This is a genomic window from Bacteroides sp. AM54-2NS (genome assembly GCF_003602935.1).
GTDB classification, from domain to species: domain Bacteria; phylum Bacteroidota; class Bacteroidia; order Bacteroidales; family Bacteroidaceae; genus Bacteroides; species Bacteroides xylanisolvens.
Window position 1 is genome coordinate 1 of the sequence record NZ_QTMZ01000008.1, and the last position, 57,671, is coordinate 57,671.

General features: G+C 43.4%; 46 protein-coding genes, 6 tRNA genes, 8 pseudogenes and 1 riboswitch (1 of these 61 running past the window's edge). Of the genes and pseudogenes, 24 read left to right on the forward strand and 36 right to left on the reverse strand.

Going from position 1 to position 57,671, the window contains the following annotated elements; genetic code table 11:
* Positions 1 to 299 precede the first annotated feature (299 nt).
* From DXA05_RS07125 to nspC, 7 genes are all read right to left on the reverse strand, one after another.
* A tRNA-Gly gene (locus DXA05_RS07125) sits at positions 300 to 375 on the reverse strand.
* A gap of 37 nt (positions 376 to 412) precedes the next feature.
* Positions 413 to 494 (reverse strand) — tRNA-Leu (locus DXA05_RS07130).
* A 32-nt stretch (positions 495 to 526) separates the two neighbouring features.
* Positions 527 to 599 (reverse strand) — tRNA-Gly (locus tag DXA05_RS07135).
* 19 nt (positions 600 to 618) lie between these two features.
* Positions 619 to 702, reverse strand: a tRNA-Leu gene (locus DXA05_RS07140).
* A gap of 23 nt (positions 703 to 725) precedes the next feature.
* Positions 726 to 807 (reverse strand) — tRNA-Leu (locus DXA05_RS07145).
* Positions 808 to 841: 34 nt separating this feature from the next.
* Positions 842 to 914: transfer RNA gene (locus DXA05_RS07150), tRNA-Gly, on the reverse strand.
* 118 nt (positions 915 to 1,032) lie between these two features.
* On the reverse strand, positions 1,033 to 2,172 hold the full coding sequence (nspC, locus tag DXA05_RS07155) for a carboxynorspermidine decarboxylase (RefSeq protein WP_118408859.1): 1,140 nt from the start codon (positions 2,170 to 2,172) through the stop codon (positions 1,033 to 1,035).
* A gap of 176 nt (positions 2,173 to 2,348) precedes the next feature.
* On the opposite strand from nspC, the gene DXA05_RS07160 reads away from it, so the two are divergent.
* Positions 2,349 to 2,906, forward strand: a complete 558-nt coding sequence (locus tag DXA05_RS07160; protein ID WP_008015701.1) for an NAD(P)H-dependent oxidoreductase — start codon at positions 2,349 to 2,351, stop codon at positions 2,904 to 2,906.
* A gap of 270 nt (positions 2,907 to 3,176) precedes the next feature.
* Here DXA05_RS07160 and DXA05_RS07165 read toward each other — a convergent pair whose 3' ends face one another.
* The gene (locus DXA05_RS07165; RefSeq protein WP_128858977.1) at positions 3,177 to 3,869 is read right to left on the reverse strand and encodes a glycine zipper family protein; all 693 of its coding nucleotides are present in this window, start codon (positions 3,867 to 3,869) and stop codon (positions 3,177 to 3,179) included.
* 25 nt (positions 3,870 to 3,894) lie between these two features.
* Positions 3,895 to 6,271 (reverse strand): annotated as a pseudogene (locus DXA05_RS07170) (UvrD-helicase domain-containing protein).
* A gap of 146 nt (positions 6,272 to 6,417) precedes the next feature.
* Between DXA05_RS07170 and DXA05_RS07175 the strand changes: the two are divergent.
* From DXA05_RS07175 to DXA05_RS07220, 10 genes are all read left to right on the forward strand, one after another.
* The gene (locus DXA05_RS07175) at positions 6,418 to 8,157 is read left to right on the forward strand and encodes an RHS repeat protein (RefSeq protein WP_128858978.1); all 1,740 of its coding nucleotides are present in this window, start codon (positions 6,418 to 6,420) and stop codon (positions 8,155 to 8,157) included.
* Between the two features lie 75 nt (positions 8,158 to 8,232).
* Entirely contained in the window at positions 8,233 to 8,850 is a 618-nt protein-coding gene (locus DXA05_RS07180) for a superoxide dismutase (protein WP_049702641.1), read from the forward strand.
* Positions 8,851 to 8,998: 148 nt separating this feature from the next.
* Positions 8,999 to 10,981: a HAMP domain-containing sensor histidine kinase gene (locus tag DXA05_RS07185; RefSeq protein ID WP_117683499.1), complete on the forward strand. Its 1,983-nt coding sequence runs from the start codon at positions 8,999 to 9,001 to the stop codon at positions 10,979 to 10,981.
* A gap of 55 nt (positions 10,982 to 11,036) precedes the next feature.
* Positions 11,037 to 11,129: riboswitch (TPP riboswitch) on the forward strand.
* A gap of 60 nt (positions 11,130 to 11,189) precedes the next feature.
* On the forward strand, positions 11,190 to 11,390 hold the full coding sequence (gene thiS, locus DXA05_RS07190; RefSeq protein WP_055234653.1) for a sulfur carrier protein ThiS: 201 nt from the start codon (positions 11,190 to 11,192) through the stop codon (positions 11,388 to 11,390).
* A gap of 4 nt (positions 11,391 to 11,394) precedes the next feature.
* The gene (locus tag DXA05_RS07195) at positions 11,395 to 12,015 is read left to right on the forward strand and encodes a thiamine phosphate synthase (protein WP_004313164.1); all 621 of its coding nucleotides are present in this window, start codon (positions 11,395 to 11,397) and stop codon (positions 12,013 to 12,015) included.
* Positions 12,016 to 12,168: 153 nt separating this feature from the next.
* Positions 12,169 to 12,942: a thiazole synthase gene (locus DXA05_RS07200; protein WP_128858979.1), complete on the forward strand. Its 774-nt coding sequence runs from the start codon at positions 12,169 to 12,171 to the stop codon at positions 12,940 to 12,942.
* A 12-nt stretch (positions 12,943 to 12,954) separates the two neighbouring features.
* The gene (gene thiC, locus DXA05_RS07205) at positions 12,955 to 14,652 is read left to right on the forward strand and encodes a phosphomethylpyrimidine synthase ThiC (RefSeq protein WP_128858980.1); all 1,698 of its coding nucleotides are present in this window, start codon (positions 12,955 to 12,957) and stop codon (positions 14,650 to 14,652) included.
* A gap of 87 nt (positions 14,653 to 14,739) precedes the next feature.
* A complete protein-coding gene (gene thiH, locus DXA05_RS07210) occupies positions 14,740 to 15,864 on the forward strand; it encodes a 2-iminoacetate synthase ThiH (RefSeq protein WP_055234661.1) in 1,125 nt (374 codons plus the stop codon).
* Between the two features lie 4 nt (positions 15,865 to 15,868).
* Positions 15,869 to 16,561 (forward strand): HesA/MoeB/ThiF family protein, encoded by a 693-nt coding sequence (locus tag DXA05_RS07215; protein WP_055234663.1) that lies wholly within the window; start codon positions 15,869 to 15,871, stop codon positions 16,559 to 16,561.
* A 62-nt stretch (positions 16,562 to 16,623) separates the two neighbouring features.
* Positions 16,624 to 17,232 carry a thiamine phosphate synthase gene (locus DXA05_RS07220; protein WP_004313169.1) on the forward strand — a complete coding sequence of 203 codons (609 nt, stop codon included), beginning with the start codon at positions 16,624 to 16,626 and terminating at the stop codon, positions 17,230 to 17,232.
* Positions 17,233 to 17,376: 144 nt separating this feature from the next.
* On the opposite strand, the gene DXA05_RS07225 is transcribed toward DXA05_RS07220, so the two are convergent.
* Both DXA05_RS07225 and DXA05_RS07230 read right to left on the reverse strand, forming a co-directional pair.
* Positions 17,377 to 17,946, reverse strand: a complete 570-nt coding sequence (locus DXA05_RS07225; protein WP_004313170.1) for a porin family protein — start codon at positions 17,944 to 17,946, stop codon at positions 17,377 to 17,379.
* 196 nt (positions 17,947 to 18,142) lie between these two features.
* Positions 18,143 to 18,658 carry an outer membrane beta-barrel protein gene (locus tag DXA05_RS07230; protein ID WP_004313171.1) on the reverse strand — a complete coding sequence of 172 codons (516 nt, stop codon included), beginning with the start codon at positions 18,656 to 18,658 and terminating at the stop codon, positions 18,143 to 18,145.
* 398 nt (positions 18,659 to 19,056) lie between these two features.
* On the opposite strand from DXA05_RS07230, the gene DXA05_RS07235 reads away from it, so the two are divergent.
* On the forward strand, positions 19,057 to 19,620 hold the full coding sequence (locus DXA05_RS07235) for a YdeI/OmpD-associated family protein (RefSeq protein ID WP_008022672.1): 564 nt from the start codon (positions 19,057 to 19,059) through the stop codon (positions 19,618 to 19,620).
* A gap of 108 nt (positions 19,621 to 19,728) precedes the next feature.
* Here DXA05_RS07235 and ppdK read toward each other — a convergent pair whose 3' ends face one another.
* Entirely contained in the window at positions 19,729 to 22,449 is a 2,721-nt protein-coding gene (gene ppdK / locus DXA05_RS07240; RefSeq protein ID WP_015531005.1) for a pyruvate, phosphate dikinase, read from the reverse strand.
* Positions 22,450 to 22,696: 247 nt separating this feature from the next.
* On the opposite strand from ppdK, the gene rlmD reads away from it, so the two are divergent.
* Both rlmD and DXA05_RS07255 read left to right on the forward strand, forming a co-directional pair.
* On the forward strand, positions 22,697 to 24,067 hold the full coding sequence (rlmD, locus tag DXA05_RS07250; protein ID WP_229037639.1) for a 23S rRNA (uracil(1939)-C(5))-methyltransferase RlmD: 1,371 nt from the start codon (positions 22,697 to 22,699) through the stop codon (positions 24,065 to 24,067).
* 103 nt (positions 24,068 to 24,170) lie between these two features.
* Positions 24,171 to 25,091: an RluA family pseudouridine synthase gene (locus tag DXA05_RS07255; protein ID WP_004312314.1), complete on the forward strand. Its 921-nt coding sequence runs from the start codon at positions 24,171 to 24,173 to the stop codon at positions 25,089 to 25,091.
* 71 nt (positions 25,092 to 25,162) lie between these two features.
* Here the strand turns inward: DXA05_RS07255 and DXA05_RS07260 are convergent.
* A pseudogene (locus tag DXA05_RS07260) lies at positions 25,163 to 25,575 on the reverse strand (hypothetical protein).
* Positions 25,576 to 25,686: 111 nt separating this feature from the next.
* Between DXA05_RS07260 and DXA05_RS07265 the strand changes: the two are divergent.
* The 4 genes from DXA05_RS07265 (at position 25,687) to rmuC (ending at position 30,252) form a co-directional block, all read left to right on the forward strand.
* Positions 25,687 to 27,327, forward strand: coding sequence for a B12-binding domain-containing radical SAM protein (locus DXA05_RS07265; RefSeq protein ID WP_008643700.1), 1,641 nt, complete (start codon positions 25,687 to 25,689; stop codon positions 27,325 to 27,327).
* Positions 27,328 to 27,438: 111 nt separating this feature from the next.
* Positions 27,439 to 28,062, forward strand: coding sequence for a DUF4858 domain-containing protein (locus tag DXA05_RS07270; RefSeq protein ID WP_118408867.1), 624 nt, complete (start codon positions 27,439 to 27,441; stop codon positions 28,060 to 28,062).
* Between the two features lie 100 nt (positions 28,063 to 28,162).
* The gene (gene map / locus DXA05_RS07275; protein ID WP_008643702.1) at positions 28,163 to 29,017 is read left to right on the forward strand and encodes a type I methionyl aminopeptidase; all 855 of its coding nucleotides are present in this window, start codon (positions 28,163 to 28,165) and stop codon (positions 29,015 to 29,017) included.
* Positions 29,017 to 30,252: a DNA recombination protein RmuC gene (gene rmuC, locus DXA05_RS07280; RefSeq protein ID WP_008643704.1), complete on the forward strand. Its 1,236-nt coding sequence runs from the start codon at positions 29,017 to 29,019 to the stop codon at positions 30,250 to 30,252. The genes map and rmuC overlap by 1 nt, the downstream gene beginning before the upstream one ends.
* Here the strand turns inward: rmuC and DXA05_RS07285 are convergent.
* The 5 genes and pseudogenes from DXA05_RS07285 to DXA05_RS07305 all read right to left on the reverse strand — a co-directional run bounded on the left by DXA05_RS07285 (position 30,249) and on the right by DXA05_RS07305 (position 35,637).
* Positions 30,249 to 31,549: pseudogene (locus DXA05_RS07285) on the reverse strand (Na+/H+ antiporter NhaA). The gene rmuC and the pseudogene DXA05_RS07285 sit on opposite strands and share 4 nt — an antisense overlap.
* Positions 31,550 to 31,594: 45 nt before the next feature.
* Complete coding sequence (locus DXA05_RS07290; RefSeq protein WP_087321199.1) at positions 31,595 to 32,773, reverse strand: sodium:proton antiporter; 1,179 nt, start codon at positions 32,771 to 32,773, stop codon at positions 31,595 to 31,597.
* A gap of 140 nt (positions 32,774 to 32,913) precedes the next feature.
* Entirely contained in the window at positions 32,914 to 34,695 is a 1,782-nt protein-coding gene (gene lepA, locus DXA05_RS07295; protein ID WP_004312779.1) for a translation elongation factor 4, read from the reverse strand.
* 128 nt (positions 34,696 to 34,823) lie between these two features.
* Positions 34,824 to 35,024 carry a winged helix-turn-helix domain-containing protein gene (locus tag DXA05_RS07300; protein ID WP_120069922.1) on the reverse strand — a complete coding sequence of 67 codons (201 nt, stop codon included), beginning with the start codon at positions 35,022 to 35,024 and terminating at the stop codon, positions 34,824 to 34,826.
* Between the two features lie 154 nt (positions 35,025 to 35,178).
* Positions 35,179 to 35,637: a C-GCAxxG-C-C family protein gene (locus DXA05_RS07305; RefSeq protein WP_004312774.1), complete on the reverse strand. Its 459-nt coding sequence runs from the start codon at positions 35,635 to 35,637 to the stop codon at positions 35,179 to 35,181.
* Between the two features lie 92 nt (positions 35,638 to 35,729).
* On the opposite strand from DXA05_RS07305, the gene DXA05_RS07310 reads away from it, so the two are divergent.
* Both DXA05_RS07310 and DXA05_RS07315 read left to right on the forward strand, forming a co-directional pair.
* The gene (locus DXA05_RS07310; protein ID WP_128858981.1) at positions 35,730 to 35,996 is read left to right on the forward strand and encodes a hypothetical protein; all 267 of its coding nucleotides are present in this window, start codon (positions 35,730 to 35,732) and stop codon (positions 35,994 to 35,996) included.
* Between the two features lie 15 nt (positions 35,997 to 36,011).
* Positions 36,012 to 36,419, forward strand: a complete 408-nt coding sequence (locus DXA05_RS07315) for a secondary thiamine-phosphate synthase enzyme YjbQ (protein ID WP_004312772.1) — start codon at positions 36,012 to 36,014, stop codon at positions 36,417 to 36,419.
* Here the strand turns inward: DXA05_RS07315 and DXA05_RS07320 are convergent.
* The 6 genes and pseudogenes from DXA05_RS07320 to dnaB form a co-directional block, all read right to left on the reverse strand.
* A pseudogene (locus DXA05_RS07320) lies at positions 36,414 to 37,173 on the reverse strand (exodeoxyribonuclease III). The gene DXA05_RS07315 and the pseudogene DXA05_RS07320 sit on opposite strands and share 6 nt — an antisense overlap.
* Positions 37,174 to 37,202: 29 nt before the next feature.
* Entirely contained in the window at positions 37,203 to 38,456 is a 1,254-nt protein-coding gene (locus tag DXA05_RS07325; protein WP_008022695.1) for an Nramp family divalent metal transporter, read from the reverse strand.
* A 260-nt stretch (positions 38,457 to 38,716) separates the two neighbouring features.
* Positions 38,717 to 38,962, reverse strand: a complete 246-nt coding sequence (locus DXA05_RS07330) for a TIGR03905 family TSCPD domain-containing protein (RefSeq protein ID WP_008022698.1) — start codon at positions 38,960 to 38,962, stop codon at positions 38,717 to 38,719.
* A gap of 8 nt (positions 38,963 to 38,970) precedes the next feature.
* Positions 38,971 to 39,711 carry a YebC/PmpR family DNA-binding transcriptional regulator gene (locus tag DXA05_RS07335; RefSeq protein ID WP_008022700.1) on the reverse strand — a complete coding sequence of 247 codons (741 nt, stop codon included), beginning with the start codon at positions 39,709 to 39,711 and terminating at the stop codon, positions 38,971 to 38,973.
* Positions 39,712 to 39,744: 33 nt separating this feature from the next.
* Positions 39,745 to 42,207, reverse strand: coding sequence for a phenylalanine--tRNA ligase subunit beta (gene pheT, locus DXA05_RS07340; RefSeq protein ID WP_004312761.1), 2,463 nt, complete (start codon positions 42,205 to 42,207; stop codon positions 39,745 to 39,747).
* Between the two features lie 111 nt (positions 42,208 to 42,318).
* Positions 42,319 to 43,877, reverse strand: a pseudogene (gene dnaB / locus DXA05_RS07345) (replicative DNA helicase).
* A 234-nt stretch (positions 43,878 to 44,111) separates the two neighbouring features.
* Here dnaB and ispE point away from each other — a divergent pair.
* Entirely contained in the window at positions 44,112 to 44,936 is an 825-nt protein-coding gene (gene ispE / locus DXA05_RS07350; RefSeq protein ID WP_044134445.1) for a 4-(cytidine 5'-diphospho)-2-C-methyl-D-erythritol kinase, read from the forward strand.
* Between the two features lie 256 nt (positions 44,937 to 45,192).
* Here ispE and galE read toward each other — a convergent pair.
* The 11 genes and pseudogenes from galE to DXA05_RS26435 form a co-directional block, all read right to left on the reverse strand.
* Positions 45,193 to 46,226 (reverse strand): annotated as a pseudogene (galE, locus tag DXA05_RS07355) (UDP-glucose 4-epimerase GalE).
* Positions 46,227 to 46,449: 223 nt separating this feature from the next.
* On the reverse strand, positions 46,450 to 47,022 hold the full coding sequence (rsxA, locus tag DXA05_RS07360; protein ID WP_004303570.1) for an electron transport complex subunit RsxA: 573 nt from the start codon (positions 47,020 to 47,022) through the stop codon (positions 46,450 to 46,452).
* 22 nt (positions 47,023 to 47,044) lie between these two features.
* Positions 47,045 to 47,629 carry an electron transport complex subunit E gene (locus tag DXA05_RS07365; protein ID WP_004295586.1) on the reverse strand — a complete coding sequence of 195 codons (585 nt, stop codon included), beginning with the start codon at positions 47,627 to 47,629 and terminating at the stop codon, positions 47,045 to 47,047.
* 14 nt (positions 47,630 to 47,643) lie between these two features.
* Positions 47,644 to 48,375: an RnfABCDGE type electron transport complex subunit G gene (locus DXA05_RS07370; RefSeq protein WP_044133520.1), complete on the reverse strand. Its 732-nt coding sequence runs from the start codon at positions 48,373 to 48,375 to the stop codon at positions 47,644 to 47,646.
* Positions 48,372 to 49,378, reverse strand: a pseudogene (locus DXA05_RS07375) (RnfABCDGE type electron transport complex subunit D). Before DXA05_RS07375 ends, DXA05_RS07370 begins: the two are co-directional and overlap by 4 nt.
* Before the next feature lie 5 nt (positions 49,379 to 49,383).
* A complete protein-coding gene (gene rsxC / locus DXA05_RS07380) occupies positions 49,384 to 50,721 on the reverse strand; it encodes an electron transport complex subunit RsxC (protein ID WP_004309220.1) in 1,338 nt (445 codons plus the stop codon).
* 24 nt (positions 50,722 to 50,745) lie between these two features.
* Complete coding sequence (locus tag DXA05_RS07385; RefSeq protein WP_008022714.1) at positions 50,746 to 51,660, reverse strand: Fe-S cluster domain-containing protein; 915 nt, start codon at positions 51,658 to 51,660, stop codon at positions 50,746 to 50,748.
* Between the two features lie 7 nt (positions 51,661 to 51,667).
* A complete protein-coding gene (locus tag DXA05_RS07390) occupies positions 51,668 to 52,093 on the reverse strand; it encodes a SoxR reducing system RseC family protein (protein WP_004317952.1) in 426 nt (141 codons plus the stop codon).
* Between the two features lie 289 nt (positions 52,094 to 52,382).
* Positions 52,383 to 53,545, reverse strand: a pseudogene (locus DXA05_RS07395) (AAA family ATPase); the annotation flags it as partial.
* Between the two features lie 61 nt (positions 53,546 to 53,606).
* Positions 53,607 to 53,792, reverse strand: coding sequence for a hypothetical protein (locus DXA05_RS07400; RefSeq protein WP_128858982.1), 186 nt, complete (start codon positions 53,790 to 53,792; stop codon positions 53,607 to 53,609).
* Between the two features lie 33 nt (positions 53,793 to 53,825).
* Complete coding sequence (locus DXA05_RS26435; protein ID WP_165861483.1) at positions 53,826 to 53,978, reverse strand: hypothetical protein; 153 nt, start codon at positions 53,976 to 53,978, stop codon at positions 53,826 to 53,828.
* 167 nt (positions 53,979 to 54,145) lie between these two features.
* Between DXA05_RS26435 and DXA05_RS07405 the strand changes: the two genes are divergently transcribed.
* Together DXA05_RS07405 and DXA05_RS07410 are read left to right on the forward strand one after the other, a co-directional pair.
* Entirely contained in the window at positions 54,146 to 54,775 is a 630-nt protein-coding gene (locus tag DXA05_RS07405; RefSeq protein ID WP_118408530.1) for a BT4734/BF3469 family protein, read from the forward strand.
* A 27-nt stretch (positions 54,776 to 54,802) separates the two neighbouring features.
* Positions 54,803 to 56,644 carry a DUF3987 domain-containing protein gene (locus DXA05_RS07410; protein ID WP_044132911.1) on the forward strand — a complete coding sequence of 614 codons (1,842 nt, stop codon included), beginning with the start codon at positions 54,803 to 54,805 and terminating at the stop codon, positions 56,642 to 56,644.
* 181 nt (positions 56,645 to 56,825) lie between these two features.
* Here DXA05_RS07410 and DXA05_RS07415 read toward each other — a convergent pair whose 3' ends face one another.
* Entirely contained in the window at positions 56,826 to 57,044 is a 219-nt protein-coding gene (locus DXA05_RS07415) for a DUF4248 domain-containing protein (RefSeq protein ID WP_004295574.1), read from the reverse strand.
* 219 nt (positions 57,045 to 57,263) lie between these two features.
* Between DXA05_RS07415 and DXA05_RS07420 the strand changes: the two genes are divergently transcribed.
* Positions 57,264 to 57,671: the 5' portion of a DNA-binding protein gene (locus DXA05_RS07420; protein ID WP_128858983.1), read on the forward strand. Its footprint extends 81 nt past the window's final position; 408 of the gene's 489 nt are visible here — the first part of the coding sequence; its start codon is at positions 57,264 to 57,266; its stop codon lies off the right edge, out of view.

Below are 57,671 nucleotides of genomic sequence, written 5' to 3' on the forward strand. Positions count from 1 at the left end.
GGAATAGTGGCTTTCTCCTCTAAATAAAGAATAAAGCAAGTATCCTGAGAAACATGATTGACTAGGGTAAAGTAATCAAGGATTCCTGAAGGCAAGAACAAGCTTAAAGAAGCAACAGGATCAATCGTTTGGGAAGAGGATGTTTTCATGATGCAAAAATAAGAATTTTAACGCAATCCCCCAAGGTTTCAGACTGAGCCAATATTAGCCCGATTATTCAACCATATATAAATCAGAATTCATCAATCATAAATAAAAAAAGGTTGCCAATCTTATCGACTGACAACCTTATGTCTATATGGAGCGGAAAACGAGACTCGAACTCGCGACCCTAACCTTGGCAAGGTTATGCTCTACCAACTGAGCTATTTCCGCAAACTAAATTTCGTCATTCAGAATTCTGAAAGATGGGTGCCCAGAACAGGACTCGAACCTGCATGCCTCTCGACACACGCACCTGAAACGTGCGCGTCTACCAATTCCGCCACCTGGGCAAAACTTAGTTCCATTATTTCAAAGAAACAAGAGCGGAAAACGAGACTCGAACTCGCGACCCTAACCTTGGCAAGGTTATGCTCTACCAACTGAGCTATTTCCGCATTTCACTTTCATAAACTGTGAAGAGAAGGAGACTCGAACTCCCACGACATAACTGTCACTACCCCCTCAAAGTAGCGCGTCTACCAATTCCGCCACCTCTCCATAATTTTAAAGTTTAACCTTTGTGCCCAGAACAGGACTCGAACCTGCATGCCTCTCGACACACGCACCTGAAACGTGCGCGTCTACCAATTCCGCCACCTGGGCAAAGATTATTGTTCCAACATTTCAAAGAAACATGAGCGGAAAACGAGACTCGAACTCGCGACCCTAACCTTGGCAAGGTTATGCTCTACCAACTGAGCTATTTCCGCATTTTTTCGTTTGCGGTTGCAAAGGTAGGGATTTTCCGTAAACCTGCAAACATTCTGCATACTTTTTTCACAGAAATCTGTTCACTTTGCATCGACCGCAAAACAATCATTTTGATTATCAACTCATTCGGCCACGATAATCTTCATAAGAAAATTGCTTGTATATTTCAGCTTTCCCCTCTTTGGTCCAGATAGCAATGGCAGGATGGTGAATTCCGTTAAACATATTTGTCTTGACCATCGTATAATGAATCATATCTTCGAACACAATACGTTCTCCGATCTGCAAAGGATGATCGAAGCTCCACAATCCCATATAGTCACCGCTCAAACAGGAATTTCCTCCGAGACGATAAATATATTTTCCTTCGTTTCCCATTTCCGCACCACGCACGGCAGGCTGATAGGGCATTTCCAAACAATCAGGCATGTGGCAAGTGAAACTGACATTCAAAATAGCCGTCTTGATTCCACGACTTTCCACAATATCCACCACTTCGGAAGTCAGCACTCCCGTCTGCCAGGTAAAAGCCGAACCGGGTTCCAGGATAATTCGCAGATGAGGATGGCGTACTTTTAATCCTTGCAACAGTGTTATCAAATGTTCGATATCATAGTCTTTACGGGTCATCAGATGTCCACCACCGAGATTCAACCACTTTATCTGTGGAAACCAACGGGAAAATTTGGCTTCGAGATGTTCCAATGTACGTTCCAACTCATAGGAAGAAGATTCACAGTGACAATGGCAATGGAAGCCTTCAATGCCTTGCGGTAATACATCGGGCAACAAATCGGCTGTTATCCCAAAACGTGTACCGGGTGCACATGGATTATAAAGTTCTGTTTCCACTTCCGAGTATTCGGGATTTACACGAATACCACAAGAAATACCACTTCCTTCTGCCACCACCATCGGATAGAAACGCTCGAACTGCTGCATCGAGTTGAAAGTGATATGACTGCTGCAACGCATTATTTCAGGAAAATCCTGTTCCGTATAAGCTGGAGAATATGTATGTGCCTTACTTCCGAATTCTTCCAGTGCCAAACGGGCTTCATACACCGAACTTGCCGTAGAATGGTCTATATATTCACGGAATATAGGGAAAGAACGCCACATGGCAAACGACTTGAAAGCAAGAATAATCTCCACTCCCGCCCTGTCGGCTACGTTTTTTATCAAACACAGGTTCTTTCTTAAAAGTTCTTCTTCCATGATATAACAAGGAGAAGGAAACTGATTAAAATCTATCATATATAAAATTATTATCTGAACTGACGTCTTACGAACGTGGATGCAAAAGTACAAATTCAAAAGCAAAGAGGGATTGTTTTATTTTTAATTAAGATATTGGTTTTCGCGAACTTTTTCTTATTTTTACACCTTATATATTATAGTAAGTATTGTATCATCCTAAATACCCGATTAAAATGAATAAAGATTTAAGAAAAGTAGTGATTCTACTGGCACATCCTAACATCAAAGAATCACAAGCAAACAAAGCATTAGTTGATGCTGTCAGTGACATGGAAGGAGTGGCGGTTTTCAATCTTTACGAGCTGTCACAGGAAATTGCTTTCAATATAGATGAATGGAGTAAAATCATTTCCGATGCTTCGGCTGTCATCTATCAATTTCCTTTCTATTGGATGTCTGCACCGTCATTACTAAAGAAATGGCAGGATGAAGTCTTTACTTTTCTATCCAAGACTCCGGCTGTCGCCGGCAAACCGCTAACAGTAGTAACGACCACGGGCTCCGAATACGAGGCTTATCGCAGTGGAGGCAGAAACCGTTTCACTACGGACGAATTATTACGTCCTTATCAGGTAAGTGCTATTCATTCGGGAATGTCATGGCAAACCCCTATTGTGGTTTACGGAATGGGAACAGCAGACGCCGGCAAGAATATCGCTGAAGGAGCAAATTTGTATAAACAACGTGTGGAAATGCTTATCGGTAGCAGTAATGCAGGGAACAATTGGTAAGACTGTAAAAAGCGTAGCTTTATCCTATCTAAGCTACGCTTTACAGATGCTAAAGCATAGCTTTAGGTTTCACCAAACACTTGTATGCCCCGCCCTGAAATAGAGGTTACTTCTAATCATGACTTCAAACATTGGCTGTGCAAACAAAATGATTATATAAGATAGTGACGCTATCCCACCAACATAGTGACGGTATATGCACAGGATAGCGTCACTATCCAAGGCATATACCGTCACTATATTTAAACCGGATATTTCGGGCTTTTAACTCTAGTTTCCGCGCTGTGTAGGCAAGGTAAATTCCTGCGAATCACAAATCACCCCATTCTCGTCCGCCACTGCGACACGGAATGTCACTTCACCGTCTTTCAACCTTTCACCTGCATGGATCGAAGCCGTATAACGGATACCCTCACCCGGAAGAATTTCCTCAATCATCACCGAAGGAGAGATGCCGAGATGCTTCACCTTTCCTACCGTTTCTACCACAGGAACCACGTTATAGACAGGCTTTCTCCCTTCATTCATAATCTCAAAGATAATCTTGCTATTTTCTCCCGCATCAATCACATGACTACGATTATCATCAATGAAACGGATTTTGCGCAACTTCAGTTGAGAAATAGGCTGCTGCACTTGCGGCTGCTTCTTATACTTTTGCACACGTACTTCCCGCACTTCAGGAATATACGCATCTTCCTCTATCTGCTCTTGTCTCGGTGCCGTCAATGCGTTTCCAATAGCCGCACCGGCAATGGTTCCTACGATATTTCCAATAGCAGAGCCACGATAACCGCCCCTCCAGCCATGATTATTATCTCCGATAAGTCCGCCTATCGAACTTCCCAGACTACCTCCAATAGAAGCACCTGCCATGATAGCTCCCGGATTTCCCATACGCCCCGACGCACATCCACTCAAAAGCAAAGCGGAAAGCAAAATTACTGTTAGTTGTTTCTTCATGAGCCTCTCTATTTAGTGTTATTATTTATTCTACCACTTTAAAACGAGCGAAACGCAACAATAGTTGTTTGTCACCCGCATTTTTAAAATGAATAGTGGCTTTCGCATTGTCTCCCGTTCCTTCCACTTTCAGCACTTCGCCCAATCCGAAACGTTCGTGCTCTATCATCTGTCCGACTTGTACTCCTGCTACCGATGCTGAACCGGAAGACGCCATCTGCGCACTGCTACTTCCACCAACAGCACTTACCTTCTTCAAATTTCTCGGTACACTGGGAGCAATAATCTGTGCTTTCGGACGTTCACGCTGCTCGGAAGAATTACTACCGAAAGGCGCACGCGACGGAGAAGCAGAACGGGCAAATCCCCCTTCAATCTCCCTGCGAAAACGTCCCGCTCCTTCATCACAGCACGGCTCACTCCTGCTTCATGCGGCAACCGCAAGTAATCAACATCAATATCACGCAGGAAACGGCTGGGACTTCCAAACTCCATCTTCCGTAACGGAAACGGGTTTTGGCAAAAGACAGATAGCAATGTTCTTCCGCACGGGTAATAGCTACATAGAACAAGCGACGTTCTTCTTCCAGCGCCCGGGGAGAATCTCCTACCATCCCGCTGGGAAACAGATTTTCTTCCAGACCAACCACAAATACATTCTTAAACTCCAATCCTTTAGCCGAATGGACGGTCATCAACGTTATCTTTTCCCCATCATCCGCCTTGTCGGAGTCCTGATCGGTGAGCAACGCAATTTCCGAAAGGAAATCAGTAAGAGACACATTCGGATTGCCTTCCTCCTGCCGCAAAGCGCAGAAGTCATTCATACCATTCACCAACTCTTCTATATTTTCCTTACGACTTAGATTCTCGGGGGATGTGTCCTGACAAACATCATTGATAATACCGGACTGACGGATAATATCCGTTCCTATTTCATAAGCGTTCTTATCCGCCTGATCGGCAATGAAACCTTCTATCAGTTCACGAAAGCCCTGCAGTTTTGCATGAGTTCCTTTATTTATATCCAGTCCGTAACTTAAGGGTTCGCAGACTGCCGCCCAAAGACTTACGCCATGATTGGTAGCCGCTGATATAATCTTCCCGACCGTGGTATCTCCAATGCCACGAGCCGGATAATTGATGATTCGTTTAAACGCTTCTTCATCATTCGGATTCACCACCAAACGGAAATAAGCAATCACGTCTTTTATCTCTTTCCGCTGATAGAACGAGAGTCCCCCGTAAATCTTATAAGGCATACTCCGTTTCCGAAGAGCCTCTTCGAAAATACGACTTTGCGCATTCGTACGATATAGAATGGCAAATTCAGCATATCCGTAGTGATATTCCCGACGTAACTCCGCAATCTTATTAGCCACAATATCACCCTCTTCTACATCACTATACGCCTGAAACACACCGATGGGTTCCCCTTTTTCTTTCTCCGAGAACACGGCTTTCCGAATCTGACGTTCGTTCTTTTCAATCAGGCTATTGGCAGCACAAACAATGGTTTGCGTAGAACGGTAATTCTGTTCCAATTTAAAGACTTTCGTGTTGGGATAGATTTTCGTAAAATAGAGAATATTATCAATATCCGCCCCACGGAAAGAATAGATACTTTGCGCATCATCTCCCACCACACAGACACGTTGATTCTCCTTTGTCAGTTGCAGAACAATGCTATGCTGCGCATAATTCGTATCCTGATACTCATCCACCAACACATAACGGAACTGTTCCCGATAGCGTGCCAGCACTTCCGGAAAGTCACGAAACAGAATATAAGTATATACCAATAAATCATCAAAATCCATCGCTCCCGCCTGACGGCATCTGTCCCAATAACGGGTATAGATGTCACGGATAGCAGGCATCTTGGCAGCCATATCTCCTTCGTAAGCCTCTTTATTGGCAGCGTACCCCGTAGGAGTGACCAAATGGTTTTTTGCATTGGAGATGCGTGCCTGCACTACTCCCGGCTTATAAGTTTTCTCGTCCAACCCCATCTCTTTGATGATGGAACGGAGCAGGCTCTTACTATCAGCCGTATCATAAATGGTAAACTGGGAAGTAAATCCGATATATTGTGCTTCGGCACGAAGAATACGTGAGAAAATGGAATGGAAAGTACCCATCCACAAATAACGTGCCCGTTCCATACCTACCTGCCGGGCAATACGCTCTTTCATCTCGCGCGCAGCCTTATTAGTAAAGGTCAGCGCAAGGATATTCCACGGATTATACCCGTTCTCCTGCTCCAGCAAGTAAGCGATTTTATAAGTCAACACGCGCGTCTTCCCCGAACCCGCACCGGCTATCACCAGCGAAGGACCGTCATTATAAGTCACTGCTGCACACTGACTCTCGTTCAATTCATCTATATAATTGGTATTCATAACAGCATTATAAAAACAATGAGGATTTTTAACAAACCCTTGGCGTTCAAATTTGTTCTCAATACAAAAGTATAATATTCATTCGAGAATGAAGGTATTTTTATGAATTTTCATCACTAACTATTTTAACCTAACCCCAAAAAGCAATGAAAAGGAGTATATTTTTATCAATTATTTTAAGTTTGTTTCTGGTTGCCTGCATTCCACAGGCAATGGCACAAAAGCAGAGCCGCTTGGAAAAGCTGCTAAGGTATCTGAACGATAATGACGCCGACAAATGGCAGAAAAACCGTGATAAGATAGATGACGAGACGCAAACCTATTATGCCGAAGAACTGGCATTGTTGGACGTTCTCAACGGATTGTGGAACAAACAAAGTGAGCAAGCCGCCACCAACTATTTCGGCTGTTACGAACAAGCTACGAAAGCTTATTTTCCGAATATCTGCGAAGAAGAGAAAATACAGCTTTCCAACGTACAAGACAAAGCGGAACAGGCTGTTATCTCCATCCTGGAAGCATCGAAAGAGCAGATTCCCTTTAGCAAGACATTGATGGACAGCATCCAGTCAAGCGGCTATCCGGCAGACTCCGCCTTCTTGCAGAAGGTGCGGGACATCCGCGAACTGGCCCTACTGGAAGGGATGCTGAAAACACCTGCGCTGAACATCTATCAAACGTATATCACGGAGTATCCGAACGGCAAATTTATCTCTCAAATCAACACTGCGGAGAACAAACGGCTTTATCAGATCGTAAAGAGTAATCCGACCTCTGCGAATTTCAAAGCATTCTTTGATAATGCCGCCATGCAGAAATTCTTCACTGATAAAGATACACGTCCCTTCCTTTCGGAAGTCCGCACGTTATACGACGACTTTCTGTTTCAAGGGATTGACAGCCTCCGGGAGAAAGGAAACGCAACAGCTATCCGGCAGATTATTGACGAGTATAAGCAATCACCTTACCTGACTTCCACAGCACGTACGCACCTGGATGATCTTGAATATCTGAGTGAAAAAGCTGATTTTGAGCTTTTAAAACCTGCCATTGTCAGTTCCGAATCGTTAAGTATGTTGCAGGATTTTCTTTGCACACACAGATACAAGGAATTTCGCGACCAGGCCAACGCACTGCGGGCACCTTTTATTCTGCAAACAATCATATCCACCCCTACTTCCGTGAAATACTATAATGGAGGGCGATTGATAAAGTCCGCGGAAAACGACAGCACAGGAACCACCTCGACCACTTATTCGTATGACGATAAAGGACAGCTCGTCTCCACCCTGGCACTTACCATGAAGAACGGGCAGCCAAGTAATGAAATACAGACGAATAGATTATACGACCCGCAAGGTCACTGCATCTTTGAGGTACAAACGAATCCGAAAACCAAAACGGATCTCTACCGGCGGACACGCCGCATCGGTACCGATGGAAGTATTGAGAGTGATTCGCTCAAGTATGCAGACGGAAGAGTCGTCATAAGCTCCTACAATAAACAGGGATTATTGACCGAAACCAAAGAATATAATAAGAACGGAGAACTTCAGGCATACACCGCCAACAAATATGATGATAAAGGAAGATTGATTTCATCCCAACATCAAAACTTGCTTTTTGCCAATTCTCCGGATCAGGTTATTTCACAAAAAGAGGCTTATGAATACGATAAATACGGTTATCTGTCGCAGATTGTCTACCAACGGATTTTGGGTAATAACCAAAAAACGTCCGGATGCCTGACTTGCCTGTATGATAAATACGGGAACCGGATTGACGGCAATTCTTATTATGAATATGACAATACGGGCCAATGGGTCTGCCGGACCAACCGCGATCACCCGAAAGAGGTGGAACGTATACAGTACATTTACAAATAAAGTAAGATGCTGTGAACATTTTGCAGAAGGCTTCTGTTATTATAGTATAACAAGCCAATTAAAACTTGTAACATTATGAATACTATATTAATGTCTTTAATTATGATGACCATGACTTACGAAATGCCTAAACTTCCTTACGCAAACAATGCGTTGGAACCTGTAATCAGTCAGCAAACAATAGATTTCCATTACGGAAAACATCTACAAACGTATGTAAATAATCTGAATAGCCTCGTTCCCGGAACAGAATATGAAGGTAAAACGGTAGAAGAAATCGTTGCAACCGCACCGGACGGAGCTATATTCAATAACGCCGGACAAGTATTGAATCACAATCTGTACTTCCTGCAATTTGCCCCGAAACCCTCAAAGAAAGAACCGTCAGGCAAACTGGGAGAAGCCATCAAACGTGACTTCGGTAGCTTTGAAAACTTCAAGAAAGAATTCAACGCAGCAGCAGTCGGATTGTTCGGTTCAGGATGGGCCTGGCTATCCGTTGGGAAAGACGGTAAACTGAAAATCACGAAAGAAGCCAACGGCAGCAATCCGGTACGTGCCGGTTTGAAACCACTTCTCGGATTTGACGTTTGGGAACACTCCTATTATCTGGATTATCAGAACCGCCGCGCCGACCACGTAAATGCCCTGTGGGACATCATCGACTGGGATGTGGTTGAAAAAAGAATGTAACCGGATTTACTAGCAAAGCTATACTTATGAAAAAGGTCGTTGTGTTTTCACAGCGACCTTTTTTACAGACTAAAAAAACAAACTTTTATTGTATATCAAACGCATTAGTTGTATTTTTGCAACCCATAAACTAGCATAACAAACAATTATGGTACTATATAAAAGAAAAGAGATACGATTTATTGTCTCCATTGCCGTTCTTCTTTTCTTCCCCCTTTTCTGCAACGCTGCCGCCACAGAAGAACCAGAGGAAGAGATCCTGTTCATTACCTCATACAATTCTGACACTAAATATACCTACGATAACATCAGCACATTTATAGAAACCTACACCCAGTTGGGAGGAAGATACTCGACCATTGTAGAAAACATGAATGCGACGGATTTAACGCAGGCACACCAATGGAAAAAAACATTAACCGATATTTTAGACAAACATCCGAAAGCTAAATTAGTAATTCTTTTGGGTGGTGAAGCATGGAGCAGTTTCCTTCATCTTGAAGATGAGAAATATAAACAGCTTCCTGTTTTCTGCGCAATGGCATCACGCAACGGCATCCGTATTCCGGAGGATTCAATCGATATGCGGAACTATAATCCTGTAAGTATCAACTTAACGGAACGAATGAAGGAGTACAACGTAAAATACTGTGATACATACGAATATAACATCAGCAAAGATATCGAAATGATACAGGATTTCTACCCGGACACAGAGCACCTGGTATTTGTATCGGATAATACCTATAACGGACTTGCCGAACTGGCATGGTTCAAGAAAAACCTGCAACATTTCCCGCAGTTATCCATCACCTATATTGACGGTCGCATCCACACACTCGATATGGCTGCCAATCAATTGCGCAATCTTCCCAGAAACACAGCAATGCTTCTTGGTATCTGGAGAATTGACAGCCGGGGGATCACTTACATGAACAACTCCGTTTATGCTTTTTCCAAAGCCAATCCTCTCCTGCCTGTGTTCAGTATGACTTCCACCGCAATAGGCTATTGGGCCATCGGAGGATATGTCCCGCAATATGAAGGAGTGGGAAAAAATATGGGAGAATATGCTTACCGCTTTTTAGACCAGAAGGAAACGGGTATCAGCAGCATCAATGTCTTACCCAACCGATATAAATTTGACGCGAAGAAACTAAAGGAATGGGGATTTGAAAACAAGAAGTTGCCTGTCAACTCAATGGTTATCAATCAGCCTATCCCCTTCTTTGTAGCCTACAAGACAGAAGTGCAATTTATCCTGATTATCTTCCTCGTATTAGTAGGAAGTCTGATGATTTCCCTGTATTACTATTACCGGACGAAAATCCTGAAAAATCACCTTGAAAGAACCACGCAACAATTGCGGGAAGATAAAAAGAAACTGGAAGAGTCTGAAATCGAATTACGTGACGCCAAAGAGCGCGCCGAAGAAGCTAATCAATTAAAAAGTGCTTTTGTCTCGAATATGAGCCATGAGATACGGACACCTTTAAACGCAATTGTCGGTTTCTCCAGCCTGATTATCGGTTCGGTAGAGCAGAATGATGAATTGAAAGAATATGCGGATATCGTCCAGACTAATTCCAATTTATTGCTCCAACTGATTAGCGATGTACTGGATATATCACGCCTGGAATCAGGAAAGCTGCAATTCAACTATGAATGGTGCGAGCTGGTGAACCATTGCCAGAATATGATTACCCTCACCAACCGGAACAAGACAGTGGATGTAGACATCAAACTCCAAATGCCTAAGGAGCCTTACATGCTCTACACGGACCCGTTGCGTCTGCAACAGATTATTATCAACCTGCTGAATAATGCCTTGAAATTCACTCCTGCCGGAGGAAGTATCACGCTGGATTATGAAGTGGACGAAGAAAAGCAATGTATGCTGTTCTCGGTGACAGATACCGGCACGGGAATCCCCGAAGATAAACAGGAACTCGTATTCCAACGTTTCGAAAAGCTGAATGAATTCGTGCAAGGTACAGGGTTGGGACTGGCTATCTGTAAACTGACCATCCAATATATGGGAGGTGATATATGGATTGACAAGAGCTACAAAAATGGCGCCCGATTTATCTTTTCTCATCCCATCAAAAAACAGGAATCAACAGAAAAATGAAAAAAAATCGACTGATTTAGTGTTTTTCTGTTTCTTTTTCGCTTACTTTGCTCCCGTAAAGACAAAGGGGTGCCCCATGAGGGGCTGAGATTATACCTAGGAACCTGAGGCAGTTAATACTGACGTAGGGATTGTGTTTCTTCTTATCGCCTTTCCATTTAAGCACGCTCTTTGTATTTACTTTCAACTTATTTATTCTGATAGGACAATGAAAGTACAAGTGAACAACAAAGAGGTGGAAATGTCTCCTGACTCTACCCTTACACAACTGACAGCACAGCTCGAACTTCCGGTTCAAGGCATTGCTATCGCCGTAAACAACAAAATGATTCCCCGTATCGAATGGGAGTGTTTCATTCTACACGAGAACGATAACCTGGTGATTATCAAAGCGGCTTGCGGAGGATAAGGAGATGATTAGTCTACAATTTATCACGCATCAGACCGAACGGTATTCGTACCTCGAATCGGCACGTATGGCACTCGAAGGCGGATGCAAATGGATCCAGCTACGTATGAAAGACGCTCTTCTCGAAGAAGTGGAAGCAGTAGCCCTGCAACTGAAGCCGCTTTGCAAAGAGCACGAAGCAATCCTGATTCTGGATGACCACGTCGAACTGGCCAAAAAGCTGGAAGTGGACGGTGTGCATCTAGGCAAAAAGGATATGCCTATCGACCAAGCCCGCCAAATACTTGGTGAAGCCTTTATTATCGGTGGCACTGCAAACACTTTCGAAGATGTCGTACAGCACTATCGTGCCGGAGCCGATTATCTCGGCATCGGTCCTTTCCGGTTTACTACCACTAAAAAGAATCTAAGCCCTGTACTGGGTTTGGAGGGCTATTCTTCTATTCTTTCACAGATGAAGGAAGCGAATATCGAAATCCCCGTTGTAGCTATCGGGGGAATCACTTTTGAGGATATTCCTGCCATACTTCATACAGGAGTAAATGGAATAGCCCTGTCAGGAACTATTCTCGGAGCAGATAATCCGGTAGAAGAAACACGTAGAATCATTGAAAGTGATCTATAATTTGTCAAATGATAAATGGAATTTGAATTCAGACAGAAGAACAAAAGAACATAAAAGCTGCACTTAGATAATTATTTCTACTGTTTTATTTTTGTTCTTATGTTCTTCTGTCTCAAAAAATCAGCATTTAAATAATCAACTAAAATATATAGAATGGAAAAGTTAGTAATTGCGGGACGCGAATTTAGCTCCCGTCTTTTTCTGGGAACAGGAAAATTCAATTCCAATGAAGTAATGGAACAAGCTATTCTGGCTTCGGGTACGGAAATGGTAACTGTTGCCATGAAACGAATCGACATGGATAACAAAGAGGACGACATGCTGAAACATATCATTCATCCGAATATTCAGTTATTGCCCAACACCTCCGGTGTACGTAACGCGGAAGAGGCTGTTTTCGCCGCGCAACTGGCTCGCGAAGCTTTTGGAACAAACTGGCTGAAACTGGAAATTCATCCAGACCCGCGCTATCTGCTCCCCGACTCTATCGAAACACTGAAAGCTACGGAAGAACTGGTGAAAATGGGCTTTATCGTGTTACCTTATTGCCAGGCTGACCCTGTACTCTGCAAACGGCTGGAAGAAGCAGGCGCAGCTACCGTTATGCCGCTCGGTGCACCCATCGGTACGAACAAAGGATTGCAGACAAAAGAATTCCTGCAAATCATTATCGAACAGGCAGGTATCCCGGTGGTAGTGGATGCCGGTATCGGCGCGCCAAGCCATGCTGCCGAAGCAATGGAACTGGGAGCTTCCGCTGTATTAGTGAATACTGCAATAGCCGTTGCCGGAAATCCGGTAGAAATGGCTAAAGCATTCAAAGCAGCTACAGAAGCCGGAAGACAGGCTTACAAAGCAGGATTAGGATTACAAGCCGTCGACTTCGTAGCAGAAGCAAGTTCACCTCTAACGGCTTTTCTTGATTAAAACAAATAAACTATGGAACAAAAAATAAAATTCCCCCGCTCGCAGAAAGTCTATTTACCCGGTAAACTTTATCCGAATATCCGCGTTGCCATGCGGAAAGTGGAGCAAGTGCCCAGTGTCAGCTTTGAAGGCGAAGAAAAGATAGCAACACCAAATCCGGAAATATATGTATATGATACCAGCGGACCGTTCAGTGATGCAGAAATGAACATTGACCTCAAAAAAGGACTGCCCCGCATGCGTGAAGAATGGATCGTGAGTCGTGGTGACGTGGAACAGTTGCCTGAAATTACTTCGGAATACGGACAAATGAGAAGAGATGATAAAAGTCTCGATCACTTACGTTTCGAACACATCGCCCTGCCCTACCGTGCTAAAAAAGGAGAAACAATCACCCAAATGGCGTATGCCAAAAGAGGAATTATCACTCCTGAAATGGAATACGTAGCGATCCGCGAAAATATGAATTGTGAGGAACTGGGAATTAAAACTCACATTACCCCCGAATTTGTTCGTCAGGAGATTGCGGAGGGACGTGCTGTACTACCGGCCAACATCAACCACCCGGAAGCTGAACCGATGATTATCGGACGTAACTTCCTTGTAAAAATCAATACGAACATCGGAAATTCGGCTACTACCTCCAGCATTGATGAAGAAGTGGAGAAAGCACTGTGGAGTTGCAAATGGGGTGGAGACACGTTGATGGATCTTTCCACAGGAGAAAACATCCATGAAACACGTGAATGGATTATCCGCAATTGTCCCGTACCGGTAGGCACTGTTCCTATTTATCAGGCACTTGAAAAAGTGAATGGCATAGTGGAAGACCTCACCTGGGAAATCTACCGGGACACATTGATTGAACAATGTGAACAAGGGGTCGATTACTTTACCATCCATGCAGGGATTCGCCGTCATAATGTTCATCTTGCCGATAATCGCTTGTGCGGCATTGTCAGCCGTGGAGGAAGTATTATGAGTAAATGGTGCCTCGTACACGATCAGGAAAGTTTCTTATACGATCATTTTGACGATATCTGTGATATTCTGGCACAATATGACGTAGCCGTGTCATTAGGTGACGGACTTCGCCCGGGTTCTATCTACGACGCAAACGATGAAGCGCAGTTTGCCGAACTCGATACCATGGGAGAGCTGGTGCTCCGTGCCTGGGATAAGAATGTTCAGGCATTTATTGAAGGCCCCGGACACGTTCCGATGCATAAAATTAAAGAGAACATGGAACGTCAGATTGAAAAATGCCATGACGCCCCTTTCTACACGCTCGGCCCGTTGGTGACGGATATTGCTCCCGGATACGACCATATCACTTCTGCTATCGGTGCCGCACAAATCGGATGGTTGGGGACGGCTATGCTTTGTTATGTCACCCCGAAAGAACACCTTGCCTTACCTGATAAAGAAGACGTACGCGTAGGAGTTATTACCTACAAGATAGCCGCTCATGCCGCTGACCTGGCAAAAGGACACCCGGGTGCACAGGTAAGGGACAACGCATTGAGCAAAGCTCGTTATGAGTTCCGCTGGAAAGACCAGTTCGACCTGTCTCTCGATCCGGAACGGGCGCAGACCTATTTCCGTGCAGGACACCATATCGCTGGAGAATATTGTACGATGTGCGGACCTAATTTCTGTGCAATGAGACTATCACGTGATCTAAAGAAAAGTGCCAAAGGCAATAAATAATGAGTGGGGAGAAACAAAACGTCGGGCCACTGACCTACCTCTCTCCCCTCATTTTAATTTTCAATTTTTAATTTATAATTGAATAAAATGTTCTCAGACGAATTAGAAAAAATATCCTGGGAAGAGACGACAAAAGCCATCTATTCCAAAACAGATGCTGACGTACGCCGTGCGTTGGGTAAAAAAGAGCATCTGGATGTCAACGACTTTATGGCGCTGATTTCACCTGCCGCCACTCCTTATCTGGAAGTGATGGCACGCCTTAGTCAGAAATATACAATGGAACGGTTCGGTAAGACAATCTCTATGTTTGTACCGCTCTACCTGACTAATTCATGTACCAATTCCTGTGTCTATTGCGGTTTTCACATCAGCAATCCGATGAAGAGAACGATATTGACAGAGGAAGAGATTGTCAATGAATACAAAGCCATCAAACGGTTGGCTCCTTTTGAGAATCTACTGCTTGTAACCGGTGAAAACCCGGCCGCAGCAGGTGTTCCATACATTGCCCGGGCGTTGGATTTGGCAAAGCCTTACTTCAGCAACCTGCAAATTGAAGTAATGCCTCTTAAAATGGAAGAATACAAAGAGCTGACCAATCATGGCCTGAACGGAGTGATCTGTTTTCAAGAGACTTACCATAAAGCAAATTACAAAACGTATCATCCAAGAGGCATGAAGTCAAAATTCGAATGGCGTGTAAACGGCTTCGACCGCATGGGACAGGCAGGTGTACACAAGATTGGTATGGGTGTCCTGATCGGTCTGGAGGAATGGCGAACCGACGTAACGATGATGGCTTATCATCTGCGCTATTTACAGAAGCATTACTGGAAAACGAAATATAGCGTAAACTTCCCGCGTATGCGCCCGTCTGAAAATGGTGGATTCCAGCCGAATGTAGTCATGAATGACCGGGAACTCGCCCAACTTACATTCGCCATGCGAATCTTCGACCATGATGTAGATATCTCTTATTCTACCCGTGAGAGCGCAGAAATCCGAAACCACATGGCAACACTTGGCGTAACCACCATGAGTGCGGAAAGTAAAACTGAACCGGGAGGCTATTTCAGTTATCCTCAAACCCTGGAACAATTTCACGTAAGTGATGAGCGAAAAGCAATTGAAGTGGAACGTGATTTGAAAAAACTGGGTCGTGAACCCGTCTGGAAAGATTGGGATCAGTCTTTTGATTTTAAAAGATAAACAAATGCGATACGACAGACAAATTATACTTCCCGAAGTCGGAGAAGAAGGTCAGAAGAAACTGCAGGAAGCCAAAGTGCTTATTGTAGGCGTGGGAGGGCTGGGCTCTCCCATCGCCCTCTACCTAGCAGGTGCTGGTGTGGGATGCCTGGGGCTGGTAGATGATGACTTGGTAAGCATCACCAACCTACAACGACAAGTGCTCTATTCCGAAAAGGAATTAGGTAAACCAAAAGCTATCTGTGCTGCGGAACGGCTCTCCGCTCTTAACAGTGAGATCGAAATACACCCCTACGCTGCCCGGCTGACGAAAGACAATGCGTATGATATCATTCAGGAATATGATATAGTGGTGGATGGCTGCGACAACTTTGCCACCCGTTACCTGATTAACGACATTTGCATTAAACAGAAAAAAACCTACGTATATGGTGCTATCTGCGGTTTTGAAGGACAGGTTTCTGTGTTCAACTACGGAAATCAAAAGAAAAACTACCGGGATCTTTATCCCGATGAAGAAGAAATGCAACGGATGCCTCCTCCACCCAAAGGAGTGATGGGAGTTACTCCTGCCATTGTAGGGAGCATTGAAGCTACGGAAGTATTGAAAATAATCTGTGGCTTTGGTGATGTTTTAGCCAGCGAACTATGGACAATTGACCTGCGGACACTGCAATCTAACAAATTTTCACTATAAAGGTTGGTTTCTGACATAGTTAATTAGTAACTTTGCTAAACAATCCAATTTTAACAAAAGAAATGAAACTAATTGTAGTTACCACCCCTACTTTCTTCGTCGAAGAAGATAAGATTATTACCGCTCTTTTCGAAGAGGGGCTGGATGTCCTACATCTTAGGAAGCCGGAGACTCCGGCTATGTATTCGGAACGGCTATTGACACTTATTCCGGATAAATATCACCGTCGCATCGTTACACATGAGCATTTTTATCTGAAAGAAGAATTCAACCTGATGGGAATCCACCTGAATGCACGTAACCCCAAAGAACCGCATGATTACTATGGTCATATCAGTTGTTCCTGCCATTCAGTGGAGGAGGTAAAAAACAGAAAGCACTTTTACGACTATGTTTTTATGAGCCCTATCTATGACAGTATCTCTAAAGTGAATTACTATTCAACATACACTGCCGAAGAGTTACGCGAAGCACAAAGAGCCAAGATTATCGACTCGAAAGTGATGGCATTGGGAGGTATCAATGAAGACAATTTATTGGAGATTAAGGATTTCGGTTTCGGAGGAGCTGTCGTCTTAGGAGATCTCTGGAATAGATTCGACGCTTGTCAGGACCAAAATTATTTAGCCGTAATCGAGCATTTCAAAAAGCTGAAGAAACTATCAGATTAATAAATATAGCCGATCATAAAACTAACTGGTTATGCTTCCTCATTTTATCCAATAAGAGAAGTGTTTTTCCCAATCATGAAATATTAAAAAAGCCGTTGCGAATTACCTTCTGCAACGGCTTTCTATATTTTCAGTGTTTTCTTATCAGAACTTATATCCTACAACAATAGAAAAGTTCATGTTTTTAGGATTACCAACTTTTTGTACGTCAACTAAACCGAACTGACCTTCCAAACCTGCAATGATTTTACCAAATTCCAATGCAACTCCTACACCAAGACCTGCATCAAAACGCTTCAAAGCATCGTCACCAAACGTATCTTCCTTATACTCTACATTACCCATATCCATTTTCGATTTTCCTGCAATTCCACATGCCAAATAAGGACCTGCATTAACCACAAGATTAGTATTGTCTGCAACATTAAAACGAGCAGCAGCCATTACAGGTAATTCCAAATAATAAGCGTTGATAGTCAATTCATCTTTTTTGGCACCTTTGCTAGTCAGGTATAATGAAGGCTGCAATGACCATGTATCATTAAAAGCATATTCAAAACCTCCACCAAGTTTGAAACCAATCTTAGCATTCATATCAGTATCTCCAGTGTAATTACTGATGTTCATACCTACCTTGGCATTCCAACCTGTAATTTGAGAAAAACCTGCTACTGAAATCAGCGCAAATAAAACAAACAAAACACTCTTCTTCATAATTTTAAAGTTTTAAATTAATACTAAAGGTTTTTATTGACCTTATTGTTTAACAATGCAAATGTATAATTGTAATTTGTATTAAACAACTTTTTCGTTAACAAGTGCGTAATTTATAGAGATTATACATAAAAAAAGGGAATTCCCTATTTTTGAGAACTCCCTTTCCTATTTTGTTGAATTACTTTTCTTCTTATCAGAATGCGTAGTGGAAACCAATTGAAAGGTCTTCGCTAGTAAGTTGAAGACCAAAAGAATCTCCAAGAGTGTTTATATTTCTACGATATCCAAGGAAACCATACTTGGCAATAAAAGAGAAGTGATCGTTCAATTTAACAGCAATACCCGGTCTAAGTCCCACTTGTCCTGCTTTGCTAGTGTCTCCGTCTTTAACTTTCACGAAACCAACAGCAGCAGTTCCGTCCAAGAACAAACGAACAGCGCCTGTTTCGCAATAAGACCAACGAATGTACGGAGCTACAAATACTGAATTTTTAGTTACTCCTCCATCATAATTGTGTGAATAGTCTAATTCAGCACCCAGCGCCCATGTTTCATTAAAGTTATATCCGATTTCCGGAGCAATTTTAAAAGAAGTAGTGTTGCCTGTGCTGTTACGCCAAACGTTCAAAGATCCGCCTACGTAAATGTCTTGTGCTTTTACAGCGATAGTTGCTAACATCACAACTACCAATAATAAACCCTTTTTCATTTTCTTTGTTTTTTTAATTAAACGTTAGACCCCAATTCGGTCGATTGATTTCTGGGGTGCAAATGTAAAGCAGTTTTTACGAATGAACAAATATTTGGTTAGTTTTTTATAATAAATACCAAATAAATGTTTGACAGAGGCTCTACACATCATATTATATAGCAGCACAAAATTCTTGCTATCGATTCTTATTCAAATATATTGCATGTAGTGAGTGTCGTCATACCATAATAAGCCAAAGGATTTAAGAAGTAATGAGGACTGTTTCTTTAAGATTTAGTATCTTTGACGGGTGGTAAGCCTTTCAGCCATCAGACACAGACTGACATTGTATAGTGTAAAATGCTTCGATATTATGAAAGTAAAGGCAATAAAACAGTTAGTTTAAACGATTGGTTATGTCAATAGAAATAAAGTATTTCGAGAACAGAAAAGATTGGCGAAAGTGGTTGAATGACAACTTTGAGACTGCCAATGAAGTTTGGTTTGTATTTCCCAGCAAGTCTTCAGGCGAAAAAAGTATCACATACAACGACGCTGTTGAAGAAGCTCTTTGTTTCGAGTGGATTGACAGTACGATAAAATCGCTCGACAAAGAACATAAAATTCAGCATTTCACACCCAGAAACCCTAAAAGTACCTATTCGCAAGCTAACAAAGAAAGACTTAAGTGGCTATTGGAAAATAAAATGATACACCCCAAATTTGAGGATAAAATACGAACTGTATTATCTGATCCTTTCATCTTCCCCAATGATATAATTGAAAAATTGAAGGAAGATAAAACAATCTGGGAAAACTATCTCCATTTTTCCGACGCATATAAACGTATCCGAATTGCATACATTGAAGCAGCCAGAAAACGACCTGAAGAATTTGAAAAGCGATTAAACAACTTTATCAATAAAACGAAAGAAAATAAAAAGATCACAGGATTTGGTGGAATTGAGAAATACTATTAATCCCAACTAAAAATCAATGATAATCTAAAATAAAATAGACTGCAAATACTTTCACAAGTATTTACAGCCTATTTATCAGATAGTTAAGTACCTAACCAGCGTATTTGACTATCCTTCTATCGCTGCCTGAGCGGCCGCCAGTCTGGCAATCGGCACTCTAAATGGAGAACAACTAACGTAGTTCAGACCTACCCGATGACAGAACTTCACAGAAGAAGGCTCACCACCATGTTCACCACAGATACCACATTTCAAATCCGGACGGATAGCACGGCCTTTTTCTGTCGCCATACGTACCAGCTGTCCCACACCATTCTGGTCGAGAACCTGGAACGGGTCTACTTTCAAAATCTTCTTTTCCAGATAAACAGGAAGGAAAGAAGCTATATCATCACGAGAATAACCGAAGGTCATCTGCGTCAAGTCATTTGTACCGAATGAGAAGAACTCGGCAGAAGAAGCAATACGGTCGGCAGTCAAAGCAGCACGCGGGATCTCGATCATTGTACCTACTTTGAAGTCAATACTATCTCCTACTTCCTCAAACAATTTCTTAGCTTCCGAGCGAATCACATTTTCCTGCTCCTTGAATTCATACAAGATACCGGTTAACGGAACCATGATTTCCGGATGAGTTTCCACTCCTTCTTTCTTCAGTTCCAATGCAGCACCCAAAATTGCACGTGTCTGCATTTGAGTAATTTCAGGATAAGTATTACCTAAACGGCAACCACGGTGACCCAACATCGGGTTATGTTCACACAGTGATTCTACACGTTGCTGGATATATTGCAGGCTTACACCCATCGTATCCGCCATTTCCTGCTGTCCCTTCAAATCGTGAGGAACGAACTCATGCAAAGGAGGATCGAGCAAACGAACGGTCACCGGGCAACCAGCCATTGCTTTAAAGATACCTTTGAAGTCTTCTTGTTGATATGGAAGAATCTTAGCCAATGCTTTCCGACGTCCTTCTGCATTTTCCGCCAGGATCATTTCACGCATTGCTTTGATCTTTTCGCCTTCGAAGAACATGTGTTCTGTACGGCAAAGGCCGATACCTACTGCACCGAAGTTACGTGCAACTTCCGCATCATGAGGAGTATCCGCATTGGTACGTACCTGCAAACGAGTATATTTATCAGCCAGTGTCATCAATTCGGCAAAGTCGCCGGAAAGCTCTGCTGCTTTCGTTTCTACCTTACCATTATATACTACACCTGTACTTCCGTTCAAAGAGATATAGTCACCTTCTTTCAGCAATACCCCATCAATCTCTACCGTACGGTTTTTATAATCAATATTCAATGCACCTGCACCCGATACGCAGCATTTACCCATACCACGAGCCACAACAGCCGCGTGAGAAGTCATACCGCCACGAGCCGTAAGAATACCTTCGGCCACTGCCATACCGGCCAAGTCTTCTGGAGAAGTTTCGATACGCACCATCACCACACGTTTACCGGCAGCATGCCATTCGGCAGCGTCATCAGCAAAGAATACGATCTGACCGGTTGCAGCACCCGGAGAAGCCGGAAGACCACGGGTCAACACTTTGGCTTTCTTCAAAGCATCCTTATCGAATACAGGGTGGAGCAATTCATCAAGTTTATTCGGTTCCACGCGCATCAAAGCAGTCTTTTCGTCAATCATACCCTGACGGAGCAAGTCCATAGCAATCTTTACCATGGCAGCACCTGTACGCTTACCGTTACGTGTCTGGAGGAACCAGAGTTTACCTTCCTGTACGGTGAACTCCATGTCCTGCATATCTTTATAATGATTTTCCAGTTTAGTCTGAAGAGCATCCAGTTCTTTATAGATTTCCGGCATTGCTTCTTCCATTGAAGGGAATTTAGCAGCACGAACATCTTCGGTAATGCCAGCCAATACAGCCCAACGTTGAGAACCAATCTTAGTGATCTGCTGTGGAGTACGGATACCTGCCACTACATCTTCACCTTGTGCGTTAATCAGGTATTCACCATTGAAAAGATCTTCGCCTGTACCGGCATCTCGTGAGAAACAAACACCTGTAGCCGATGTATCACCCATATTACCGAACACCATAGCCTGTACATTGACAGCTGTACCCCATTCATCAGGTATACCTTCCATCTTACGATAAAGAATAGCGCGTTCATTCATCCATGAATCAAATACAGCACAGATAGCTCCCCAAAGTTGTTCGTATGCACAAGTCGGGAAATCTTTTCCGGTCTGTTCTTTTACAGCGGCCTTGAATTTCTTTACGAGTTCCTGCAAGTCTTCCACTTTCAACTCGTTATCCAGTTCTACCCCTTTCGCTTTCTTCACCTCTTCGATGATAGCTTCGAACGGGTCAATATCATCTTTATTGGTAGGCTTCATGCCCAACACAACGTCACCGTACATCTGTACAAAACGACGGTAAGAGTCCCATGCAAAACGTGCATTACCCGTTTTACGGATAATACCTTCCACCACTTCATCATTCAATCCGAGGTTCAGGATCGTATCCATCATACCCGGCATAGATGCGCGTGCACCGGAACGTACAGATACCAACAAAGGATTTTCAACATCACCGAATTTAGATTTCATCAACGCTTCCACATGAGCGATCGCTTTTACAACTTCATCTTTCAGCAACTCAACCACTTTATCACGTCCTAACGTATTGTATTCCGTACAAACATCTGTAGTTATTGTGAATCCGGGAGGGACAGGAATTCCGATTAAATTCATTTCAGCAAGGTTGGCTCCCTTACCACCGAGCAAATTCTTCATGTCAGCCTTTCCTTCTGCCTGACCATTACCAAAGGTATAAACTCTTTTTTTATCCATAATATTGTGTTTAAAGTTACATTATGACTTTTTTCTGTTCGCAAATCTAAGGATATTTCGCAAACTTGAAAACTTTTTGCGAAAAAACTTTCTATCAAAATGCAATTTCGACATTACAATCCGGAATATTTCTGTATACCCGAATTTTTTCCAAAAAAAATACCTACTTTTGCAAAGTAATTATTAGACTGGTGTAAAAGTGGCAAGAAAGAAAAAAGAGCTTCCCTTATTGGAGAAGGTAACAATCATGGATGTGGCTGCCGAAGGAAAAGCCATCGCAAAAGTAAACGACCTGGTGATTTTTGTTCCCTATGTAGTGCCGGGTGATGTTGTAGACCTGCAAATCAAGCGTAAAAAGAATAAATATGCCGAAGCTGAAGCGGTGAAGTTTCACGAGCTGTCGCCCAATCGCGCTGTTCCTTTCTGCCAACATTATGGCGTATGCGGTGGCTGCAAGTGGCAAGTGCTCCCCTATTCAGAGCAGATCAGATATAAGCAAAAGCAAGTGGAAGATAATTTGAGACGTATCGGAAAGATCGAACTTCCCGAGATTTCTCCGATTCTCGGTTCTGACAAAACGGAGTTTTACAGAAACAAACTGGAATTCACCTTTTCAAATAAGCGCTGGTTGACAAACGAGGAAGTTCGTCAGGACGTGAAATACGATCAGATGAATGCGGTAGGTTTCCACATTCCGGGAGCATTCGACAAAGTACTGGCTATTGAGAAATGCTGGTTGCAGGATGATATATCCAACCGCATCCGGAACGCAGTACGTGACTACGCTTACGAACACGATTATTCTTTCATCAATCTGCGCACACAGGAAGGTATGCTGCGGAATATGATTATACGCACATCTTCCACAGGGGAACTGATGGTAATCGTCATTTGCAAGATTACAGAAGATCACGAAATGGAACTGTTCAAGCAATTACTCCAATTCGTAGCGGACTCTTTCCCCGAAATCACTTCGCTTCTATACATTATTAATAATAAGTGCAACGATACCATCAACGATTTGGACGTTCACGTATTTAAAGGGAAAGACCACATCTTTGAAGAAATGGAAGGCTTGCGTTTCAAGGTCGGCCCGAAATCATTCTATCAGACTAACTCGGAACAGGCTTATAATTTATATAAGATAGCCCGTAACTTTGCCGGATTAACAGGAAACGAACTGGTATATGACCTTTATACAGGAACAGGAACAATTGCCAATTTCGTTTCACGCCAAGCCCGCCAGGTGATCGGTATTGAATACGTGCCGGAAGCTATTGAAGACGCAAAGGTGAATGCAGAAATCAATGATATCAAGAACGCAATTTTTTATGCCGGTGATATGAAAGATATGCTGACGCAGGATTTCATCAATCAGCATGGGCGCCCCGACGTAATCATCACAGACCCTCCCCGTGCCGGTATGCACCAGGATGTGATTGATGTCATTTTGTTTGCGGAACCGAAACGAATTGTATATGTTAGTTGTAATCCTGCTACTCAAGCGCGGGATCTGCAATTACTGAATGAAAAGTATAAGGTGAAGGCTGTTCAGCCCGTAGATATGTTCCCTCACACTCATCACGTAGAAAATGTGGTGTTGCTGAAACTTCGATAAAGAGTTCACCACAGATTAGCACAGATTATAATAATCAGTAATAAAAATCTGTGTTAATCTGTGTAATCTGTGGTGAAAAATAAATTCTCAAAAGAAAAAAGAAATGAAAAAAAGACCTAGAAGAACTCCTGCTGAAAAAGCACGTGCTCAATATACCAATTATGCAGTCAAAGAGCCCATGGAATTAATGGAGTTCCTGGCTGCCAAGATGCCGGATGCAAGTCGCACGAAATTAAAATCGTTGTTAAGCAAGCGGGTCGTGTTTGTTGATAATGTGATAACCACGCAATTCAACTTTCCCCTTGAAGCAGGCATGAAAGTGAAAATTAGCAAGCAAAAGGGAAAGAAAGAATTTAATAACAGATTGCTGAAGATTGTATATGAAGACGCCTATATCATTGTCGTCGAAAAGATGCAGGGACTTCTATCCGTCAATACGGAGCGTCAGAAAGAGCGCACTGCCTACACGATACTGAATGAATATGTGCAACGCTCCGGACGTCAATTCCGTGTGTTTATCGTTCACCGCTTAGATAGAGATACTTCCGGTCTGATGATGTTTGCCAAAGATGAAAAAACGCAGCGGACACTACGCGACAACTGGCATGAGATAGTGACCGACCGCCGATATGTAGCCGTAGTGGAAGGTAGTATGGAAAAAGACTATGATACGGTCGTTTCCTGGCTGACTGATAAAACGCTTTACGTAAGTTCCAGTGAATATGATGACGGTGGATCAAAATCTATTACCCACTATAAGACAATCAAACGCGCTAACGGATATTCTCTGTTGGAACTCGATTTGGAAACTGGCCGAAAGAATCAGATTCGTGTACACATGCAGGATTTAGGCCATCCTATTATCGGCGACGGAAGATATGGAAGAGAAGATTCTCCCAACCCTATCGGACGATTGGCACTCCATGCCTTCAAACTTTGTTTCTATCATCCGGTAACGGGAGATTTAATGGAGTTCGAGACGCCTTATCCGGCGGAATTTAAGAAGTTGTTTTTGAAAAAATAAATTCCTATATTCAAAAAACAAAGCCAGAATCATGATTGACTCTGGCTTTATTTTTAATCTTTATCACTGTTTTATTGACGACGCATATAGAATGGCTGTCCATCTATTCTATCCCTAAAATCCCGCCAATTATTATACCATGTTCCACTAAAGGTCTATCGGTAGCTTCCGCACCCCAAATATAGGCATAAGTGCCATCACCATAAAAATATAATTCCATTGAATTATATCCTCCATCAATCCATCTCCACTCAAAAACCAAATAATTCGGATCACCGGCAGAACCAATTGTTCCTTGATTTCTCGCGTTAAAAGTCATAAGCGTACCTCTTCCCCAGGTATATGCCCCGAAATCAATCTCTTCATTCGTATACCACTCACCAGGCAGATTAAATTCTGTCTCGTCTTCACTTTCACACGAAGTAAAGCCAACCAATAAAGTCAGCATCATCAAGATACCCGCATATTTCTTTATCATTTCCATAATTCTCTAGTTTATTGCGTTTATTAATACAAAATTAGCGTTTTTTATTTACTATACATTACAAGCCACAAGTTTTTTGTACCTTTGCAAAGATAATATTAAAATTTCCACATGAAACTTCTTTGGCTTGATTTAAATAGTTCGTACGCTCATTCTTCGTTGGCATTACCTGCCTTACATGCCCAAATAGCAAATAATACAGACATTGAATGGTGTACGGTTTCCGCCACGATCAATGAAAACACCGGCAGTGTCGTCAATCAAATCTACCGCCATCAACCGGATATCATTGCAGCTACCAATTGGCTATTCAATCATGAGCAACTCCTGCACATCGTTTCACGCGCAAAAGCATTACTACCTCACTGCTGTGTTATACTCGGAGGTCCCGAGTTTTTAGGAGATAATGAAGCTTTCTTATATAAGAACAAATTTGTAAGCGGAGTGTTTCGCGGAGAAGGCGAAGAAGTATTTCCATTATGGTTAAAAGTGTGGAATCAGCCAAGAAAGGAATGGAAATCAATCACAGGACTTTGTTACCTGAATGAATCAGGAGAATATCAGGACAACGGACTTGCCCGTGTCATGAACTTTTCTGAATTGGTTCCTCCCGAAAAAAGCCGTTTCTTCAATTGGAGCAAACCATTTGTGCAGTTAGAAACTACCCGGGGATGTTTTAACACCTGTGCTTTTTGTGTCAGTGGAGGTGAAAAGCCAGTTCGTACCTTATCTCTCGAAGCAATCAAAGAACGTCTCGACGTGATACACGAACACGGAATCAAAAACGTGCGAGTACTGGATCGTACTTTCAATTACAATAATAAACGGGCAAAAGAGCTATTAAACTTATTCCGCGAATACCCGGACATCTGTTTCCATCTGGAAATTCATCCGGCACTACTTTCCGATGAACTCAAACAGGAATTAGCCACTCTGCCTAAAGGTCTGCTGCACCTGGAAGCCGGTATCCAAAGCCTTCGGGAAAACGTGCTTGAACAAAGTCGAAGAATAGGAAAACTCTCCGATGCTTTGGCCGGACTCCACTATCTATGTTCACTTGAAAACATGGAAACTCATGCCGACTTGATAGCCGGGCTCCCACTCTACCATCTATCAGAGATTTTCGACGACGTCCGTACCTTAACCGAGTATGGCGCAGGAGAAATCCAACTGGAATCTCTGAAATTACTTCCGGGCACCGAAATGCGAAGAAGAGCGGATGAATTAGGTATACAGTATTCTCCACTTCCTCCATACGAAGTACTTCAAACCCGTGAAATCACGGTAGATGAGTTACAAACAGCCCATTATCTGTCACGCCTGTTAGACGGTTTCTATAACACTCCTACCTGGCGAAATATCACCCGTATACTAATTTTGGAGAACCCCCATTTCATACATGACCTACTCGACCATCTGGTCCGGACAGATGTCATCGACACTCCTCTTAGCTTGGAAAGAAGAGGATTAATCCTTTATGATTTCTGCAAGAATCATTATCCCGACTACCTGACACAAGTCAGTATTGCATGGATAGAAGCAGGTATGTCATTAAAAAAAGCTCCGGCAGAAAAAGTAAGAACCAAAAGACAGTTACCTCCTGAAAGTTGGGAAGTAGTATACGGTGCATACCGTGAAAATCTACGACTATGTTTCCTCCCTGTCGATGAAGAAGGACATGGCTACTGGTTTGGCTTTGAATCGGAAATTCAGAAGATACAACCGGTTTTCAAAGCTAGAAAATTATCATAAACAAAAGAAAAGTATTCCCATATTATGTGAAATAATTACTATTCACTAATCGTTCAAAGCAGCATATCCTGTTTTTCACCGTCCATACAATAAACTTTACTAGCACAGTGTATGGACATTCGGAAATATCAATTGAATATTCTTTGTTTATTATTGTTCCCCTTATCCGCAACAGGGCAAGAATGGAGCAAACAGGACTCATTGAGACTTCAGCAAATGTTGGAATCCGATCAGGAAATCAAGAAAAACAGAAAGCTTATCGAAAAAATAGAGCAAAAAATGTACTCTCGAAAACCATTTGTAGATTTTGATCCCACACTACCCACTTTAAAATCTTCCACAATCTTTTCGAGACCTTCTATTCACACATACAAGATGTTCCAAAAGCCAGGTTCCACCTTTTTACCCACTTATTCCTGGTTAAGAATAAACAAGAACCTTATCCTGCATAGTAAAAGCGACTTTGCAGAAAATTCCAATCATTTCCATATCCAAAGCCAAATGGAATATAAATTATCCTCCAGATGGTCTCTCGACATATATGGTTCACAAAACCTCGATACCCGAAGATACCGAGGGCTCCCCTCCGAAGTGGAACCAACCAAATTAGGAAGTAATGTCGTTTTCAAAATAAATAAAAACTGGAAAATCAAAACAGGGATGCAATACCAATATAATGCTATACGAAAAAGATGGGAATGGATACCTCAAGTTAGCGTTTCATACGAATGGTAAATCCTATTGATAATTGAGGATCGAAAAGTTTTAGAAAGCAAGAAAGCATATTTTCCATTTATTCTCGTACCTTTGTCATACGATTAAATATGCTATCATAATGAAGAACTTTATCAAGGGATTCCGGTTTACCCCCTCTAATTATCCGGCAGAAGTAGAAGCAAAAATACAGAAATACAGAAAACAAGGTTACAAACTTCCACCGCGTAAAGTACTCCGTACCCCCGAACAACTGGAAGGTATCCGGGAAAGTGCCAAAATCAATACTGCACTGTTAGACTATATTTCAGAAAATATTCGCGAAGGAATGTCTACTGAAGAGATTGATGTATTAGTATATGATTTCACCACCAGCCACGGTGCTATCCCTGCCCCACTCAACTACGAAGGATTTCCTAAAAGTGTATGCACAAGCATTAACGACGTGGTTTGTCACGGTATTCCCAACAAAAATGAGATTCTAAAAAGCGGAGACATTATCAATGTGGACGTTTCTACCATTTACAAAGGATATTTCTCCGATGCATCCCGTATGTTTATGATTGGCGATGTCAATCCTGACATGCAAAGATTAGTACAGGTCACCAAAGAGTGCATGGAAATAGGTATTGCCGCCGCACAACCCTGGAAACAACTGGGTGATGTAGGCGCCGCCATCCAGGAACATGCAGAAAAGAACGGTTTCAGCGTAGTTCGTGATCTCTGCGGACATGGCGTAGGGATGCAATTCCATGAGGAACCGGACGTAGAGCATTTCGGCCGACGGGGTACGGGCATGATGATCGTACCGGGAATGACCTTTACCATCGAACCCATGATTAACATGGGAACCTACGAAGTCTTTATAGATGATGCCGACGGATGGACTGTCTGCACCGACGACGGACTACCTTCCGCCCAATGGGAAAACATGATTCTGATTACTGAAACCGGAAACGAAATTCTTACTTATTAATGGAATTAATTTTACTTATCGTTGTTGCCGCATTAGTGATAGTCTTACTAATACTGTCACTTACAAAAGGTAATAATCAAACGCAAGCGGAACAACTGCAAACAGCTTTGCGTCAACAAATGCAGGAGAATCGCGAAGAACTGAATCGCAGCATCCGGGAACTCCGCCTGGAGATGACTCAAACGCTGAATCAGAATATGCAGCAATTGCAAGACGCATTGCACAAAAATATGTTGACTAACGGAGAGCTGCAGCGTCAGAAATTCGATATGATGGCCCGTCAACAGGAATCATTGATTAAATCGACCGAAAAGAGGTTGGATGACATGAGGACAATGGTGGAAGAAAAATTGCAAAAGACATTGAACGAACGCATTGGCCAATCATTTGAAATTGTCCGCTCACAACTTGAGAATGTGCAGAAAGGACTAGGCGAAATGAAATCTCTGGCTCAAGACGTAGGCGGATTAAAGAAGGTGTTGAGCAATGTAAAAATGCGTGGCACATTCGGCGAAGTTCAGTTAGGAGCATTATTAGAGCAGATGATGAGTCCGGAACAATACGACGCTAATGTAAAAACCAAGAAAAGCGGAACCGAATTCGTTGAATTCGCAATCAAACTTCCGGGAAAGGATGATGCGAACAGCACCGTCTATCTGCCTATCGACGCTAAATTTCCCAAAGATGTGTACGAACAATATTATGATGCTTTTGAAGCAGGAGATACTGCATTGATAGAATCGTCCGGCAAGCAATTGGAAACAACCATCAAAAAAATGGCAAAAGACATTCACGACAAATATGTAGATCCTCCTTTTACCACAGACTTCGCCATTATGTTTCTGCCTTTTGAAAGCATTTATGCCGAAGTAATCCGAAGAACAAGTCTGGTAGAAACTCTGCAAAAAGATTACAAAATAGTTGTCACAGGACCTACTACACTAGGGGCTATCCTAAATAGCCTGCAAATGGGATTCCGCACGTTAGCTATTCAAAAGCGAACGGGAGAGGTTTGGACGGTATTAGGAGCTGTAAAAACAGAATTCAGCAAATTCGGAGGACTACTCGAAAAAGTACAGAAAAACCTTCAAAATGCCGGCGACCAACTAGAAGAAGTAATGGGTAAGCGGACTCGCGCTATCGAACGAAAACTCCGCCAAGTTGAACAATTGCCACATGAAGAAAGCATGAAAATTCTTCCGATAGATGATGGAGACGATGAATCGACAGATTAAAGCGAAATCCGAAGTACGACATATCCCAGTAAGCCGGAAAGTACGGTTCCGGTCAATACACCAAATTTGGCCTGATTCAATAATACAGGATAGTCTACCCCAAAAGAAAGATTAGCGATAAAGAGTGATACAGTAAAGCCAATACCTCCCAACAATGCAACTCCGGAAAGATTCTTCCAGGTCATCCCTAAAGGCATGGGAGTCAATCTTATTTTTATAGCCAGCCAGGTAAAGAAATATATTCCAATAAATTTTCCCAGTAACAGACCGGCAGCAACAGCAATACTGACAGCTCCCACTAATTCGCCTCCCCCACTAAACACAACGCCGGCATTGACAAATGCAAAAAGAGGAAGAATCAAATAATTGACTGTTCCATGCAAATTATCTTCTAATGACTGCAACGGACTAATTACACGGTCGGAAGCCGATTCGACCTCTTTCAACTTGGCTATTTGCTCATTAGTCAGCACAATGCTTTCAGATTGCATTGCCGGAAAACCGGCAATGGTATGACGAATTTTTTCGATGTACTTCCCTACATTCAGACGAGGTTTAGCGGGAATAACAAAAGCAAGAATAACTCCCGAAATAGTGCTATGAATACCGGATTGCAAAAATAAATACCAGATAATCACCCCAATCACCAAGAAGAATACCTTATTTGTCGTTCCATACTTTCCTATAAAATAAAGTAAAATATAAAAGAGTATAGCTACCAAAAGATAGCCATAGGCAACATGTGAACTATAAAAAAGAGCGATCACCAAAATTCCCCCGATATCATCGACTACCGCAAAAGCAGTCAAAAAAATCTTCAAACTCAACGGCACACGGCTGCCTAATAAGCTCAACACCCCCAATGAAAAAGCAATATCCGTAGCCATAGGATGGCGAGTCCATGTCCGCCTTCACTACCCGGAACACAAATAAGCGAATAGATCATTACAGGCAACAACATCCCACCACAAGCGGCAATGAAAGGCAACGCCGCCTTACGGAAAGAGGAAAGCTCACCTACCAATAACTCACGTTTGATTTCCAGTCCAACCAATAAAAAGAAAATCGTCATCAAACCATCATTGATAAACTCAATCATTCGCAGATTTTCCCCACCATGCGAAAGCAAATTAAAATTTCCTATCTGTAAATGAAGTTCATGCGACAAAAATTCCTGATATACCGGAGCCACAGAAGAGTTCGCAATAATGGCTGCCGAGATAGCAGCCAGGAATAAAAGAATACTCGCCGTGATATTCATAGACGAGAAGTTCCGCATAGTCCGCAAAATAGTCATAACGAAATGTTTTTATAATATTAGTTTTGCAATATACAGAATTTTCTAATTAGTATAACTCCTTAAAGCAAGATTTTTGACCCAAAGTACAAAAATTCCTGTCAAAATCAGATTCAGTACCAAGGTAAGCACAGAAATTACCAATGCCGGACCACCCAAGTTATAGCCCAATGCAATGAAAATAATTCCGGCTCCTACCTCACCACGGGTAAACATACCGATAGAAAGAGCCAGTCGCTCGCTTAATTTCCGGTCACGGTAAAAGAACATCGGGCAAAGCTTTCCTATATTCGACAATAAAGAGACAATCACCACATGAAACATAATCATCCCCCACGACATCATCTCCTGCGAACCGGTGACGGAATAAGCACCTGCATGAGTCTCCGCAAAGTTCACTCCAATAAAATGCGGCATACTCATCCCCACCAGGAACATGAAGAAAAATGAAATTCCGGTAGAAACCTTTCGTTCCACGGGCGTATCATGTTCCTTATGTTTCATAATCATACCCAGCACAAATGCAGGCAGTAGGACTTCAATATGAATACTTCCCTCCTCCCCATACAATTCCTTACTACCGAGATAAAGAATTTGAGTAGCCAAAAATATGATTATTGAATAAAAGAGGATAGCCTTCCAATCCTGACGCCAATCGTATTTATTCAGCCTTTGCCAGCCGATCGATAATAACAGGAACACAATCACCACCACAATAATCAACTGCCAGCGCAGTCCGATCATCATAATCTGAAGAGGAATCATCAAAAGAATCGTATCCAAATCATCGAAAATAGCCAACACCTGTATCTTCTTATAAATCCAACTGGACTTTAGCCCGATAGCCGCCAACATCGTAAACAAAATACCGGCTGATGTCGGTGCGGCAAAACGGCTCAACAGCAAATTCTCCTTCCAGGCTTCCCAACTGTTCCAAAAATCGGGTGGAAGCAATACAAACACATAATAGATGGCAATCATAAACCACGGCAAAGCAGCCGTAGCCATGGCAATAAAATAATCCTGGGCGTAACTTTTCCACCGTGTCTTATCAAGAACAAATTCACGGCCTACATTAATCATTATAAAACTAAGGCATACATAGAGCAATACATTCGATACGGATTTAACAGCTCCATAGCCATCCCCTGCCATCATCGGCAGGAATTGCGAAACGACGAGCCCCAGCATCAGGAAGCCCGAAAAAGACAGAACTTTTCTCATATTTATAGTTGTTTGTTCCTAAAAAATGATTGCCAAGGAAAGCTCTGCAGACAGAAGGCAATCACCTGGTGTATTAAAAACTAACCGCAAGTCAATTTGTTCAGAACATATCTCTGAAAAATTGCTTGCGGCAGTGTTTTTTAATCCAGCTTCAGTACGGCGAGGAAGGCTTTCTGCGGCACTTCCACGTTACCGATTTGTTTCATTCGTTTTTTACCTCTTTTCTGTTTTTCAAGCAGTTTACGTTTACGGCTCACGTCGCCACCATAACACTTCGCGGTCACATCCTTACGAACCGCCTTAATGGTTTCGCGAGAAATAATCTTCGCTCCGATAGCTGCCTGAATGGCAATATCAAACTGTTGACGCGGAATAAGTTCCTTCAACTTCTCACACATCCGGCGTCCCATATCGTAAGCATTGTCAATATGCGTCAAAGTGGAAAGCGCATCCACAGGCTCACCGTTCAAGAGGATATCCAACTTCACCAGTTTAGAAGTACGGAAACCATTCGGATGATAATCAAACGAAGCATACCCTTTGGAAATACTCTTCAACTTATCATAAAAGTCAATCACAATTTCTCCCAAAGGCATATTATAATAGATTTCCACCCGGTTACCGGAGATATATTCCTGTTTAATCAATTCACCACGTTTACCTAAACAAAGCGTCATGATAGGACCGATATAATCGGTAGTAGTAATAATAGATGCTTTGATATACGGCTCTTCGATATGGTCAATCATAGTCGGGTCGGGCATACCACCAGGGTTATGCACTTCCTTCATATTACCTTGCTTATCATATATATGGTAAGAAACGTTCGGCACCGTAGTAATCACATTCATATCAAACTCACGGTCCAAGCGCTCCTGCACAATCTCCATGTGGAGCAATCCGAGGAAACCACAACGGAAGCCAAAACCCAAAGCCAACGAAGATTCCGGCTGGAAAGTCAAAGACGCGTCATTCAACTGCAACTTCTCCAAAGACGCACGGAGATCTTCAAAATCCTCCGCTTCAATCGGATAAACTCCGGCAAATACCATCGGCTTCACTTCCTCAAAACCGGCAATAGCCTTTTCACACGGACGGGCAATATGCGTAATGGTATCTCCCACTTTCACCTCTTTGGAAGTTTTGATACCGGAAATAATATATCCTACATCTCCCGTACGAAGTTCGTTACGAGGCACCATATCCATTTTCAACACCCCTACTTCATCGGCATCATACTCTTTTCCCGTATTGAAGAACTTCACCTTGTCTCCCTTGCGAATCATACCGTTTTCGATCTTGAAATAGGCTATAATTCCGCGGAAAGAATTAAATACAGAGTCGAAAATCAAAGCCTGCAACGGAGCCTCTTCATCTCCTTCCGGATGAGGGATCCGCTCAATCACAGCCGCCAGTATCTCTTCCACTCCCATCCCCGTTTTGCCGGACGCACGGATTACTTCCTCCCGTTTGCAGCCCAACAATTCAACGATCTCATCTTCCACTTCTTCGGGATTGGCACTCGCCATGTCACATTTATTAATCACCGGAATAATCTCAAGGTCATGCTCAATGGCCATATACAGATTTGAAATCGTCTGCGCCTGCACTCCCTGGGAAGCATCGACAATCAGCAACGCACCTTCACACGCAGCAATAGAACGCGATACCTCATACGAAAAGTCCACATGTCCCGGGGTGTCAATCAAGTTAAGGATATACTTTTCACCCTGATAAGTATATTCCATCTGGATAGCATGGCTCTTGATAGTGATCCCTCTTTCCTTCTCCAGATCCATATTATCAAGCATCTGCCCGGAAGTAACCTGAATGGTATGTGTAAACTCCAACAAACGGTCAGCCAAAGTCGACTTACCGTGGTCAATATGAGCAATAATGCAAAAGTTGCGTATATTCTTCATTCTGAATTCTTATTATTTTATCTTTTTGGTGTGCAAAGATACGTAAATGGCGGAATAAAAAAAAATGCGTTGATAACATTATGATTATGTACCAACGCATTTTTTTATTGCTTAAGTGAGTTACTCGCTTAGATCAATTTGATGAAGAGTTCACCTTCAACTTCTTCCACAGAGACTTTGTCTTCTCTCAATAACCAGCCAAGGCCGAGAAACAGATCTTTGTCAACCAATTTAGTTGCTTTTTTAAGCTGCTTGGCAGTCATTCCTTCTGTTTCGTTCAGTGTATTCCAGATAGTACCTGCAATTACACCAGCTTTTTCTTTCAACATTTGCTTTGCAATTTTAGTTAGACATGCTTAAAACCTTTCCAGCCAAAAGACTTTCAGATTTTATTTCGGAGGCAAAGATAGTTATTTTTATGTTATATAACACTTTATTGAGCACTTTTTTACCGTTTTTGTAATAAAAAAGCATTTTAGGAGCTCATTTTGGATGCTTTTCGAGATATTCCGACCAAATTCTTGCCGCTTCTTCAACCATTTTTGCACAGGGACGCTTGCTATAATATTGAGCAGTACGCTCTTCCGGAATAGTGGAGACCGGCTCTTTTTTCTTTAATCCCAACAATTCGCCACAAATCAGCGAGCCGTTACGCTTCTTAAATTCAGCCGCCAGTTCTTGCACTACCGCATAATTGGCAGCTTTTCCTTCCCGGTCAGTTGCTTCCGTAGCACCGGTTTCCAAGCCTGCCACCAGAAACATGCCGCAGGCAGCTCCACACGTTTCACGCATCCGTCCGATGCCCCCGCCAAAAGAAGCACTCATACGCAATGCCTGTTCCTGTGTAAATCCATACATGTCCGCAAAAGCCGCTACCACCGACTGTGAGCAGTTATATCCACTCTTAAAAAGCTCCACTGCTTTCTGTATTCTATCTTCCATAAACTATTTTGCATTTTTATTTTGTGCAAAAGTATAAAAAAGTATCTTTGTATCAGATAGGGCGTAAAGATTAAAATCAAAAAAAAGAAAATATGAACAAAACTATTTCATATAAAGAATCGACAGCCATTGCCATCCAAGCTATGATGAGCGCAGCCAGAAAGGATGAATATGCCGATAGGAAAAAAAAGAGTAATTTCCCTCAAAACAGAAAGAAACGTGATGTCACTCTTAAGGACATACGTGAATGGAACAAAAGAAGGAATTATAAAGAAGACACAGGAATCACAATCAACGCGATGATGGAATCAGCCGTCAAAGATCCGTATGTGGATCTGAATCCACCATCCAAATTTTAAAAAGCTAAAATATATATGGCTACAACATTTGACATCCAACTACCTCATTATTCGCGCGGATTTCATCTAATCACGCGCGATATTGTCTCACAGCTACCCCCACTTCCTGAAAGCGGCCTGCTGGTAGTCTTTATCAAACACACTTCTGCCGGACTGACTATCAACGAAAATGCAGACCCGGACGTACGGCATGACTTTCAGACGTTTTTTAATAAACTTGTCCCCGACGGTGCTCCCTACTTCATCCATACCCTTGAAGGCCCTGACGATATGAGTGCCCATATAAAAGCCTCCCTGATAGGAAGCTCGGTCACCATCCCCATCAAAAACCACCGTTTGAACTTAGGTACATGGCAAGGCGTCTACCTCGGCGAGTTTCGCGACGGAGGAGACACCCGTAAATTGAGTATTACCATTCTATAATATTTCCAGAGCCATCGGACAATGGTCGGAATGTACGGCCTCATTCAGGATATACGCCCGTTTCAACAGCGGGCGTACCGGCTCACTGACCATACAATAATCAATTCTCCAGCCTTTATTCTTGGCACGCGAATTAAAACGATAGCTCCACCAGGTATATTCCTGTTTCTCCGGACAAAGCGTACGAAAAGAGTCCACATATCCCGCAGACAGGAAACGCGTCATCCATTCCCGTTCTTCAGGAAGGAAACCGCTGTTGGTCGCGTTCCGGACAGTCATGAATATCAATCGGCTCGTGACAGATATTATAATCGCCGCAAAGAATCAAGTTGGGACGAGACTTCTGCAACTCCATCACATATTTCTGGAAATCTTCCAACCAGACCATTTTAAAGGCCTGGCGTTCATCTCCGCTCGTTCCCGAAGGATGGTAAACGCTGACTACCGACAAGTCTCCGAAGTCCGCACGGATGAAACGTCCTTCATTATCGTATGCTTCCATTCCCATCCCATATTCCACATGGTCCGGTTCCCGCTTGGTAAGTATAGCCACTCCACTGTATCCCTTCTTCTGCGCCGAGTACAAATAAGACTTGTAGCCCAATGCTTCAAACACTTCTCCCGGATATTGGTCCGGTTGCAGTTTCGTCTCTTGCAGACAAAGAATATCAGGATTCTCCTGTGCCAGCCATTCCGGTAACCCTTTAGATACGGCTGCACGTAGTCCGTTCACATTATAAGTAATAATTTTCATCATTCTATATTTATAAGTTCATGTTCATTTTATGAAAACAAAAGCATAATGTTCAGTACCGAAACGATAATAGCAATCGAGTACAACACGAACGTACTCCAACGACTATTGACATAATCGCCCATCACCTTTCGGGAAGACGTCAGTCCCACCTGTAAGAACACGGTGAAAGGCAATTGAATACTAAGTACCATCTGCGAAATAATCAATCCTTTAAAAGGATCTCCAATAAAGAAAATCAGCAATAAGGCAATTCCCAAAGACAAGAGAACTCCCACCTGCGAGTGACTGTCCTTGATATGATAAGACTCGCCGAAAATACCTGCAAAAATAGAACCTGCCGCCATTCCGCTCGTAATAGTTGACGAAATGCCCGCCATCAGCAATGCCAATGCAAATACAATTGCCGCATTACTTCCCAATAAAGGTTCGAGCAAAGACTTAGCCTGTTGCAGTTCCTCTACCTGAATACCGCTTTTAAAGAAAGTGGCGGCCGCCAGCAGAATCATGGCACTGTTAATCGCCCAACCGACAATCATTGAGAAAAGAGTGTCAAACAACTCATATTTCAATACCTTCTTAATAGAAGCATCATCTTTCTTATTGTACTCGTGACTCTGTATCACCTCCGAATGAAGGAACAGATTATGAGGCATCACTACCGCTCCCAACACACTCATGATAATCAGCATACTACCTTTCGGGAAAGAAGGAGTCACCCACCCCGCCGTTGCAGCCGGCCAGTCTATTTCCACCAGAAACAACTCATAAATAAATGAAAGCCCGATAACAGAAACGAACGCAATGATGGAACGTTCTATCTTTTTATACGAATTAGTGAAAAGCATGATGGAGACAAAAAGCGTAGTCAATACAGCTCCCCATATAATAGGAATATCCAATAACATTTCCAACGCGATGGCACCTCCCAGAATTTCCGCCAGGGAAGTAGAGATCGACGCCAGTACTGCTGTGCCAAGAATAGGTCGTGACACCCATTTAGGGGTGTACTTAGTGGCCGCCTCCGAAAGGCAAAGTCCGGTAACGATTCCCAAGTGAGCAACATTGTGCTGAAGGACAATCAGCATGATGGTAGACAAGGTAACCACCCAAAGCAAGGAATAGCCGAATTCGGAACCGGCGGCGAAATTAGAAGCCCAGTTTCCCGGATCAATAAATCCTACAGTAACCAGTAGCCCCGGACCAATATATTTAAAAACATCCAGTCCACCCAGATAGCGTTTATGATCTTTGCGTCTTAAGTCTTGAAAAATATTCTTCATTTTTGCATAATAGTTTATCCAGTACAAATATACTTATAAATAACGAGTGAGAATCAATTTTAGTTCAAAATACCGACCAATAAGTAGATGACCTATGGACACAGATGATACACTAATTATGAGGACATTATTATAAAAGGGTTGAGTAAGGACTACTCGAGAAAAGGAAATAAGGACTTTCTGCTAAAAAAAATGACCTCCGACAAACCAATTGCCAGAGGCCACAAATCAATATATAATTTACATAAATGAAAAATCAATCAATATCCCATCTCATGCAATGCACGACATAATTGATCGGGACATGAAGTCGGTCTGCCACCACAACGCACTCCTTCGAGTTTTGTAATCACATCCGCTACCTTCATCCCTCTCACAAGGCGTGAAAGACCTTGAAGGTTACCATTACATCCTCCCCAGAAAGCAACTTCCTTCACCACTCCATCTTCCACATTCAGTTCGATATTCGTGCTGCAAGTCCCCTGGGTCTTATAAACATATTCCATAACCTGTCTTACTCCTCTTCCCCTTCTTCCGGTTGCATGTTGGTATAGACAGTCTGCACGTCATCAAATTCTTCCAGACGTTCGATCATCTTATCCAATGTTTCGCGTTGTTCCGGAGTAACCTCTTTCAGGTCGTTCGGGATATAAGTGAAGTCTCCACCGACATCTTCAAAGCCACATTCTTCCAAATGCTTCTGAATAGCGGCGTAGCTCTTAGGATTACCATAGATAGTAATTGTTCCCTCTTCATCATCTTCTTCATATTCATCTTCCACGTCATAGTCGATCAGATCGAGAATCAGTTCTTCCATATCCAATCCGTCTTTCTTCTTGAAAGTGAACACACATTTGTGGTCGAAAAGGAACGCAAGAGAACCCATTGTACCCAGATTGCCACCGAACTTATTGAATACCGAACGAACGTCAGCCACCGTACGAGTTGTGTTGTCTGTCAATGTGTCTACAAACACAGCAATACCGTGAGGGCCGTATCCTTCATAAGTCATGCTCTTGTAGTCGCTCTGGTCTTTACCCATTGCGTTTTTGATAGCACGTTCAATGTTATCCTTCGGCATGTTTTCACGCTTACAAGTAGCGATCACCGAACGCAGCGTCGGGTTGTTTTCAGGTTCCGGACCGCCTGCCTTTACAGCGATAGCGATTTGTTTACCCAGTCTTGTAAAAGTTTTAGCCATGTGGCCCCATCTTTTCAGTTTAGCGGCCTTTCTATATTCAAATGCTCTTCCCATTGGTTTATATTTTTAATAATGACAATTTTAAGTTTATCTAAGTTTGGCACCCAGTTTATCTTCCAGGTTCTTCACCAGTTTCGACATGATCTTATCAATCATCTTATCATTCAAAGTCTGGTTTTCATCCTGAAGCAGGAAGCTCACCGCATACGACTTCTTACCCGCTTCGAGGTTCTTACCTTCATATACATCGAAGAGTTCCACTTCTTTCAACAGCTTCTTCTCTGTTTCGTATGCAATCTTTTCGATTTCGGCAAATTGTATATTCTTATCAAGCAACAATGCCAAGTCGCGTTTCACAGCAGGGAATTTGGAAATTTCCTTGTAGCTGATCTTCACAGAACGGATGGCTTTCATCAATTCCTTCCAGTTCAAGTCGGCGTAATATACTTCATTGTCGATATCAAATGCTTTCAACAGCTTCTTAGTTACAATACCGAAAGAAGCAAGACGTTTTCCGCCCTTTGTGTTGACAGAGAGTGCGGCAGCAAAAACATCGTCTGTCAGATTACCTACAACCAGATTGTGCAAATCCAGTCCCAGACGCTTTAATATATTTTCTACGTACGCTTTCAATTCATACACCGAACTATTTTCATCCGCATGCGCCCATGAATTGGAAACCTTCTTACCGGTTACCCACAAGCCCAGGTGATAATCTTCCGAATAAGGAGCCAGTACCTTCTCTTCGTTCTTCTTGTCAGCATTGAAATAATAACAGTTACCGAATTCGAAGAATTTCAAATCAGCGTTCTTACGATTGGCGTTATGAGCAATGCTTTCCAGTCCGCCGAACAGCAAAGTCTGACGCATAGCGTTCAAATCAGCACTCAACGGATTGAGCAACATCACCAGGTGATTGGACGGATAAGCCTCCAACCCATCATAATAAGCAGCACGAGTCAGTGAGTTGTTCAGAATTTCATTGAATCCACAGCCCACCAGTTGTTCTGCAATCAGATTCTGCAATTTATTCGACTTGTCGTGCTCACCCTTTGTAGTCAGACTGGAGTTCAGCGTAGTCGGAATTTCCACATTATTATATCCATAGATACGAAGAATATCTTCAATCACATCGCAATCACGCTGCACGTCTACACGATAAGGAGGAACAGCCAATGTCAGTCCTTCTGCCGTTTCATTGGTAATCTTCATTTCCAAGCTAGTCACAATGCTCTTGATTGTCTCTACCGGGATCACTTTACCTACCAAAGAATGTACTTTTTCGTAAGCAAGATCGACAATAAAATCCTGTGCAGGAGTAGTGAATACATCTTTTATTTCAGAAGAAATCGTACCGCCAGCCAGTTCTTTCACCATCAAAGCAGCCAGTTTCAGGCAATAAATCACGCCGTTCGGATCGATACCACGTTCGAAACGGAAAGAAGCATCCGTATTCAAACCATGACGACGAGCCGTCTTACGCACCCATGTAGGATGGAAATAAGCACTTTCGATGAATACGTCTGTCGTAGCTTCCGTAGAACCGGAGTCCAGTCCGCCGAATACACCGGCAATACACATGGCCTCTTCCTTGTTGCAAATCATCAGGTCGCGTTCGTTCAACTTACGTTCCACTTCATCCAACGTAACGAACGGAGTACCTTCGGGCATTGTTTTCACAATCACCTCATTGCCTTTAATCTTTCCGGCATCGAAGCAATGCAACGGCTGACCGAAAGCATGAACGATATAGTTCGTAATATCCACTACATTATTAATAGGACGCACACCGATCAGGCGCAATTTGTTTTGCAGCCATTCCGGACTCTCCTTCACTGTTACACCTTTCACGGTAACACCGGCATAATGCGGACAAGCTTCGCTGTTTTCAACCTTCACTTCGATATTCAAGTCATGGTTTTCCACTTTAAAGCCATCCACTGACGGGCGTTGTAAAGTTGCCTGACGACCGTTCTGAATCAGATAAGCATACAGGTCACGAGCTACCCCATAGTGAGAGCAGGCATCCGCACGGTTAGGCGTGATATCCACTTCCAGTACATAATCGCTCTTGATATTATAATAATCCTTGGCAAGCGTACCCGGAACAGCAGTTTCCGGCAATACGATGATACCTGCATGATCCGTACCGATCCCGATTTCGTCTTCAGCACAAATCATACCTGTAGATTCTACCCCACGGATTTTTGATTTCTTGATGGTAAAACATTCGTCACCGTCATAAAGTTTCGTACCTAAAGTAGCTACCACCACTTTCTGTCCGGCAGCCACATTCGGGGCACCACAAACAATCTGTACCGGTTCACCGTCTCCCAGATTAACAGTAGTAATATGCAAATGGTCAGAGTTAGGATGTTCCGTGCAGGTCAGCACTTCACCGATCACAAGTCCTTCCAAACCACCTTTAATGGTTTGCACTTCTTCTACACCACCTGTTTCCAAGCCGATAGAAGTCAACGCAGCAGCCGTTTCATCGGGCGTCAGGTCGAAGTTGACATACTCTTTCAGCCAGTTATAAGAGATATTCATATACTTAATTTTTTATTGTTTCTCAAAAAGATTCGCAAAGTTAATAAGATTTTTCGGTTGACCGAGAAGGTTTGATAAAAAATTGCGCGTTATTTCACCACAGGGACGCAACTAGAACGGCAAAGGTCCATCCCCCGGTGCTCCGAACGGATTCGCTGTCTGCGGTGCAAAATCAGGCGCGGGAGGAGGTACGGAACCTGCATTACCTGTATTCATTTTCGATCCTAACATAGCCCCGGCAGGCTCACCCGGCATCGGGATAACCATATCGTCCTCCGGATTGGAGAAACGGGTAAATTCTCCCTTAAACCGAAGCAACACCTCGCCTACCGCACCATTACGATGCTTGGCGATGACAATCTCCGCCATACCACGCAAGTCATTACCACGATCATCCTGATAAATCTTATAGTATTCCGGACGGTGGATAAAGCACACCATATCGGCATCCTGCTCGATGGCTCCCGATTCACGAGGTCACTCAACTGCGGACGTTTACCATCAATACCTTCACGACTTTCCACACCACGATTCAACTGCGACAGTGCGATAATCGGAATATTCAACTCTTTCGCCAGTCCTTTCAACGAACGGGAAATGGTACTAACCTCTTCCTGACGGCTACCAAACGCCATACCGCTCGCATTCATCAACTGGAGGTAGTCAATAATAATGATTCTCACTCCATGTTCACGTACCAGACGACGCGCTTTCGTTCGAAGTTCAAATACAGACAGAGACGGAGTATCATCCACGTAAAGCGGTGCATCCATCAGATTCTTCAGTTTATAGTCCAATTGCTGCCATTCATAATTTGCCAACTGTCCACTTTTGATCTTCTCACTCGGAATCTCACAGACATTCGCAATCAAACGGTTCACCAACTGAACGTTACTCATTTCAAGCGAGAACAACGCCACCGGGTTCCGATAATCGACAGCAATATTCTTAGCCATAGAAAGGACAAAGGCGGTCTTACCCATCGCAGGACGTGCAGCGATAATGATAAGGTCGGAATTCTGCCAACCGGAAGTCATCTTGTCGAGCTTTGTAAAACCACTCTCAAGACCACTCAAACCATCGGTTCGCGCCGCAGCCTTCTGAATCAGCTTATAGGCTTCGTCAATCACCGGATTGATCTGCGTATAATCCTTTTTCATGTTCTGCTGCGAAATCTCAAAAAGTTTACCTTCCGCTTCCTGCATCAAGTCGTCCACATCCAGCGTTTCATCGAACGCCTTACTCTGGATATTGCTTGTAAACGTAATCAGCTCACGCGCCAGAGATTTCTGTGCAATAATACGGGCGTGATACTCAATATGCGCTGATGAAGCCACCTTACTACTCAATTGAGTAATATAGAACGGGCCTCCCACCTCTTCCAGTTCTCCGCGTTTGCTAAGTTGTTCCTTTACAGTCAGAATATCCACCGGCTTCTGATTCACCGCAAGATCGGTGATGGCAGAATAAATCAACTGATGTCGGTGTTCGTAAAAAGATTCGGGACGAAGAATCTCACTCACCAATGAGTAAGCATCCTTTTCAATCATCAAAGCTCCCAGAACTGCTTCTTCCAGTTCAGGTGCCTGCGGCTGAATACGTCCATAATCATTTACCGGTTGTACCTTAGTAGACTTTGTATTGCGGGTATTTCTTTTCTGTTCGGCCATCGAGGTATTTACTATTTTACAATTTACTATTTACTATTTTGCGACCGGACAGACTCCTTTATAACAGAGTTTTTCCAGTCGGGACGACAAAGATAGAATATAATCATGAAGAATGGATAAGGAAAAATGAAGATTTTACTAACTTTGCTCCCGAATTACATTCAACACATGATTAATTGTCATGTGCGGCACTGCAAATAGTAAATCGTAAATTGAAAAATAGTAAATAACCTTATGCTCGCTTTTCCTAATATCAAAATAAACCTGGGACTTTCCATCACGGAAAAACGCCCGGACGGATATCACAATCTGGAAACCGTTTTCTATCCGGTAGCCCTCGAGGACGCTCTCGAAATCCGTACTTCTTCTGAAACAGAAAAGAAGATTACCCTCCACCAGTATGGCATGGAGATAGCCGGCAATCCGGAAGACAACCTGGTGGCAAAGGCCTATTCATTGCTGGATAAGGAGTTTCATCTTCCCCCTGTCGAAATTCATTTATATAAGCATATTCCCTCGGGAGCCGGACTGGGGGGCGGTTCATCCGATGCCGCTTTTATGCTGAAGTTGCTCAACGATCATTTTCAGCTGGAATTATCTGAAGAACAGCTGGAGGTATATGCCGCCACTTTGGGAGCGGACTGTGCTTTCTTTATTAAAAACAAGCCGACCTATGCCGAAGGGATCGGAAACCTGTTCTCACCAATCGAGCTTTCATTAAGCGGTTACCAAATCATGATTGTCAAACCGAACGTTTTCGTTTCTACCCGGGAAGCCTTTTCAAATATCCACCCGCACCGTCCGGAATATCCGGTCAAAGAGGCAATCCTGCATCCAGTTGCAGAATGGAAGGATATCCTAATCAATGATTTTGAAGCAAGTGTATTCCCGCAACATCCCGTTATTGGGGAAATTAAAAGAGAACTCTATCATCAAGGAGCGATCTACGCCTCCATGAGCGGCTCCGGCTCTTCAGTGTTCGGACTGTTCGCCCCCGGAACTTCTTTACCGGAAACAATGGGAGAAAGCGACGTTTTCTGTTTCAAAGGAAAGCTATAAACATAGTTTTGTTCGCCCATACTGGGCGAACAAAAAACGGTACCACGACTCACGTCGTAGTACCGTCACAACACAAACACAAAATAAAACACGACAAAACTACTATGCAATCTTTCCTGTCTATGCCGGGGAGGCATAAGTACTATTTACGTATATTCGCATACTCATAAACAGCTTCAGGTCGATTAGCATCAAATAAACAAATCGCATGCACGATTTGTTTAATCTTTTATGTTTATTTTAAAACAAATCTCTTTTATTGAATCCCTCTTTCACGGAGTTTCAGCTGCCAGTTCCATGCAGAACGTAAAGTATCTTCCAAAGTTTCTACAGCCTTCCAACCCAGTTCCTGGTTTGCGAAATCCGGATTCGCCCAAACTTTTTCAATGTCGCCTGCACGACGTCCGACAATCTGATAATTCAATTTTACGCCGGTGGCTCTTTCAAAGCCATTTATCAATTCCAATACAGAAACGCCACGTCCTGTACCGATATTGAACACTTCCACTTTTTCTTTTTGTGTCTTTTCCAAGATACGACGGATAGCAATCACGTGGCTTTAGCCAAGTCAACAACATTGATAAAGTCACGGATACAAGAACCGTCCGGTGTATCATAATCATCACCAAACACACTTAGTTTCTCACGGATGCCGATGGCGGTTTGGGTCAGATATGGAATCAGGTTTTGAGGAACCCCATTAGGCAGTTCACCCAGCAATGCCGTAGGATGCGCACCAATCGGATTGAAATAGCGCAGCATAATCGCATTGATCGGAGCACCTGAAGCTACCGTATCACGAATAATCTCTTCATTAATCTGTTTCGTATTTCCGTATGGCGATTCCGCTTTCTTAATCGGAGCCTTTTCTGTTACCGGCAATTCATCCGGCTGGCCGTATACTGTACAGGAAGAAGAGAACACAATACCTTCTACTCCATGTTTTGGCATCAGTTCGAGAAGGTTAATCAAAGAAACCAGGTTATTACGGTAGTAAAGCAACGGTTTCTGTACCGATTCTCCTACTGCTTTGCTCGCTGCAAAGTGAATGATCGCCTTAATTCCTTTATATTTTGTAAATACTGCATCAAGACCAGCAAAGTCCAGACAATCCAGCTTTTCAAAAACTGGGCGAATACCGGAAACTTTCTCTATATTGTCAACAACATCAGCACTTGAATTTGATAAATTATCGATGATGATTACTTCATATCCACTGTTTTGTAGTTCTACAACAGTATGAGACCCTATGTATCCTGTCCCGCCTGTTACTAAAATTCTTTCTTTCATATACTTTATAAAAATGGTTAGTTTCTCGGCTTATCATTGTTTGAGTTACAAATGTATGGAAATAAAATGGAATAGCAATAATTTGCCACAATTTTATTTGCTGAAAAGTAATTTAGGTACGATTGGGTGGCAATCAGGTATAAAAAAGAATTGGAAACTCAAAGCTGTATGACGCCATACAGCAGAGCTTCCAATCCCCTATTTAATTATCAACTGTAAATCCTTACACCACGCCGGAGAATCCCATGAATGCCATAGCAAGCAAACCGGCGGTAATCAAGGCAATCGGAGTGCCTTGCATTCCTTTAGGTACTTTCACGAGGCTCATCTGTTCGCGCAATCCGGCAAAAAGCACCAGTGCCAGACCGAAACCGATGGCCGTAGAAAACGCGTACACAACACCTGTCAGCAGGTCGTAGTCTTTCTGAATCACCAGGATAGCCACACCAAGAATACAACAGTTGGTTGTAATCAAAGGCAAGAACACGCCCAAAGCCTGATACAGAGCAGGCGATACTTTTTTCAGAATGATTTCCACCATCTGCACCAATCCGGCAATGACCAGAATGAACGTAATCGTCTGCAAATATCCCAGCCCGAAAACATCCAACACAAACTTCTGAATCAGGAAGGTAACGATGGTAGCGATGGTCAACACGAAAGCAACCGCAGCGCTCATACCCATCGCAGTCTCTACTTTCTTAGATACGCCCAGGAACGGACAGATACCCAAGAACTGCGACAACACGATGTTGTTTACAAAGATTGCCGAAATAAATATCAATATATATTCCATATTCTTTTCTTATTTAATTGAATTAGGCTTTCTTGAAACTGTTAATAAGCGCAATGAGGTATCCCAAAGCGATGAAAGCACCCGGAGCCAATACAAATACCAACATTCCATATTCTTCCGGCATGATGGTCAGATCGAAAATCTTACCGGTTCCCAGAAATTCACGGACAGCCCCCAGCAATGTCAGGGCAATGGTGAAACCAAGTCCCATGCCGATACCGTCGAACATAGAAGCAACTGCGTTATTCTTGGCGGCGAATGCTTCGGCACGTCCCAACACAATACAGTTCACTACAATCAACGGGATGAAAAGACCGAGCGTAGCGTACAGTCCCGGCACGTATGCCTGCATCACCATTTGAAGCAAGGTTACGAAAGACGCGATCACCACGATAAACGACGGGATACGCACCATATCCGGAATCAGGTTCTTGATTAAAGAGATCACCACATTCGAGCAGATCAATACGAACATGGTAGCCAGTCCCATACCCATACCATTGATGGCCGACGAAGTCGTACCCAATGTAGGACACATACCAAGCAGGAGTACAAACGTAGGATTCTCTTTGATAATCCCGTTCATCATTACTTTAAAGTTATTCATATCTGTCTCCTTTCTTATTTAGCACTGACCGAATCAGTAAGTTCAACTTTTATCGTAGCTCCTGTAGCAGCGTCTGCACCTGTAGCCTTTTGAGAAGCACCGCTGACACCGTTCACCTCACCACCTTCGGCCTTATAAGCCTGATAAGCAGCATTTACAGCATTCAGAAACGCACGTGAAGTAATGGTAGAAGCTGTAATGGCATCCACCGCTCCCCCATCCTTGCTGACAGTCAACGGAGTTTCACCCGGATTCATCCCCAAAATAGACTTTTTACTCTCTTCGTGAGACACAGCCTGTTCTCCCTTGGCAGGGTCGTATGCTCCGAACCATTTGTCGGCTTTAGAACCCAGTCCCGGAGTTTCCGCGTGAGCGAGTAACGAGTAATTATAGATTTTACCTTCGGCGTTAAAGCCTACCAACACTTTCAGTTCGCCACCAAATCCCATTGATTTAGCTTCGACGGCCGTTCCTACCAATTCTTCGCCGTTCTTAGCCGGATAAACGATAAAGTCAACATTCTTCTTTCCGTCTTTCTCGCTGAAGATCGTATCGCTTTCCGCTACCGGATTATTGGTAAATTCGGGAAGAACCTTTTTCAAAGCCTCGTTCAGTGTCTTCGCATTCGCTTCGGCAATAGGACCTTTTGTCAGTTCATTTACATAAGCCAGCAACGCTACGGAGACAGCAGTCACGCCCGTAAGTACCAGCAACATATTCTTTAAAGATGATTCTAACTTTTTCATTTCTTCTTCGCTACCTCCCCAAAGCGTTTTGGTTTACAATAGGTGTTAATCAGCGGAGTGAACGCATTCATAATCAGGATGGCGAACGACATACCTCGGGATAAGCACCGAACAGACGGATAACAACCGTCAGCAGACCGATACATACACCATAAATCAACATTCCTTTCTTACTCATCGGAGAAGTCACATAGTCGGTTGCCATAAAGACAGCACCCAGCATCAGACCACCGGAGAGCAACTGCAATACCGGAGAAACATATTTTTCCGGATCTGCCAAGTGCATGATACCTGCAAAGATAAACACGGTAGCCAGGATAGACACAGGAATATGCCAAGTGATGATCTTCTTCCAGAGCATATAAACCAGTCCGATCAATAGAGCCAATGCACTCACTTCACCCAAGCATCCGCCATTCTGTCCGATCAGCAAACTCAATGCATCCGGAATCTGGTTTAAAGCATCCATAGCCGCACTTTTATCTGCAGCATGAATCGCTTGTTTCATCAATGCCAGCGGAGTGGCACCGGTGGTAGCATCCGTATAAGCGGTCAACTGTCCGACTACCGGCCAGCTGGTCATCTGCACCGGGAAAGAAAGCAACAGGAACACACGTCCTGCCAGTGCCGGATTGAAAGGATTGCAACCTAATCCGCCGAAAGACATTTTGCCTACACCGATAGCAAACAGTGCACCCAGAATGATAATCCAGATAGGGAGATTAGACGGTAAGTTGAATGCCAGCAACACACCTGTGATGACGGCAGAGCCGTCGCAGATGGTAGTGGTAGGTTTCTTCATTAAATATTTCCCGATCGCCCATTCGAAGAACAAACAAGCTGCAACGGAAGTAGCCGTGACAATCAGGGCACCCAGTCCGAAGAAATAGAGAGACACCAGAAAAGCCGGAATCAGTGCGATCAGCACGCCATACATATTTTTCTGTACGCTGTCTCCGCCATGAACGTGGGGTGATAGTGATACGATTAATTTATTTTCCATATTCGTTATTTTTTAGCTTGACGTGCACGAATCATAGCACCTACTTTACCTTTGCCCAGACGACAGTAGTCGAGCAACGGACGGTTGGCAGGACAAGTGAACTGGCAAGAGCCGCACTCGATACAATCCATGATTCTTTCTTTTTCCATTGTTTCAAAATCTCCGTTTTCGGACAAAGCTCCGAGCAAGTACGGTTCCAGTCCCATCGGACAGGCACTCACGCACTTCGCGCAACGGATACAAGTCTGCGCCTCACCACGTTTGGCTTCCTTCTGATTCATAATCAGGATACCGGAACTGCCCTTCGCAGTAGGAACCTCGATATTTACGAGCGCCTTACCCATCATCGGACCGCCACCGATCACCTTACCCGTATCTTCGGGCAGACCACCGCAAGCGTCAATCAACTGTTTCATCGGTGTACCGATACGAGCCAGGAAGTTGGAAGGTTTCGCAACCGACTTTCCTGTCACGGTAATTACACGTTCGAACAACGGCTTATTTTTCTGTACAGCTTCATAAACGGCAAATGCTGTTCCCACGTTCTGCACGACTGCTCCCGTAGAGATAGGCAATGCACCGCTCGCCACCTGACGTTTGGTAATCGCGTCGATCAGCTGCTTTTCACCTCCTTGCGGATATTTCACCTTCAAGGGCACTACTTCGATACCTGCATAGCTGGAAGCCACTTTGGTCATCAGTTCGATAGCATCCGGCTTATTATTTTCGATTCCGATAAATGCCTTGTTCACTTTCACCGCTTTCATCAGGATAGAAACACCCACCATGATTTCTTCCGCGTGTTCCAGCATCAGCTGATGGTCGGCAGTCAGGTAAGGTTCACACTCTACGGCATTGATAATCACACATTCAGCCTTGAAAGAAGGAGGAGGACAAAGTTTCACCTGCGTAGGGAAACAAGCACCGCCCAGACCTACGATTCCAGCATCGGCAATCTTCTTCACGATCTCTTCTGCGGAAAGTTCACACTCTTTCACCAGTGTGGTGCTACGGTCGATTGTTTCTTCCCATTCGTCGCCTTCCACATCAATGAAGATGGCAGGTTTCGCATAACCGCTGGCATCGACTATGGTATCAATCTTCGCCACTTTACCACTGACCGAAGAGTGAATTGCTGCCGAAACAAAGCCGGCAGGTTCGGCAATCCGTGTGCCTACCTTTACCACATCCCCTTTCGCTACAACCGGTTTTGCAGGCGCACCGATATGCTGCCCCAGCAAAATAACAGCCTTTGCAGGAACTTCCGCTGTGATAATAGGTTGATGTGCCGACAATTTATTTTCGTGTGGATGAACTCCACCAATTGAAAATGTCTTTAACATACAGTTCTGTATTTTTTTCTGTTATTATTCTGTTACTTTCGGAGCTTCTGTAGCCTTTGCAGCAGGAGTTTCCACTTTTGTAGCCGGTTTCGGAGCAGCCGGAGCTTCTTCTTTCGGTTTCCGCGGCGGGAAATTCAACTCGATAATGCTATTCTGCGGACAAACTTCCACACATTTCCGGCAAGATTTACACTTGTTCGGATCGATGTAAGCCAAATTGTTTTCCAGCGTAATAGCCTCGAACGGACAAGTCTTCACACACTTGCCACAGCCGATACAGCTCACTGTACAAGCCTTACGTGCCACAGCTCCCTTGTCTTTATTCACACAAGAGATATACACGCGGCGTGACTTCTTTCCTTGCGGACGGATTTCGATGATCGCTTTCGGGCAAGCCTTCACACAGGCGCCACAAGCGGTACATTTCGCTTCATCCACTTCCGGAAGCCCCGTTTCAGGATTCATGTGGATGGCATCGAACTGACAAGCAGCCACACAGTCGCCACACCCCAGACATCCGTAACTACATCCCGTTTCCCCACCATACAGCGAAGCGGCAATAGCACAACTCTTCGCACCATCATATTGGTTGGTACGCGGACGATTGGCACACGTTCCGTTACATCTTACCACTGCTACCATCGGTTCAGCTTCACCGGCTGCAAGTCCGAGGATATCAGCAATTTGTGCCATGACAGGTTGTCCACCTACGGGGCAGAATTTACCATCCAGCGAACCGGCTTTGACGCAAGCGTCGGCAAATCCGCTACAACCGGGATAGCCACATCCACCACAATTAGCCTGGGGAAGCACTTCTCCCACCTGAGCAATCCGCGGGTCTTCATACACGGCAAATTTCTTGGAAGCCACATAAAGAATAGCGGCCAGCACGAGCGCTATAGCTCCCAATGAAATCACTGCAATCAGAATCAAATTCATAATGTTTTTAGTTATTTATTGGTTTTATAGTAAATGAAAATTGTTGTTTGAGTCGCGTTTTATTGAGCCACAAAACGAAATAATAAGGTATAAGGACAGCCAGAGAAAGAAGTGCTGCATACAACTCATTCTCTATCCACGCCATCAAAAGAAACAATGAAAAAATAAGAAGTACGAAAGGAAGTACGAAAGCCAATACCACTGCCATCATGCCCATCGACGTTTCGCCGACCACCATCACCTTCTCTCCCACCTGATAGGAAGAAGCCGCGGTATCTATAATATCTATGATTTTGTCCTTACTATCCGCCGAGGAACAATGCCCCTTTGCGCTACAAGCCGCGCAAGCCGATGTCTGGACAATCCTCACCGACAGATGAGAACCTTGGATGTTTTCCACAATACCTAGATGCTTTATAGTATTATTCGTCATTTTGCAAACTCCGCATTACAAATCGCGGCAAATTTAATCATTATTTATGAACTACGAAGCATTCCCCCAACTTTTTCTACATAATAAATTGTTATTTTTTGCGTTTTCGTTATCGCACACGGAAAAGATATAGCTACCATTTGATATTTTTCAAGAATGGCAAATAGACATCCTAAACAAAAAATCCCAGCCGTTTTATTTCTTCAGCCGGGATTTTCCATCAATTATTTCACAGATTACTCCACTATCCATTTCTCAATATTACGCATTTTCGCGTTAAAGTTCTATATATTTCAAACTCCGACTCTACCGCATTGGTGTTCGCATAAAAGGGAAGCAAAAATTTAATAAATCCTTCCTCTACTTCGCGATTAGGGAAGCCTAAACTATAAATTCCAAATTCTTCGTCATACCCTTTTATAGTGAGATAACCGCTCTGATAAATGACCGGAATGGGATTGTCCGATGTTGAATCAATACTGTTCAATACAGCGGCACTCGTTTCCTCATGCGCCATACGTTCCAAGTCATAATGATGTTTTTTCAGCAACTCCACTAGATAAGTAGGAGTTCCCGTTTCAAACCAATAACTACCGAACTCTCTATATTTAAAAGTATTAAGCAAGCTGAACGGATTATATATTCCGATAGAATTGTATGTAAAATGATAGCCATCATAGTACTCCCTCAATCTATTGCACAGTTCACCATAAGTCAGCTCCTTTGCATCCGCCAGTTCATGCAGTTCAATTTCCAGATTATCATGCAATTCTTTTTCAGAAACTCCGCAAAGATCCACGTATTGCTTCCGCATTGAGATGTCATCGAGATTATTTAAATCGCTGAACACGCTTACCTTACCAAATTTCGTCACTCCCGTCAAAAATGCAAACTGAATACAACCATCCATGGTCTTCAGCACACTATAAAAAGCTTTCATGGTATTACGGAATTCCTTCTGAAGCTCCTCGTTACCTATTGCTTGTAACATGGGCTTATCATATTCATCTATCAGAATGACCACACGCTGCCCGGTTTGCTCATAAGCCCGTTCAATAAGGCCGCGAAAACGCAATGCAAAAGTTGTTTCCGACGGAGCGGTGCCATATTGCTGTTCCCATTTCTCCAATGTGAAATTCAATATACTATCCAGGCTCTCCCGCGTATCATACTTCTCCGTATTAAGATCGATATGAAAAATGGGATATGTAGTCCAATCCTTTTCCAGCTTTTCCATGGCCAAGCCTCAAAAAGTTCTTTCTTGCCCAAGAAATACGCTTCAAGCGTAGATATCAACAGACTTTTTCCAAAACGACGGGGACGGCTCAAGAAATAATAACTGCCTGTCTTCACCATCTGATAAATCAAAGCAGTCTTATCAATATAGAAATAACCGTCTTTCCGGATTTTTTCAAAGTTCTGTATGCCAATGGGGTATATCTTGCTACTCATACGCTTCTTTTTCTTAAATTATAAAAATTACCAGACAAATCTTCCATATCAATCTTATTTTTCACAAAGCTACAAAAAAAATCCATTCATAAAGACCGCAGGCGGGAAACTTTTTCCCGCCTGCCGCTTTTACCTTATCTGTTTTTTCACCGTTCTCCTCTCTCCTCCTCTTTTCTTCTCCTGTATCGAAAATACATTCTCCTCCATTCATCCCAGATAACCCCGGCTTCCTCTTCATTGAAGGCATCCAGACAGCACTCCACCACTTTTACGTAATCACTCAATGGGCGTTTTGCCCCTTTTTTAAATCATTAAAAGTAGAGTGGCCGATGTGTACGCTCTTGCATATTTCGTCATTTTTCAAATCCGTACGCTTTTGCAACTCTCCTATGTAAACTCCTAAAGCTACATAAAAACCTTTTTCATTTTCCATTCTTTTTTATTGTTAAAATTACACCGTAACGGTTAATTATTTTCACTTTCATCCCAACATGTCGGGACGATGTCTATTTTGCATTTACTAATTTTACGCCGTGTTTTGAAACACACTCATATTTTTTTGCAAAAATAAATATTTTAACTTGAAACAAAAAGAAAAAGATGCCAAACAACTACAGAATGTCCTATTTCATGCCACCTATCGCTCCTATCAAAGACAAACAAGGCCGACTGATGACTCCTCCCACGCTTATCCCCTTCTGCGAAGTCTCCATCGAACAAGTTTTCCAAATGATTACTTGCAACGAGAATCTCAAAGCCCTGACCGAACAAGTACGCAACTCCGAAGATATACGAACCGCCAAAGCGTCATTACTACCGTATGTGACCCCCTGCGGCACATTCACCCGCCGTAGCAGTAAGGATTTCGTCTCCCCGTCTCACCTGGTGATAGTAGATGTGGACGGTCTCCACTCTTATCAGGAAGCAGTGGAAATGCGACGTATGCTCTATGACGATCCTCTCCTACAACCTGTACTCACCTTTGTCAGCCCCAGCGGACTGGGTGTAAAGGCATTTGTTCCCTGCCATTATTCCTCCACGACAAATGACATCCAAAATATCACAGACAACATGAGTTGGGCGATGCGATACGTAGAGACGGCATACAATACGGTAACAGCAGTTTCTTCCGAAACAAAATCCAAAGTAGATTTCTCCGGCAAAGACCTCGTGAGATCCTGTTTCCTTAGTTACGACCCGGAAGCATTGTTCAGAACCACCAACAAATAAATCATAAATCAAAAATCATAAATCCAAATGACCGATATTGAATCTTTACGCCGTCTCACCGAAGCAGTCGAAACGGCAGGAGCGGACATTGCTCCCACTTATCTTGAATACGTACAATTGTCATTCGCCATCGCAACGGATTGCGGCGAAGCAGGACGTGAGTTTTTTCACCGCCTGTGCCGGGTGTCTCCCAAGTATCAGCGCGAACATGCCGAACGGGTATTCTCCAACGCACTCCACACCCAACGTGGAGAAGTGCACCTGGGCACCGCTTTTCACCTTGCCGAAGCGACGGGAGTAAGCATCTGCATAGAAGAAATGCCCAAACATCCCACAGGTACAAAAGGTACAGCAGGTACAGCACGCAAATTTCCCCCACACACGGGCGCGCATAATAAGGTGGGAAATGACAATATCTCCGATGATAGAGAAGGGGAAGAAGAACTATTGCCAGGCAGTGAACCACAACATCAATTGCCCACTTTTCCGGAAAACGACTGGCCGGAATTTTTGCAACGTATCATAAAAGCCGGGAGCAACCCAATACAACACGACATCATGTTATTGGGAGCGCTCACTGCCCTGGGTGCTTGTATGTCGCGCCACGTGCGATGCCTATATGGCGGCAAATACCATCACCCCAGCCTCCAATGTTTCGTAGTGGCTCCTTCGGCTTCCGGCAAAGGTATTCTTTCCTACATCCGCTTACTCGTGGAACCTATCCACGACGAGATCCGCAAAGAAGTGACCATACAGATGAAAGCATACAAAAAAGAGAAAGCCGAGTATGATGCAATGGGAAAAGAACGAACCAAAAAGGAGGCTCCACAAATGCCCCCTAACAGGATGTTCCTCATTTCGGGCAACAACACCGGTACGGGTATCCTACAAAACATCATGGACTCCGACGGAACCGGACTTATCTGCGAAGCGGAAGCGGACACTCTCTCCACCGCCATCGGATCGGACCACGGTCATTGGAGCGACACCCTGCGCAAAGCGTTCGACCACGACCGCTTGTCCTACAACCGCCGCACCGACCAGGAATACCGGGAAGTGAAGAAAAGCTATCTTTCCGTCCTGATTTCGGGTACGCCGTCGCAGGTGCAAACTTTCATTCCGACGGCAGAAGACGGATCATACTCCCGCCAATTATATTATTACATGTGCGGAATCAGTAAATGGATCAGCCAATTTATGGACAACGAGATAGATTGGGAGGAGATATTCACCGCTATGGGACTGGAATGGAAAGAAAAGTTGAGTGTGATAAAATCGCACGGCATTCATACCCTGCAACTCACGGATGAACAAAAAGAAGAAATCGACACCGTCTTTTCCGACTTATTTGAACGCTCCAGTGTAGCTAATGGAAGGGAAATGTATAGTTTTGTGGCACGTCTGGCTGTCAATCTATGCAGAATCATGTCGGAAGTAGCCGTATTGCGTGCTCTCGAAAGCCCGCAGCCCTACGACTTCAAGACCTCTCCCACCTCTCCTTTCACACCGGACAAGGAGATTCCTGCCGACAACCGCAAAGATGACATCATTACCCGTTGGGATGTATTCATTTCACAGGAAGACTTTCATGCTGTGCTTAGCCTTGCGGAGCCTCTCTACTGTCATGCCACGCATATTCTATCGTTCCTCCCCAGTACAGAAGTCAGCCATCGTCCTAATGCCGATCGTGACTATCTTTTCCAGAAACTGGGTGATGAATTTACTCGTACACAGTTACTGGAAGAAGCAGTTGCCATGGGAATTAAGGAAAATACAGCCCTCACTTGGCTGAAACGGCTCACCAAACACGGAAAATTAATCAGTATGGACGGTAAAGGGTTGTATGCGCGTGCGTGTGTGTATGAGTGAACCGGAAAAAGTGTACCTACTGTACCCGTTTTACTTACGGATACGGTAGTCATTTCAATTACCGCATCCGTTTTGACTGATACAATCGTTTTTCCTGCATAAAGCATCGCTTTAGGAGGTGTAAAGCTAAGCTTTAGACATCGTAAAGCGGTGCTTTAGACACCATAAAGCGACGCTTTATTTAAGGCTCTCCTAAAGCATCCACAATGACTCTCACCTCCAATGGTGTGAATGAGCGTCGCTTTGATTCGTAGCCTAAGTCGTACAGGCGTTGCAGAAGTCCGGGACACAAAGAGATCCATTTCTTCATTTTTCGATAGGCAGCAATGTCAGTTAGTTGCGGAGAATAAAGTTGCGCCAGTTCCATGCGCCCGTAAGCACGTATTTTAAATTCGCTCATGATGGATATATTTCTGATTTACTGTTACAAAAATAACAAAAAACGACTATATAGCCAACGTTTTTCCTTTGAATAACCGACTATAATGACAAATAACCGACCGCTACCATACACAACCGTGCACATCTGATTTCCGGGAGATCCGGAGTAGTATTTTTGTATCGTCGAAAGGGAAAAGAATCCCCGGACAATATGTTTAACCCTTTAATTTATTGTTTTATGATTCGTTACAAAATTTATCAGAACCAGCAGAAGAAAGGCTTGAATGCGGGTAAGTGGTTCGCCCGTGCAGTAAGCGACGAGACGTTTGATTTGGCAAAGCTTGCCGAACATATGTCGAAGCACAATTCACCGTATTCCGGTGGTGTCATCAAAGGTGTGCTTTCGGATATGGTAGATTGCATCAAGGAATTGTTGCTAGACGGCAAGTGTGTGAAAATTGATGATCTTGCCATTTTTGGTGTGGGTATTCGCAGTAAGGCAGCCGATACGCTGGAAGAATTCTCGTTGGAGAAGAATATTAGCGGCATGCGTCTGAAAGCTCGTGCCACCGGTAATCTGTCTACCACGAACCTGAAGCTCAACAGCCAGTTGAAGCAGCAGACGGAGTATCAGAAACCGACAACT

Coding starts and splice junctions, on each gene's coding strand:
- nspC (WP_118408859.1), bottom strand. CDS start 2,172: ATGATAGATTTTAATCAGTTTCCTTCTCCTTGTTATATCATGGAAGAA.
- DXA05_RS07160 (WP_008015701.1), top strand. CDS start 2,349: ATGAATAAAGATTTAAGAAAAGTAGTGATTCTACTGGCACATCCTAAC.
- DXA05_RS07165 (WP_128858977.1), bottom strand. CDS start 3,869: ATGAAGAAACAACTAACAGTAATTTTGCTTTCCGCTTTGCTTTTGAGT.
- DXA05_RS07175 (WP_128858978.1), top strand. CDS start 6,418: ATGAAAAGGAGTATATTTTTATCAATTATTTTAAGTTTGTTTCTGGTT.
- DXA05_RS07180 (WP_049702641.1), top strand. CDS start 8,233: ATGAATACTATATTAATGTCTTTAATTATGATGACCATGACTTACGAA.
- DXA05_RS07185 (WP_117683499.1), top strand. CDS start 8,999: ATGGTACTATATAAAAGAAAAGAGATACGATTTATTGTCTCCATTGCC.
- thiS (WP_055234653.1), top strand. CDS start 11,190: ATGAAAGTACAAGTGAACAACAAAGAGGTGGAAATGTCTCCTGACTCT.
- DXA05_RS07195 (WP_004313164.1), top strand. CDS start 11,395: ATGATTAGTCTACAATTTATCACGCATCAGACCGAACGGTATTCGTAC.
- DXA05_RS07200 (WP_128858979.1), top strand. CDS start 12,169: ATGGAAAAGTTAGTAATTGCGGGACGCGAATTTAGCTCCCGTCTTTTT.
- thiC (WP_128858980.1), top strand. CDS start 12,955: ATGGAACAAAAAATAAAATTCCCCCGCTCGCAGAAAGTCTATTTACCC.
- thiH (WP_055234661.1), top strand. CDS start 14,740: ATGTTCTCAGACGAATTAGAAAAAATATCCTGGGAAGAGACGACAAAA.
- DXA05_RS07215 (WP_055234663.1), top strand. CDS start 15,869: ATGCGATACGACAGACAAATTATACTTCCCGAAGTCGGAGAAGAAGGT.
- DXA05_RS07220 (WP_004313169.1), top strand. CDS start 16,624: ATGAAACTAATTGTAGTTACCACCCCTACTTTCTTCGTCGAAGAAGAT.
- DXA05_RS07225 (WP_004313170.1), bottom strand. CDS start 17,946: ATGAAGAAGAGTGTTTTGTTTGTTTTATTTGCGCTGATTTCAGTAGCA.
- DXA05_RS07230 (WP_004313171.1), bottom strand. CDS start 18,658: ATGAAAAAGGGTTTATTATTGGTAGTTGTGATGTTAGCAACTATCGCT.
- DXA05_RS07235 (WP_008022672.1), top strand. CDS start 19,057: ATGTCAATAGAAATAAAGTATTTCGAGAACAGAAAAGATTGGCGAAAG.
- ppdK (WP_015531005.1), bottom strand. CDS start 22,449: ATGGATAAAAAAAGAGTTTATACCTTTGGTAATGGTCAGGCAGAAGGA.
- rlmD (WP_229037639.1), top strand. CDS start 22,697: ATGGATGTGGCTGCCGAAGGAAAAGCCATCGCAAAAGTAAACGACCTG.
- DXA05_RS07255 (WP_004312314.1), top strand. CDS start 24,171: ATGAAAAAAAGACCTAGAAGAACTCCTGCTGAAAAAGCACGTGCTCAA.
- DXA05_RS07265 (WP_008643700.1), top strand. CDS start 25,687: ATGAAACTTCTTTGGCTTGATTTAAATAGTTCGTACGCTCATTCTTCG.
- DXA05_RS07270 (WP_118408867.1), top strand. CDS start 27,439: ATGGACATTCGGAAATATCAATTGAATATTCTTTGTTTATTATTGTTC.
- map (WP_008643702.1), top strand. CDS start 28,163: ATGAAGAACTTTATCAAGGGATTCCGGTTTACCCCCTCTAATTATCCG.
- rmuC (WP_008643704.1), top strand. CDS start 29,017: ATGGAATTAATTTTACTTATCGTTGTTGCCGCATTAGTGATAGTCTTA.
- DXA05_RS07290 (WP_087321199.1), bottom strand. CDS start 32,773: ATGAGAAAAGTTCTGTCTTTTTCGGGCTTCCTGATGCTGGGGCTCGTC.
- lepA (WP_004312779.1), bottom strand. CDS start 34,695: ATGAAGAATATACGCAACTTTTGCATTATTGCTCATATTGACCACGGT.
- DXA05_RS07300 (WP_120069922.1), bottom strand. CDS start 35,024: ATGTTGAAAGAAAAAGCTGGTGTAATTGCAGGTACTATCTGGAATACA.
- DXA05_RS07305 (WP_004312774.1), bottom strand. CDS start 35,637: ATGGAAGATAGAATACAGAAAGCAGTGGAGCTTTTTAAGAGTGGATAT.
- DXA05_RS07310 (WP_128858981.1), top strand. CDS start 35,730: ATGAACAAAACTATTTCATATAAAGAATCGACAGCCATTGCCATCCAA.
- DXA05_RS07315 (WP_004312772.1), top strand. CDS start 36,012: ATGGCTACAACATTTGACATCCAACTACCTCATTATTCGCGCGGATTT.
- DXA05_RS07325 (WP_008022695.1), bottom strand. CDS start 38,456: ATGAAGAATATTTTTCAAGACTTAAGACGCAAAGATCATAAACGCTAT.
- DXA05_RS07330 (WP_008022698.1), bottom strand. CDS start 38,962: ATGGAATATGTTTATAAGACCCAGGGGACTTGCAGCACGAATATCGAA.
- DXA05_RS07335 (WP_008022700.1), bottom strand. CDS start 39,711: ATGGGAAGAGCATTTGAATATAGAAAGGCCGCTAAACTGAAAAGATGG.
- pheT (WP_004312761.1), bottom strand. CDS start 42,207: ATGAATATCTCTTATAACTGGCTGAAAGAGTATGTCAACTTCGACCTG.
- ispE (WP_044134445.1), top strand. CDS start 44,112: ATGCTCGCTTTTCCTAATATCAAAATAAACCTGGGACTTTCCATCACG.
- rsxA (WP_004303570.1), bottom strand. CDS start 47,022: ATGGAATATATATTGATATTTATTTCGGCAATCTTTGTAAACAACATC.
- DXA05_RS07365 (WP_004295586.1), bottom strand. CDS start 47,629: ATGAATAACTTTAAAGTAATGATGAACGGGATTATCAAAGAGAATCCT.
- DXA05_RS07370 (WP_044133520.1), bottom strand. CDS start 48,375: ATGAAAAAGTTAGAATCATCTTTAAAGAATATGTTGCTGGTACTTACG.
- rsxC (WP_004309220.1), bottom strand. CDS start 50,721: ATGTTAAAGACATTTTCAATTGGTGGAGTTCATCCACACGAAAATAAA.
- DXA05_RS07385 (WP_008022714.1), bottom strand. CDS start 51,660: ATGAATTTGATTCTGATTGCAGTGATTTCATTGGGAGCTATAGCGCTC.
- DXA05_RS07390 (WP_004317952.1), bottom strand. CDS start 52,093: ATGACGAATAATACTATAAAGCATCTAGGTATTGTGGAAAACATCCAA.
- DXA05_RS07400 (WP_128858982.1), bottom strand. CDS start 53,792: ATGCCTTCAATGAAGAGGAAGCCGGGGTTATCTGGGATGAATGGAGGA.
- DXA05_RS26435 (WP_165861483.1), bottom strand. CDS start 53,978: ATGGAAAATGAAAAAGGTTTTTATGTAGCTTTAGGAGTTTACATAGGA.
- DXA05_RS07405 (WP_118408530.1), top strand. CDS start 54,146: ATGCCAAACAACTACAGAATGTCCTATTTCATGCCACCTATCGCTCCT.
- DXA05_RS07410 (WP_044132911.1), top strand. CDS start 54,803: ATGACCGATATTGAATCTTTACGCCGTCTCACCGAAGCAGTCGAAACG.
- DXA05_RS07415 (WP_004295574.1), bottom strand. CDS start 57,044: ATGAGCGAATTTAAAATACGTGCTTACGGGCGCATGGAACTGGCGCAA.